General features: G+C 68.2%; 49 protein-coding genes and 3 tRNA genes. 26 read left to right on the forward strand and 26 right to left on the reverse strand.

Annotation, left to right across the window (positions count from 1 at the left end; all coding sequences use genetic code 11):
* Nucleotides 1-181: 181 nt before the first annotated feature.
* The 4 genes from fmdA to FNM00_RS15675 all read right to left on the reverse strand — a co-directional run bounded on the left by fmdA (nucleotide 182) and on the right by FNM00_RS15675 (nucleotide 3,589).
* Nucleotides 182-1,429, reverse strand: a complete 1,248-nt coding sequence (gene fmdA, locus FNM00_RS15660) for a formamidase (RefSeq protein WP_143914487.1) — start codon at nucleotides 1,427-1,429, stop codon at nucleotides 182-184.
* Nucleotides 1,430-1,500: 71 nt separating this feature from the next.
* Nucleotides 1,501-2,112, reverse strand: coding sequence for an AmiS/UreI family transporter (locus FNM00_RS15665; RefSeq protein WP_143914488.1), 612 nt, complete (start codon nucleotides 2,110-2,112; stop codon nucleotides 1,501-1,503).
* A gap of 3 nt (nucleotides 2,113-2,115) precedes the next feature.
* Nucleotides 2,116-2,400: an FmdB family zinc ribbon protein gene (locus FNM00_RS15670; protein WP_143914489.1), complete on the reverse strand. Its 285-nt coding sequence runs from the start codon at nucleotides 2,398-2,400 to the stop codon at nucleotides 2,116-2,118.
* A 97-nt stretch (nucleotides 2,401-2,497) separates the two neighbouring features.
* Nucleotides 2,498-3,589, reverse strand: coding sequence for a substrate-binding domain-containing protein (locus FNM00_RS15675; RefSeq protein ID WP_185973185.1), 1,092 nt, complete (start codon nucleotides 3,587-3,589; stop codon nucleotides 2,498-2,500).
* 91 nt (nucleotides 3,590-3,680) lie between these two features.
* On the opposite strand from FNM00_RS15675, the gene FNM00_RS15680 reads away from it, so the two are divergent.
* Nucleotides 3,681-4,139, forward strand: a complete 459-nt coding sequence (locus tag FNM00_RS15680; protein ID WP_143914490.1) for a MarR family winged helix-turn-helix transcriptional regulator — start codon at nucleotides 3,681-3,683, stop codon at nucleotides 4,137-4,139.
* Between the two features lie 109 nt (nucleotides 4,140-4,248).
* Here the strand turns inward: FNM00_RS15680 and FNM00_RS15685 are convergent, their stop codons facing one another.
* The 4 genes from FNM00_RS15685 to FNM00_RS15700 all read right to left on the reverse strand — a co-directional run bounded on the left by FNM00_RS15685 (nucleotide 4,249) and on the right by FNM00_RS15700 (nucleotide 7,104).
* Nucleotides 4,249-5,133 (reverse strand): MBL fold metallo-hydrolase, encoded by an 885-nt coding sequence (locus FNM00_RS15685; protein ID WP_185973186.1) that lies wholly within the window; start codon nucleotides 5,131-5,133, stop codon nucleotides 4,249-4,251.
* A gap of 288 nt (nucleotides 5,134-5,421) precedes the next feature.
* Nucleotides 5,422-6,057 carry a hypothetical protein gene (locus FNM00_RS15690; RefSeq protein WP_143914492.1) on the reverse strand — a complete coding sequence of 212 codons (636 nt, stop codon included), beginning with the start codon at nucleotides 6,055-6,057 and terminating at the stop codon, nucleotides 5,422-5,424.
* 285 nt (nucleotides 6,058-6,342) lie between these two features.
* A tRNA-Phe gene (locus FNM00_RS15695) sits at nucleotides 6,343-6,416 on the reverse strand.
* Between the two features lie 76 nt (nucleotides 6,417-6,492).
* The gene (locus tag FNM00_RS15700; RefSeq protein WP_143914493.1) at nucleotides 6,493-7,104 is read right to left on the reverse strand and encodes a malonic semialdehyde reductase; all 612 of its coding nucleotides are present in this window, start codon (nucleotides 7,102-7,104) and stop codon (nucleotides 6,493-6,495) included.
* Between the two features lie 79 nt (nucleotides 7,105-7,183).
* Between FNM00_RS15700 and FNM00_RS15705 the strand changes: the two genes are divergently transcribed.
* Nucleotides 7,184-7,534, forward strand: a complete 351-nt coding sequence (locus tag FNM00_RS15705) for a hypothetical protein (protein WP_143914494.1) — start codon at nucleotides 7,184-7,186, stop codon at nucleotides 7,532-7,534.
* 69 nt (nucleotides 7,535-7,603) lie between these two features.
* Here FNM00_RS15705 and FNM00_RS15710 read toward each other — a convergent pair.
* A tRNA-Asp gene (locus tag FNM00_RS15710) sits at nucleotides 7,604-7,677 on the reverse strand.
* A gap of 148 nt (nucleotides 7,678-7,825) precedes the next feature.
* Between FNM00_RS15710 and FNM00_RS15715 the strand changes: the two genes are divergently transcribed.
* From FNM00_RS15715 to FNM00_RS15730, 4 genes are read left to right on the forward strand one after another with little or no spacing between them, the layout of a single operon-like run.
* A complete protein-coding gene (locus FNM00_RS15715; RefSeq protein ID WP_143914495.1) occupies nucleotides 7,826-8,635 on the forward strand; it encodes an ABC transporter ATP-binding protein in 810 nt (269 codons plus the stop codon).
* Nucleotides 8,632-9,309: an ABC transporter permease gene (locus tag FNM00_RS15720; protein ID WP_143914496.1), complete on the forward strand. Its 678-nt coding sequence runs from the start codon at nucleotides 8,632-8,634 to the stop codon at nucleotides 9,307-9,309. The genes FNM00_RS15715 and FNM00_RS15720 overlap by 4 nt, the downstream gene beginning before the upstream one ends.
* Nucleotides 9,309-10,004: an ABC transporter permease gene (locus FNM00_RS15725; RefSeq protein WP_143914497.1), complete on the forward strand. Its 696-nt coding sequence runs from the start codon at nucleotides 9,309-9,311 to the stop codon at nucleotides 10,002-10,004. The genes FNM00_RS15720 and FNM00_RS15725 overlap by 1 nt, the downstream gene beginning before the upstream one ends.
* A complete protein-coding gene (locus FNM00_RS15730; RefSeq protein ID WP_143914498.1) occupies nucleotides 10,001-10,900 on the forward strand; it encodes an ABC transporter substrate-binding protein in 900 nt (299 codons plus the stop codon). Before FNM00_RS15725 ends, FNM00_RS15730 begins: the two co-directional genes overlap by 4 nt.
* Nucleotides 10,901-10,911: 11 nt before the next feature.
* Here FNM00_RS15730 and gluQRS read toward each other — a convergent pair whose 3' ends face one another.
* Entirely contained in the window at nucleotides 10,912-11,787 is an 876-nt protein-coding gene (gene gluQRS, locus FNM00_RS15735) for a tRNA glutamyl-Q(34) synthetase GluQRS (protein ID WP_143914499.1), read from the reverse strand.
* 86 nt (nucleotides 11,788-11,873) lie between these two features.
* Nucleotides 11,874-12,074, reverse strand: a complete 201-nt coding sequence (locus tag FNM00_RS15740; RefSeq protein ID WP_143914500.1) for a hypothetical protein — start codon at nucleotides 12,072-12,074, stop codon at nucleotides 11,874-11,876.
* Nucleotides 12,075-12,348: 274 nt separating this feature from the next.
* Here FNM00_RS15740 and FNM00_RS15745 point away from each other — a divergent pair, with 274 nt between their 5' ends.
* Nucleotides 12,349-12,570: a hypothetical protein gene (locus FNM00_RS15745; RefSeq protein ID WP_143914501.1), complete on the forward strand. Its 222-nt coding sequence runs from the start codon at nucleotides 12,349-12,351 to the stop codon at nucleotides 12,568-12,570.
* A gap of 260 nt (nucleotides 12,571-12,830) precedes the next feature.
* Here the strand turns inward: FNM00_RS15745 and FNM00_RS15750 are convergent.
* A tRNA-Glu gene (locus tag FNM00_RS15750) sits at nucleotides 12,831-12,906 on the reverse strand.
* A gap of 88 nt (nucleotides 12,907-12,994) precedes the next feature.
* Between FNM00_RS15750 and FNM00_RS15755 the strand changes: the two genes are divergently transcribed.
* From FNM00_RS15755 to FNM00_RS15775, 5 genes are all read left to right on the forward strand, one after another.
* Nucleotides 12,995-13,336 (forward strand): metallopeptidase family protein, encoded by a 342-nt coding sequence (locus FNM00_RS15755; RefSeq protein WP_342778545.1) that lies wholly within the window; start codon nucleotides 12,995-12,997, stop codon nucleotides 13,334-13,336.
* Nucleotides 13,329-13,982: a pirin family protein gene (locus FNM00_RS15760; RefSeq protein ID WP_143914503.1), complete on the forward strand. Its 654-nt coding sequence runs from the start codon at nucleotides 13,329-13,331 to the stop codon at nucleotides 13,980-13,982. The genes FNM00_RS15755 and FNM00_RS15760 overlap by 8 nt, the downstream gene beginning before the upstream one ends.
* A 98-nt stretch (nucleotides 13,983-14,080) precedes the next feature.
* The gene (locus FNM00_RS15765; protein WP_143914504.1) at nucleotides 14,081-15,439 is read left to right on the forward strand and encodes an FAD-binding oxidoreductase; all 1,359 of its coding nucleotides are present in this window, start codon (nucleotides 14,081-14,083) and stop codon (nucleotides 15,437-15,439) included.
* On the forward strand, nucleotides 15,436-16,722 hold the full coding sequence (locus FNM00_RS15770) for a class I SAM-dependent methyltransferase (RefSeq protein WP_143914505.1): 1,287 nt from the start codon (nucleotides 15,436-15,438) through the stop codon (nucleotides 16,720-16,722). Before FNM00_RS15765 ends, FNM00_RS15770 begins: the two co-directional genes overlap by 4 nt.
* Nucleotides 16,723-16,878: 156 nt before the next feature.
* Entirely contained in the window at nucleotides 16,879-17,667 is a 789-nt protein-coding gene (locus tag FNM00_RS15775; protein WP_143914506.1) for an exodeoxyribonuclease III, read from the forward strand.
* Between the two features lie 94 nt (nucleotides 17,668-17,761).
* On the opposite strand, the gene mnhG is transcribed toward FNM00_RS15775, so the two are convergent.
* From mnhG to FNM00_RS15805, 6 genes are read right to left on the reverse strand one after another with little or no spacing between them, the layout of a single operon-like run.
* Nucleotides 17,762-18,085, reverse strand: coding sequence for a monovalent cation/H(+) antiporter subunit G (gene mnhG, locus FNM00_RS15780; RefSeq protein WP_143914507.1), 324 nt, complete (start codon nucleotides 18,083-18,085; stop codon nucleotides 17,762-17,764).
* Complete coding sequence (locus FNM00_RS15785; protein WP_087624897.1) at nucleotides 18,082-18,402, reverse strand: MrpF/PhaF family protein; 321 nt, start codon at nucleotides 18,400-18,402, stop codon at nucleotides 18,082-18,084. The genes mnhG and FNM00_RS15785 overlap by 4 nt, the downstream gene beginning before the upstream one ends.
* Complete coding sequence (locus FNM00_RS15790; RefSeq protein ID WP_143914508.1) at nucleotides 18,399-18,941, reverse strand: Na+/H+ antiporter subunit E; 543 nt, start codon at nucleotides 18,939-18,941, stop codon at nucleotides 18,399-18,401. The genes FNM00_RS15785 and FNM00_RS15790 overlap by 4 nt, the downstream gene beginning before the upstream one ends.
* On the reverse strand, nucleotides 18,938-20,554 hold the full coding sequence (locus FNM00_RS15795; protein WP_143914509.1) for a Na+/H+ antiporter subunit D: 1,617 nt from the start codon (nucleotides 20,552-20,554) through the stop codon (nucleotides 18,938-18,940). Before FNM00_RS15795 ends, FNM00_RS15790 begins: the two co-directional genes overlap by 4 nt.
* Nucleotides 20,551-21,033, reverse strand: a complete 483-nt coding sequence (locus FNM00_RS15800) for a Na(+)/H(+) antiporter subunit C (protein WP_143914510.1) — start codon at nucleotides 21,031-21,033, stop codon at nucleotides 20,551-20,553. The genes FNM00_RS15795 and FNM00_RS15800 overlap by 4 nt, the downstream gene beginning before the upstream one ends.
* A gap of 37 nt (nucleotides 21,034-21,070) precedes the next feature.
* Nucleotides 21,071-23,929, reverse strand: a complete 2,859-nt coding sequence (locus FNM00_RS15805; RefSeq protein WP_143914511.1) for a Na+/H+ antiporter subunit A — start codon at nucleotides 23,927-23,929, stop codon at nucleotides 21,071-21,073.
* Between the two features lie 95 nt (nucleotides 23,930-24,024).
* On the opposite strand from FNM00_RS15805, the gene FNM00_RS15810 reads away from it, so the two are divergent.
* The 4 genes from FNM00_RS15810 (at nucleotide 24,025) to FNM00_RS15825 (ending at nucleotide 28,163) form a co-directional block, all read left to right on the forward strand.
* Nucleotides 24,025-24,672, forward strand: coding sequence for a hypothetical protein (locus tag FNM00_RS15810; RefSeq protein ID WP_143914512.1), 648 nt, complete (start codon nucleotides 24,025-24,027; stop codon nucleotides 24,670-24,672).
* A gap of 174 nt (nucleotides 24,673-24,846) precedes the next feature.
* Nucleotides 24,847-25,830 carry an ABC transporter ATP-binding protein gene (locus FNM00_RS15815; protein WP_143914513.1) on the forward strand — a complete coding sequence of 328 codons (984 nt, stop codon included), beginning with the start codon at nucleotides 24,847-24,849 and terminating at the stop codon, nucleotides 25,828-25,830.
* Nucleotides 25,831-25,851: 21 nt separating this feature from the next.
* Nucleotides 25,852-27,003, forward strand: coding sequence for an ABC transporter permease (locus FNM00_RS15820; protein ID WP_143914514.1), 1,152 nt, complete (start codon nucleotides 25,852-25,854; stop codon nucleotides 27,001-27,003).
* Entirely contained in the window at nucleotides 27,000-28,163 is a 1,164-nt protein-coding gene (locus FNM00_RS15825; protein WP_143914515.1) for an ABC transporter permease, read from the forward strand. Before FNM00_RS15820 ends, FNM00_RS15825 begins: the two co-directional genes overlap by 4 nt.
* Before the next feature lie 175 nt (nucleotides 28,164-28,338).
* Here FNM00_RS15825 and FNM00_RS15830 read toward each other — a convergent pair whose 3' ends face one another.
* From FNM00_RS15830 to FNM00_RS15845, 4 genes are all read right to left on the reverse strand, one after another.
* The gene (locus tag FNM00_RS15830; RefSeq protein ID WP_221933775.1) at nucleotides 28,339-30,414 is read right to left on the reverse strand and encodes an RNA degradosome polyphosphate kinase; all 2,076 of its coding nucleotides are present in this window, start codon (nucleotides 30,412-30,414) and stop codon (nucleotides 28,339-28,341) included.
* A 108-nt stretch (nucleotides 30,415-30,522) separates the two neighbouring features.
* On the reverse strand, nucleotides 30,523-31,320 hold the full coding sequence (gene mshD / locus FNM00_RS15835; RefSeq protein ID WP_143914517.1) for a mycothiol synthase: 798 nt from the start codon (nucleotides 31,318-31,320) through the stop codon (nucleotides 30,523-30,525).
* A 173-nt stretch (nucleotides 31,321-31,493) separates the two neighbouring features.
* The gene (locus FNM00_RS15840; protein ID WP_246065199.1) at nucleotides 31,494-32,912 is read right to left on the reverse strand and encodes an acetyl-CoA carboxylase carboxyltransferase subunit alpha/beta; all 1,419 of its coding nucleotides are present in this window, start codon (nucleotides 32,910-32,912) and stop codon (nucleotides 31,494-31,496) included.
* A gap of 45 nt (nucleotides 32,913-32,957) precedes the next feature.
* Complete coding sequence (locus FNM00_RS15845) at nucleotides 32,958-33,674, reverse strand: winged helix-turn-helix transcriptional regulator (RefSeq protein ID WP_143914518.1); 717 nt, start codon at nucleotides 33,672-33,674, stop codon at nucleotides 32,958-32,960.
* A gap of 157 nt (nucleotides 33,675-33,831) precedes the next feature.
* Between FNM00_RS15845 and FNM00_RS15850 the strand changes: the two genes are divergently transcribed.
* From FNM00_RS15850 to FNM00_RS15865, 4 genes are all read left to right on the forward strand, one after another.
* Nucleotides 33,832-34,269, forward strand: coding sequence for a thioredoxin family protein (locus FNM00_RS15850; protein WP_143914519.1), 438 nt, complete (start codon nucleotides 33,832-33,834; stop codon nucleotides 34,267-34,269).
* Nucleotides 34,270-34,495: 226 nt separating this feature from the next.
* Nucleotides 34,496-34,921, forward strand: a complete 426-nt coding sequence (locus tag FNM00_RS15855) for a DUF4395 domain-containing protein (protein WP_143914520.1) — start codon at nucleotides 34,496-34,498, stop codon at nucleotides 34,919-34,921.
* 22 nt (nucleotides 34,922-34,943) lie between these two features.
* Nucleotides 34,944-35,792 (forward strand): sulfurtransferase, encoded by an 849-nt coding sequence (locus FNM00_RS15860; protein WP_143914521.1) that lies wholly within the window; start codon nucleotides 34,944-34,946, stop codon nucleotides 35,790-35,792.
* Nucleotide 35,793: 1 nt separating this feature from the next.
* Nucleotides 35,794-36,090 carry a DUF1416 domain-containing protein gene (locus FNM00_RS15865; protein WP_143914522.1) on the forward strand — a complete coding sequence of 99 codons (297 nt, stop codon included), beginning with the start codon at nucleotides 35,794-35,796 and terminating at the stop codon, nucleotides 36,088-36,090.
* A gap of 91 nt (nucleotides 36,091-36,181) precedes the next feature.
* On the opposite strand, the gene dtd is transcribed toward FNM00_RS15865, so the two are convergent.
* The gene (gene dtd, locus FNM00_RS15870) at nucleotides 36,182-36,607 is read right to left on the reverse strand and encodes a D-aminoacyl-tRNA deacylase (protein WP_143914523.1); all 426 of its coding nucleotides are present in this window, start codon (nucleotides 36,605-36,607) and stop codon (nucleotides 36,182-36,184) included.
* 52 nt (nucleotides 36,608-36,659) lie between these two features.
* On the opposite strand from dtd, the gene FNM00_RS19280 reads away from it, so the two are divergent.
* The 4 genes from FNM00_RS19280 (at nucleotide 36,660) to manA (ending at nucleotide 41,239) form a co-directional block, all read left to right on the forward strand.
* A complete protein-coding gene (locus FNM00_RS19280; RefSeq protein WP_246065200.1) occupies nucleotides 36,660-37,154 on the forward strand; it encodes a nitrobindin family protein in 495 nt (164 codons plus the stop codon).
* The gene (gene ygfZ / locus FNM00_RS15880; protein ID WP_246065201.1) at nucleotides 37,147-38,088 is read left to right on the forward strand and encodes a CAF17-like 4Fe-4S cluster assembly/insertion protein YgfZ; all 942 of its coding nucleotides are present in this window, start codon (nucleotides 37,147-37,149) and stop codon (nucleotides 38,086-38,088) included. Before FNM00_RS19280 ends, ygfZ begins: the two co-directional genes overlap by 8 nt.
* A complete protein-coding gene (locus FNM00_RS15885; RefSeq protein ID WP_143914526.1) occupies nucleotides 38,088-39,809 on the forward strand; it encodes a DEAD/DEAH box helicase in 1,722 nt (573 codons plus the stop codon). Before ygfZ ends, FNM00_RS15885 begins: the two co-directional genes overlap by 1 nt.
* 245 nt (nucleotides 39,810-40,054) lie before the next feature.
* The gene (gene manA / locus FNM00_RS15890) at nucleotides 40,055-41,239 is read left to right on the forward strand and encodes a mannose-6-phosphate isomerase, class I (protein ID WP_143914527.1); all 1,185 of its coding nucleotides are present in this window, start codon (nucleotides 40,055-40,057) and stop codon (nucleotides 41,237-41,239) included.
* 145 nt (nucleotides 41,240-41,384) lie between these two features.
* Here the strand turns inward: manA and FNM00_RS15895 are convergent, their stop codons facing one another.
* On the reverse strand, nucleotides 41,385-42,428 hold the full coding sequence (locus FNM00_RS15895; RefSeq protein WP_143914528.1) for a mannose-1-phosphate guanylyltransferase: 1,044 nt from the start codon (nucleotides 42,426-42,428) through the stop codon (nucleotides 41,385-41,387).
* Nucleotides 42,429-42,485: 57 nt separating this feature from the next.
* On the opposite strand from FNM00_RS15895, the gene FNM00_RS15900 reads away from it, so the two are divergent.
* The gene (locus FNM00_RS15900) at nucleotides 42,486-43,415 is read left to right on the forward strand and encodes an asparaginase (RefSeq protein ID WP_143914529.1); all 930 of its coding nucleotides are present in this window, start codon (nucleotides 42,486-42,488) and stop codon (nucleotides 43,413-43,415) included.
* A gap of 4 nt (nucleotides 43,416-43,419) precedes the next feature.
* On the opposite strand, the gene FNM00_RS15905 is transcribed toward FNM00_RS15900, so the two are convergent.
* Nucleotides 43,420-44,349 carry an HAD family hydrolase gene (locus FNM00_RS15905; RefSeq protein ID WP_143914530.1) on the reverse strand — a complete coding sequence of 310 codons (930 nt, stop codon included), beginning with the start codon at nucleotides 44,347-44,349 and terminating at the stop codon, nucleotides 43,420-43,422.
* Nucleotides 44,346-45,581 carry a PucR-like N-terminal domain-containing protein gene (locus tag FNM00_RS15910; RefSeq protein ID WP_143914531.1) on the reverse strand — a complete coding sequence of 412 codons (1,236 nt, stop codon included), beginning with the start codon at nucleotides 45,579-45,581 and terminating at the stop codon, nucleotides 44,346-44,348. Before FNM00_RS15910 ends, FNM00_RS15905 begins: the two co-directional genes overlap by 4 nt.
* Nucleotides 45,582-45,994: 413 nt before the next feature.
* Here FNM00_RS15910 and FNM00_RS15915 point away from each other — a divergent pair, with 413 nt between their 5' ends.
* Nucleotides 45,995-46,525: a bifunctional adenosylcobinamide kinase/adenosylcobinamide-phosphate guanylyltransferase gene (locus FNM00_RS15915; protein ID WP_143914532.1), complete on the forward strand. Its 531-nt coding sequence runs from the start codon at nucleotides 45,995-45,997 to the stop codon at nucleotides 46,523-46,525.
* Nucleotides 46,526-46,710 lie beyond the last annotated feature (185 nt).

Raw genomic sequence — 46,710 nt, forward strand, 5'->3', positions numbered from 1 at the left:
CTCGAAGAAAGACATCATCCGCTGCCTCAAACGACTCATCGCCCGCGAGATCTACTACGTCCTCACCGCTGACCACGTCGAGCCCAGACGCCTCACCCTCGCCGCTTGACATCCATAGGAGCATCCCCCAACCCGTTGAGTGTGGGCGGTACCCCCACACTCAACGGGTTGGTGCGGAGGGTCAGGAGGCGACGGCGACCTGGCCGCGGTCCTGCTTCACCGGTCCCTTGCCGCCGGGACGGATGTCGAAGTCGAAGATCTCCGTTGGCAGGAACACGGTGCAGCAGGCGTTGGGGATGTCGACGACGCTGCTGAGCCGGCCCTGGATGGGCGAGGTCCCGAGGATCAGGTAGGCCTGTTCGCCGGTGTAGCCCCACTTCTCCAGATAGGAGATCGCGTTGAGGCAGGCATTGCGGTAGGCCTCGGTCGCGTCCATGTACAAATTCGTGTCATCGCGATGATCGACCGAGATGCCCGTGAAGGTCAGCCATTCGGAGTACACCGGCTCCACGCGGCTGGGCATGAAGATCGGGTTGTGCGTGACCCCGTAGGTCTCCATGCCGCCCTTGATGAGCTCGAAGTGCAGGTCGACGAAGCCGCCCATCTCGATGGCGCCGCAGAAGTTGATCTCGCCATCGCCCTGGCTGAAGTGCAGGTCGCCGATCGAGAACATCGCCCCGTCCACGTAGACCGGGTAGAACACCCGGCTTCCGCGGGTGAAGTTCATGATGTCCATATTGCCGCCGTGCTCACGCGGCGGCACCGTCCGGGCACCTTCCCGCGCGACCCGCTCCGCCAGCTCCTCGTCCGCGGTCCCCGCGAGGGTCCCGGGGATCGTCGGTGGGATGGCGAGCGGCGGGACCCGGTTCGGCTCGGTGTCGATGAGCGCCTGCTCGCGGCGGTTCCATTGGGCGAGCAGGTCCGGTGAGGGAGCGGTGCCGGCCAGGCCCGGGTGCTGGATGCCGGTGTAGCGCACCCCGGAGATGTGGCGTGAGGTGCACTCCTGGCCCCGGAAGTCCCAGATCGCCTTGTAGGCATCGGGGTAGTAGTCGGTGAGGAAGCCGCCACCGTTCGCCTTCGAGAAGATGCCGGAGTAGCCCCAGCCTTCACCGCAGTAGTCGCCCTGAGTCTGCGGGACCGGGCCGATGTCGACGATGTCGACGACGAGCAGGTCGCCGGGCTGGGCGCCCTCGATCGCGAACGGGCCCGAGAGCATGTGGTTGAAGTCGAGATTGACGTCGCGGACATCGTTGGCGGAGTCGTTGTTGCCGATCTGGCCGTTGGTCCATTCCTTGCATTCGACCCGGTAGGTCGCTCCCGGCTTGACCGATGCGGCCGCGGGGATGTCCGGGTGCCAGCGGTTGTGGCCCGGTACGGCTTGGTCCGTCATGGACTTGGACTGATCGACGCTGAAGATCACGTCAGGCATGGAGATCACCTATCTGTCGGAACTGAGGAGGGAACTGGGCGGGTGGGGTCGGGAGTGTTGGGCCGGGCTGGTCAGTCGACCACCTCCCGGTCCGGCGCGGTGAGGGTTCGCGCGGCCGGTGCCGCCACGGCGAGCGCGAGGATGCCGACGACGGCGATCACGCCGGCGACCATCCAGTCGCCGCTCCAGCTGTCGAGCAGCGTCATGAGGGCAGCCGTCGTGGTGATGACGCCCGTGACGATCGTGTAGACGCCAGTTGCCGGCCCGAGGGCTGCTCGATCGAGCCCGAGGACGAGGAAGAAGAGGAACCACAGGACGCCCCACAGCAGCCAGATGACGCCGAAGCCCGCGTCATCGGCCCGCACGAAGCTCTCGGTGGCGTAGACGACGGTGCACAGGGCCACGAGCAGGGCGAACCAGCCGAAGCCCCGGTTGCTGATGTCCTTGGCCGCGTTGATCCCCACCCACAGGTAGGTGAACCCGAACAGGTAGATGCCGGAGGCGGCGAAGATCGCATCCACGTCGTCGGCGGCGATGACGATCAGGTAAGTGGGCGTCAGCACCTGCAGCGCGCCGACGAACAGATTGAGCGGCGCCGCCTCACGAGGTGTGACCCAGTTGAGGAGCAGCAGGCCGTTGACGACGAGGACGATCCCCACATAGATGAGCCCGACGGAGGACATGGGTCACGGTCTCGGCAGTGAGGGGTGGCCGGGGCGGCGCGCGGGTGGGGGAGCACTGCGCAGCGCGGGCGGGATGTGGCGGGTGACGCCGGGGCTCTCGCTGCTGAGGCCGGCGCTGGTCACGGACCGGTCGAGGGAGGAGTCGAGTCGGCTCAGGTGGGGTGCGCTGATCACGCGCATGCTCTGTCGCTGGCAGGCCGGGCAGTTCGCCGGCTCGGCACGGCGGGAGATGGTGCGCACCAGGTCGAAGGATCCGCAGGTGCGGCAGGTGTAGGTGTAGGTCGGCACGAGATACCTCCAGTGATTTCAATCACAATATTTTCATATGGAAGTAATTGTCAAGGGAAGGTCGCTGTGCGACCGCCGTCGCGAACGAGCGCTGGAATCAGAGGGAGGCGACGACGTCGAAGTCCGTGACGTCGGCCTTGGCCAGGTAGATGGTCTGCTTGAGGTGCCCCGATCGCAGCTCCATCGCCCCGCGAGGACCGTCGTAGCCCATCCCTTCGGAGACGCGCAGAACGGCCTCGAGCGAGGTGTCCTGTGCGGCGGCGAAGAGGGAGGTCAGGAGGGTGATCCCCTCGTAGCAGGACTCGCCCTGGTTGTTCAGGGGCGGCGCCTCCGGGCCGAAGGCGGCGGCGTAGTCGCCGACGAAGTCGAGGGAGTGGCCGGTGGGCAGCGAGCGGAAGTAACCGGCCGCGACGTACAGGTCACGGATGGCATCCGGCCCGGAGGCGAGCAGCATGTTCTCCTCCATCAGCGGCGTCAGCCGGATCAGCGACTCGTCGAGGCCGCGTCTGGCGAACGCCCGGTTGAAGCGCACCGCGTCCTGGCCGACGAGGAACATCAGCACGCCGTCGGCGCGGGTTCCGTGCTCGATGGTGTCGAGGATCGTCCCGAAGTCCTGGGTGTCGAAGCGGGAGAAGCTCGTGCTCAGCACCCTGAGGCCGAGGGCCCTGGCATAGGCGGAGACGGCTCGCGCCGAGCGCACCGGCCAGACGTAGTTCGATCCGACGATGTGCCAGCGCCGCAGCCCCATCTCGTCGCGGAGCCACGCCAGGGCCGGTCCGATCTGATCGGCAGGGGTCTCGCCGGCGCAGAAGACGCCGGCGCGCGACTCGCCTCCTTCGTAGAGGGAGGTGTAGACGTACGGGATACGACCCTGGGTGATGGGGGCGACCGCCTCCCGGATCGAGGAGATGTGCCACCCGGTGAGGGCATCGATGCGGCCGGCGTCGATCAGGCTCCGCACATCCCGCGCGACCTCATCGGGTCGCCGGCCGGCGTCGATCACCTCGAACTCGATCGGCCGGCCGAGCACCCCGGACTGATTCGTCTGCCGGCGGCACAGTTCGGCTATGGCCTCGCAGGAGGGGCCGAAGATGCCACCCGGCCCTTGCAGCGGGATGGCGAGGCCGATCCGGATCGCGTCCGCGGTCCCCGCTCTCTCGCGTCCCCGGCTCGCCGATTGTCTGTTCATCGCAACCACCACGGGTGTCCCAGATGGTATTTTCATCTGAAAAGGATGCGACCAACGTAGGACATCGGTCGCCACTTGGGAAGGGGCGTCGATGGGCGGAACGGCGGCGGGACGACCCGCGCACGCAGGCGGCAGGCTGGATATCCGCCTGCTCACGCTGGTCGCCGGGCGCGTCAACCGCGATATCGGGACCGTGCTCGCCCCCGACGAACTGTCGGTCGATCAGTGGAGCGTCCTCGACTATCTGGAGGCGACCGGGCCGTGCACGATGACGGCCCTGGCGAACGCGACGGGGATCAGCGGCGCGACGTTGACGCGGATCGTCGATCGTCTCGTGAGCCGCGCCCTCGTCTATCGCAATGCCGATCGAGGAGACCGGCGGCGCGTGCACGTGCACCTGTCCGAACGGGGCCGCGAGACGACACAGGAGCTGCGACCCCGCATCCGCGCCGCGGAAGATCGCGCGACGGCTCAGCTCAGCGCGAAAGAGCGCGATGAGCTGTCCCGGTTGCTGCACCGGATCTCGACATCGAGCGACCCCGGGGCATAGCGAGCCACCGAACGAGATCGGTGAGACAGCGTCCGTTCCTCGCTTGAGGAGGTGGATGAGCGCCCATCGCCGTGGCGAGAACGGACGCTGCCTCACCGCCTGCCGCTGCCTATCCTCCTTCGTCGGCGATGGCCGGAGCGTTTGAGAGCTGTGCGTATCCATCCTCCAGAGCAGAACGCAGGAAGCTCTCCGGCCAGTACTCCTCAAGTGAGCGGCCCGGGCGCACGTCATCGAGTGATCGCCCCGCCTCGTACGCGTCGCCTATCCACTCCGCGACGGACCGCAGTCGCGATGCCTGGTGTTCCACGAATTCGCGGTCGACGGCCGACCCGTGCCCCGGCACCAGCACGTCCCCGGACTGGATCCGACCGAGCAGCACTTCCAGCGCATCGGGCCAGCCGAGCGGGTAGGAACCCGAGCCGAACATCGGCGGCCCCGACTCCTCGACGATATCCCCGAGGAACCAGGCTCTCGCGTCGGGGACGAGGACGGCGAGGTCGGTATCGGTGTGGCCGGCCGGCAGCGGTAGGAGCTCGATCGTGCGTCCGCCGGGCGTGAGGTGGAGCGGGGCCTCGACCGGGAGCGTGGGCGGCGTCAGCCTCACATCCGCCCAGTCCTTGTCCGGCTCTGACTCCGGCTGCTGCTGAACCCTGCGCAACCACGGTCCTTCGTGCCGGGCGAAGTGCCGGGGTATCAGCTGATGTCCGTAGATGGGGATGCCGCGTGCGGCGAAGACCTGATTCCCGAAGGTGTGATCGTAGTGCGCATGGGTGTTCACGACGGCCACGATCGGCAGCGCGAAGGCATCCGCCACATCGCGGATGATCTCCTCAGCCTCCGCAGGACTGTTGCGGGTGTCCACCACAGTGATCCCGGTACTGCCGACGATGGCCCCCACCGAGATGTCCACCGGCTCGTAGCGCCGCTGAAACACGCCGGGCGCGACCTCTGCCCATCCGTCGGCGACGGCATCGGGCGGGAACGATCCGGGCATGGACAGCACGGTACTGCCCCATGGCGATCTCCGCGGCGCCGTGTTCTCAAGGGAACGGGGCGATCCGCGTCGCGTCCTGAGCGCGCCCATCGCCGATGTTCGGGTCCGGTGGTGACGAAAGCATCGGTTCGTCACACTCGTTCGAAGGCTCAGAGTGGTGTTGAGTCGCACTCCACCGACGCCATTCCCTCACCTGAGTCCGGAAGCTCGTGTCCCCTGTCGCCAGCCCACCGCGAGATCAGCCGGAAAGCCGGTGATGACTGCGGCATGGACCGATGACAGAAGCGCTCATGCGTGTCTGTGGATCACGACCACCCGCCCCAATAGCGCTCGCATGGGGGCGCGCCGATGCCCCGATCGGTTTCCCGCCTGACACCATGCGAGCTGGGCATCCAGGGCGGCGATGGCCTGGTCCGGCTCTACCGGTCTGTCTCGCCAGGCCGGAATGCGCCCCTCATCGGGGACCAGCTCCGTGCCAACGTGCGATGCCGATCCCCGGCCCGCGACGAGGGCGATCATCTGCCGTAACGCGGCCCATTGCTCGACGGTCGCTGGCGCCATCAGCGTCTCGTCGATCGCCAGACGTGCGAGAGGGCGACGGCGATCCTCGCCGGCGAAGTCGACCCAGATGCCGGCCTTCTGCGGTCTGCGGAAGTGGATGGCCGAGACCGCCCTGTAGGGCACGACTCGGCGTCGCGTGTGGATCGACTGCTCGGCCGGAGAGATGGTGAGTCGCGGCAGAATGGCTCTGGTCAGCGTGAACAGGGCGGCAGCGCCCAGGCCGATGAGGGCCATCGTCCATGGCGGCTCACCAGAGCCGAGCATCGCGATGGCCGTCACCAGGGCGATGATCCCGATGCAGATCCAGAACCACCGCCCAACACCACGGTTACAGCGCACCATCGCGGGAAGCAGGGGAGGCATTCGGCACAGTATAAGGAAACCGGTGGCGTAGTTAGAGCCTGCCTGGGGCTGGATGCGCCGAGAGCGCCGGCCCCTTGCTTCGCTGCGGGACCGGCGCTCTCACCGTGGCCAGGGCCGGGTCCCCCACTGGCTTCGCCAGCGGGAGGTTCCCCCACCAAGCTCCCCCAAGCTCTCCGCTGCGCTCCGAGCAGGGGGGACCCCCAGGCGTCGCCGGTTCTCCCCGTGGGGCTGGATACGCCGAGAGCGCCGGCCCCTTGCTTCGCTGCGGGACCGGCGCTCTCACCGTGGCCAGGGCCGGGGTCGAACCGGCGACCTTCCGCTTTTCAGGCGGACGCTCGTACCAACTGAGCTACCTGGCCGATACTCATCGGCCGGAGCCGCGAGCGACGTTCACACTATCGCATCGCCTGGGCTCCGGCCGATTCGGGGTGCGGGTCAGAGCACCGTGACGGCGTCCTCGTAGTCCAGGCGCGGCAGGCGGTCGAACCAGGGGCTGTCGCCCGGCTTGCCGATGTTCATGACGACCACCGAGTGCAGGTTCGTGCCGGCGAAGAACTCGGCATCCACGGCATCATGATCGAAGCCGTTCATCGGGCCCGCGGCCAGGCCGACGGCCCGCACGGCCATGATCGTGTAACCCACCTGGAGGCCGGCGTTGAACTCTGCCACGCGACGACGCGACTCCAGATCGCCGAACCAGTGCTCGGACTCCGGAGCGTGGGGGAACACCTCGGGCATGCGACGGTTGAAGTCCGCATCCGCGGCGAGGATCGCGACGACCGGGGCGGACTCGGTCTTCGGCCGGTTGTTGTCGGCCATGAGCGGGAGCAGACGGCTCTTCGCCTCGTCATTGGTCAGGAAGACGATGCGCAGCGGCTGGCTGTTGGCGGCCGTGGGGCCGTACTTGGCGATCTCATAGATGTCGCGCAACGTCTCGGGGGAGACGGGCTCGTCGCTGAACGAGTTGCTCGTCCGGCCCTCGCGGAAGAGGGTGTCCAGGGCGCGCTCGTCCAGAGGGGTCAGATGATCCAAGGTCGCTGAAGTCATACGGGTTTCAACTAGATGGTCGGTCGCGGAATTCCTCATCGGGCTGTGGGATACGTCATGCGGTCCCTATCCTCAGGTCATGGGCATGATGATGATGGCGTTCCGTGCGCCCGATGACGTGGCCGATCCGTCGGCGTTCACCGAAGAGGCCGGACTGGAGGATTACCCGCCCCTCGGGGCGCCCGCCGACCTGGCCGAGCGGCTCAACGCCCGGCTGCGCGCTCTGGGCCTCGACTCCGGAGCTCTCGACGACACCTCGGGCGTGATCCTCCCCGATGGGGTCGGCAGCATCAGCTTCACCGTGGGGGAGGGACAGGTGCGCTTCATCCTGGTGAACGGCCCGACCGGCGAGGTGATCGACGTCTTCCGGGAGCTGCGCGCGCAGGACGGCTGGCACCTGCTCGATGCGGGCACCGGTGAACCGCTCTGATCGTGTGGCGGTCGCTCCGAAACGAGAAGAAGCCCGCACCTGACGGTACGGACTTCACTCGTTTCTACGCGACCCCGACGGGACTCGAACCCGCGACCTCCGCCGTGACAGGGCGGCGCGCTAACCAACTGCGCCACGGGGCCTTGTGCGTTGCGATCTCATCGATCGCGAACGCTACTCTACTGCACCCCACCCAACCGGCCAACATGGGGGTCGGGCTCTTCCGATTGCCGTTGTCAGTGGGCGTTGGAAGACTGTCTCGAAGTATCACTCCCTGTGGTCAGGAGACCCATGATCGAGTTCCGATCGGTCGGCAAGCAGTTCGACGACGGCACCCGCGCGGTGTCGGACTTCAACCTCGTCGTGCCCTCGCACGCCACCGTGGTGCTGGTGGGGTCATCGGGCAGCGGCAAGACGACGCTGCTGCGCAGCATCAATCGCATGGTCGAGCCCACCGAGGGCCAGATCCTCATCGACGATGTCGATGTCGCTACACAGAACCCGGTCGAGCTGCGACGCAGCATCGGCTATGTCATGCAGCACGCGGGGCTGCTCCCGCACCGCAAGGTGATCGATAACGTCGCCACCGTCCTGCGGCTGTGCGGGGTCCCCAAGAAGCAGGCCCTCGACCGATCCGCCGAGGTCCTCGGCACCGTCGGACTCGACTCCTCGCTCTACACCAAGTACCCGAGTCAGCTGTCCGGTGGCCAGCGCCAGCGCGTCGGCGTGGCCCGGGGGCTGGCCAACGACCCCAATATCCTGCTGATGGACGAGCCCTTCGGCGCCGTCGATCCGATCGTGCGTGCCGAACTGCAGACTGAGATGCTGCGCCTGCAGCGTGAACTCGAGAAGACCACCGTCTTCGTCACCCACGACATCGAGGAAGCCTTCGCGCTCGGCGACCAGGTCGTCATCTTGAAGCAGGGCGGCGAGGTCGCACAGATCGGCACACCGCAGGAGATCCTCGCGGATCCGGCGGACGACTTCGTGCGCAGCTTCGTCGGACTCGAACGCGGCCAGCGCGCTCTGCGCATCGAGGAGAAGGACGGGCAGCGCATCGTCGTCGACGAGTACGGCCGCCCGGCAGGGGTCCTTCAGTGAATTGGGCGTTCGCCAACCGGGATCTTCTCTTCGAGCTGACCTGGCAGCACGTGTGGGTCAGCGCCGTCTGCATCGTGCTGGGCTTCGCCCTGGCGCTCCCCGTCGGCTGGTTCGCCTATGCGGCGGGTGGCTCGCCTCGCCGCTCACTGCGTCAGCTGGGCGGAGGCGTCCTGAGCATCGGCAGCATCCTCTACACGATCCCGTCGCTGCCGCTGCTGGTGATCCTGCCGTCACTCCTCGGGCTGCCGTGGCTCAGCGTCCTCAGCATCGTCATCGCGTTGACGGTCTACGCCTTCGCGATCATGGTTCGCAGCGTGGCCGATGCGCTGCGGTCGGTGCCCCCGATGGTGCTCGACTCGGCGACCGCGTGCGGATACAGCCGCACGCAACGGGCGCTCACCGTCACCCTCCCGCTGGCCGGCCCCGTGATGCTCGCCTCGCTGCGAGTCGTCTCGGTCAGCACCGTCAGCCTGCTGAGCATCGGCGCGCTCACCGGGGTCCGCAACCTCGGGTCGTTGTTCACCAACGGCTACAACCGTGACTTCACGACGGAGATCGCCACGGGGATCGTGCTGACCGTGATCGTGGCCTTCGTCTTCGACGCGATCATCGTCGCCACCGGGCGGCTCCTCATGCCCTGGTCCCGGGTCGTGCGCGTGGGAGGCGGTGAGTGATGAGCCTCATCAACGACACGGTCGCTTGGCTGATCGATTCGGCACAGTGGAGCGGCGGCTCGGGCATCCCGTGGCGTATCGCCCAGCACCTGGGCTATACGGCCATCACCGTTCTCGCTGCCTCGGTCATCGCGGTTCCGCTCGGACTCTATGTCGGTCATACCGGTCGCTGGAAGAACACCGCGGTGCTGGCCACCGGCGCCCTGCGGGCTCTCCCGACGCTCGGACTGATCACCCTCATCGTGCTGCTGACCTCGGTGGGCCTGGCGCCGGCGATCATCGCCCTGGCGGTCCTGTGCATCCCGCCACTGCTGGCAGGCATCTACTCCGGGCTGGAGGCGGTAGACCCGGCTACGGTCGATGCCGCACGCGCCCAGGGCATGACCGAGACCCAGGTCATCACCCGTGTCGAGCTGCCGCTCGCGATGCCGCTCATCATCGGTGGCCTACGTTCCGCCGTGCTCCAGGTCATCGCCACGGCCACGGTCGCCGCGTTCATCGGCGTCGGTGGCCTCGGGCGGTACATCATCGACGGTCTCGCCGTTCGAGACACGCCCCGCGTCCTCGGTGGGGCCATCATCGTCGTGGTGCTGGCGCTGCTCATCGACGCGCTCTTCGCCCTCTGCCAGCGGCTCGCCTTCCGGCATGCCTCGCCGGCCGATTCTCACCCCCAGCTGAAGGAGAAGACAGCATGAGAACCACCCGCACCGTGATCGTCGCGGCAGCTGCCGCACTCGCCCTCACGGCCTGCAGCGATCCGAGCTCGTCCGGCGATGGAGGCGATGGCGACACCGTCCGCATCGGTTCGGCTGCCTTCCCCGAGAGCGAGATCATCGCCGAGGTCTACGCACAGGCGCTCGAAGCCGAGGACTTCTCGGTCGAGCGGCGTATGCAGATCGGTGCCCGCGAGGTCTACCTCCCGGCGCTCGAGAACGGCGAACTGGACGTGTTGCCGGAGTACACGGGCAATCTGCTCAGCTATGTCGACTCCGAGACCACCGCCACGTCCCCCGAGGACATCGAGGCCGAACTGCCCGATGCGCTCCCCGACGGCCTGGAGGTCCTCGACCCTGCGCCGGCGGAGAACAAGGACTCTCTCAACGTCACCCAGGAGTTCGCCAGCGAGAATGACCTCGAGTCGATCGCGGATCTCGCCGATATCGACGGCCTCAGCCTCGCGGCCAATCCCGAGTTCGCCGAGCGCTCGTACGGCATCCCGGGCATGGAGCGCGTCTACGGCATCACCGGGGTCGATTTCACGCCGATCAACGACGGTGGCGGACCTGCCACGCTGAGCGCCCTGCTCGACGGCACGGTCGACGTCGCCGACATCTACAGCACCACACCGTCGATCGTCGAGAACAACCTGGTGACGCTGGAGGACCCCGAGAACATGATCGCGGCGCAGAACGTGGTGCCGGTCATCAGCAGCGACACGGTCAGCGATGAGGCCATCGAGGTGCTCAACAAGGTCTCGGCCGAGTTGACCACCGAGGACCTGATCGAGATGAACACCCGCAACTCCGGCGACGAGAAGGCCGCCCCCGCCACGATTGCGAAGGACTGGCTCGAGGACAAGGGCCTCATCTGACCCGTCGTCCCTCAGGCGGGTGGCGCGAAGGTCCAGGGTGCGTGGGGGAGCGCTGCGGGATCGAAGGTGTCGAGCAGCTGTTCCGGTGTGGAGCCGGTGAGTCCGAGCGATCCGCTGATCGTGGCGAACACGTCGATGCCGCGTTCGGTGAGCTCACGATAGGTCACGGCCCCGTCGCGCTTCGCGAGCCGTTGGCCCTCGGTATTGAGGGCCAACGGCACGTGGGCGTACAGAGGTGTCTCGATCCCCAGCAGCTCGGCGAGGTAGGCCTGACGCGGCGCCGAGGTCAGCAGGTCGTCGCCGCGGACCACCTGGTCCACGCCCTGCTCGCCGTCGTCGACGACCACCGCGAGATTGTAGGCGGGTACGCCGTCGCCACGGCGCAGCACGAGATCGTCGACTCCCGCGGTCACCTCGCCATGCAGGAGATCACGCACGGTCCACGTCTCCACATCCGACCGAAGCCGGATCGCCGGATTCCGCTCGACGCGACGCGACTCACGTTCGGCCGGCGTCAGGTCGTGGCACGTGCCCGGATAGGCACCCGGCGGCCGATGCGGTGCGCTCGGCGCCTCGAGGATCTCCCGTCGGGTGCAGAAGCACTCGAAGGTCCGTCCCTGGGTCACGAGCCCGTCGATCGCAGCGTCGTAGAGGGCACGGCGATCCGTCTGCCGGGCGGGCTGGCCGTCCCAGTTCAGGCCGAGCTCGCGCAGGTCATCGAGCTGTCGTTCGGCGGCCCCCTCTTTCACACGATCGAGGTCCTCGATCCGCACGAGGAACCCACGGCCGCTGGAGCGCGCGAACAGCCAGGCCAGCAGCGCGGTCCGGAGGTTGCCGATGTGCAGGTCTCCGGAGGGGGAGGGCGCGAACCGGCCGGTGGCGGACATGGTCTCCAGTATGCGATGCCTGCCTCTGCGCTGGTGGGCACGGCGGCGATGGCGCGTGCCGCGAGCTCAACGACTGAGCGCGACCGTCAGTCGCCGTTGCTGGCGCGCCAGATCCGGTAGGCGATCGCGCCCGTGACGAGCCCGGCGAACACGCTGGCGGGCACCCAGACGAACCAAGGCCAGTCCGCCGCGAGGCCCAACGGAGCGCCGATCGCCAGCCAGGCAACGATGAAGGTGATGCAGGCCATCGTGACCACATAGGTGCGGTCCGGCGGTTGCGTGCTCATAGGAACCTCGGGCGGTGCGGAGCGCGGCGGCTCATGGTCCACAGTCCGCCATCCAGGCAGTCGAAGAAAGAGGCGTCGTCGCGCGGCGGCAGATCGCCGCGAGCCACGTGCGAGTCATCGAAGTGCAGGATGCCCCGGGCGCCGCACACGCACCGAGACGGCTCGCTCCAGGGACGCCGCGGCGCTGGTCCTGGACTCATGTCTCCAGTCTCACAGAGATGTCAACCGTCCTAGGCGGAATCGGTGTTCCCCGCGCGTCGCCTACGGTGGTGGCATGAGCGAACGGCCCACTACGCCGAGATCGTTTCTCATCGTGGCGCGCGTCTTCTCGATCGTTCTCTTCGCGTTCACGGCCATCCTGGTCGCCCGGCTGGTGGACGGTTCCGCCGACACCTTCGAGCTGATCCGAGCCGCAGTCTTCGTCGCGATGACTGCCTTCTGGCTTTGGTACGCCTGGTGGGGGCTCGCGCGCCATCGTTCCGGTCCGGGTGCGTAACGCGATCGAGGAGGTACCCGTGCGATACGGGCCATTGCATGGAGATCCTCGCCGCCGCAGCGCGCGGAACGCACGGAGAGCGTCGTCGAGTTTTCGGGAGGGGTGGCTCTCAACCAACCCGTTTGAGTGTCTCGAATCGAAATCCGTGTGGAGCTGAACAAGCCGGATGACGAGTTGAAGGAAGCAGCCGACTCCGGGACCATCTGAGTTGGCTCCGGTGGAGCCGCACTCAGGTCGTCAGCACTTTTGATAACGACATCTGGTACCCCCTACGGGATTCGAACCCGCGCTACCGCCTTGAAAGGGCGGCGTCCTAGGCCGCTAGACGAAGGGGGCCGGACCCGGCCAGCATAGTCGGTCGCCCCGCCGCCCGATGCACCTGCCCGGCTGGACCGGGTGCGGCAGACTGGGCCGCGTGATGGAGATGAGCGAAGAGCGATTCGAGCAGCTGTGCGTCGCCGCGCTCGAGCAGGTGCCCGAGGAACTGACGGCGCTGCTGGACAACGTCGTCATGTTCATCGAGGACGACGCTCCTCCCGAGGAGCCGCATCTGCTCGGTCTCTACCACGGCATCCCCCTCACCGAACGCGACTCGCACTACGGTGGCCACCTGCCCGACCGCATCACGATCTTCCGCAACCCGACCCTGGCGATCTGCGACAGCGAGGAGCAGGTCGTCGACGAGGTGCACATCACCGTCGTGCACGAGATCGCCCACTACTTCGGCCTCGACGACGACCGCCTCCACGAGCTCGGTTATGCGTGAGATCCGTCGCGCCGAAGAGCGCTTCCACACGACCGGCGAGGGCGTCGAGACCTTCCACTCCTTCTCCTACGGAGCCCACTACGATCCCGACAACATCGCCTTCGGCGCGATCATCGCGATCAACACCGAGCACCTCGCCCCTGGAGCCGGCTACGACGCCCATCGGCACAGCGATGTCGAGATCGTCACCTGGGTGCTCGACGGGCTCCTCGCCCACGAGGACTCCACCGGAGGGGGCGGCGAGATCCCACCCGGTCTCGCGCAACGGCTGAGTGCCGGATCGGGAGTCGAACACACCGAACGTAATGCCTCGACGGTCGAGGGCCTGACCTTCGTCCAGATGATGCTGCGCAGCGACAACGAGGGCGACCCGGAGTACGCGCAGGCCGAGGTGGCTACCGAGATCGCCGGACTGTACCGGGCGGTCGACGTCCATGCCCCGGCCGAGCTGCGGGTCGCGACCCTGGGCGAGGGCGATGTCATCGAGATGCCCACCGCGCCGCGCACGCTCATCCACGTCACGCGGGGCGCGTTGCTCGTCGACGGCGACCGCCTCACTCCCGGTGACGAGATCCGTACGGACGACCCCGTGGGCGAGCTGCGTGCCGACACCGCGACCGAGGCCCTCGTCTGGCTCCTGAGCTGACCGCCAGATCCCGTTGAGTGTGGGAGGCGCCCCACATTCAACGGGATCTCGAAGACCTCCTCCGGTGCGCTGACAGAGGGGAGGGATAGCCTGCAGGTATGCACGGATGGGATCAACATCGCCAGGCCGTCGACGCGTTACGAACCTCCTACCGGTCCATCGCGCCAGGCTCGCCCATACGACTCGCCAAACGCACCTCGAATCTCTTCCGTCCGCGGCAAGCGGCCACGGGACCGGGACTCGACGTGTCCGGTCTCGACGGTGTCATCGAGGTCGACCCGGTCGCCGGCACCGCGGACGTCCAGGGCATGTGCACCTACGAGGACCTCGTCGACGCCACCCTCCCGTACGGCTTCATCCCCACCGTGGTGCCGCAGCTGCGGACCATCACGCTCGGCGGGGCCGTGACCGGCCTGGGCATCGAGTCCACCTCGCTGCTCAACGGCCTACCGCACGAGGCCGTCCTCGAGATGGACCTCCTCACCGGCGCCGGCGATCTCGCGACCGCCACCCCGGACAACGAGCACGCTGATCTCTTCGCCGCCTTCCCCAACTCCTACGGCAGCCTCGGCTACGCGGTGCGCCTGAAGATCCGGCTCGAGAAGGTGCCCCCGTACGTACGTCTGCGCCATGTGCGCACCGACGGCTCGACCGAGGCCGCCAAGATCATCGAGGAGGTCGCCGACTCCGCCCAGTACGACGGCGACCGTGTCGACGCCATCGACGCAACGGCGTTCACCCCCGACGAGATCTACGTGACGCTCGCGACCTTCACCGACGATCCCGGCCCCGTCAGCGACTACTCCGGCCAGCAGATCTACTACCAGTCGATCCCGCAACGCCGCTACGACCGGCTCACGATGTACGACTACCTGTGGCGCTGGGACACCGACTGGTTCTGGTGCTCCCGCGCGTTCGGCGCCCAGAATCCCTACGTCCGACGGCTCTGGCCGCGCCGCTACCGCCGCAGCGACGTCTTCCACAAGCTCGTCGGCCTCGACACGAAGTACGGGCTGAGCAAGATCCTGGACCGCTTCAAGAAGGTGCCCGGGCGCGAGAAGGTCATCCAGGACATCGAGGTCCCCCTCGAGCGGATGGGCGACTTCCTCGAGTGGTTCGACGCCGAGGTGGGCATGCGGCCGGTGTGGATCTGCCCGCTGCGCACCTCCGGGGCCTGGCCCACCTACCCGCTCGAGCCAGGACGCATCTACGTCAACGCCGGCTTCTGGGGCACCGTCGTGGTCCCGGCCGACAGTCCGCCCGGAGCGGTCAACCGCCGCATCGAGACCGCCGTGCACGAGCTCGGCGGCCACAAGTCCCTGTATTCGGAGGCCTTCTACGACAGGCCGACTTTCGATTCGCTGTACGACACTGCCGGCCTCGATCGCTTGCGTGAGCGATACGACCCCGACGGCCGTCTCAGCACTCTGTATGACAAGGCAGTGAGGAATTCATGACGATCGACACCAATGCCAAGCTCTCCATCGCCGATGCGCTCGGACGCATCATGCGGGGCGGTCTGCCCTTCCGGTTCGAGGCGTACGACGGCAGTGTCGGCGGTCCCGAGGACTCGCCGATCACGCTACGGCTCGTGAACGAGCGCGGACTGTCCTATCTGATGACGGCGCCGGGCGATCTCGGCTTCGCCCGGGCCTATGTGTCGGGCGACCTCGAGGTCGACGGTGACCACCCCGGCAACCCTTACGCGGCGATGTCGCTCATCATGAGCCAGCTGCGGTTCAGGGTGCCGTCGGCGGGGGAGATGCTGCAGGTCCTGCGCAGCCTCGGGCTGGAGCACCTCCGTCCCCCGGCGCCGCCGGCTGAGGAGCATCTGCCGAAGTGGCGTCGCGCGCTGGAGGGCCTGCGGCACAACAAGACTCGCGACGCCGCCGCGATCCACCACCACTACGACGTCTCGAATCGTTTCTATGAGCTCGTGCTGGGCCCGTCGATGACGTACACGTGCGCGGTCTTCCCGCATGAGAACGCGACGCTCGAGGAGGCGCAGTTCGAGAAGTACGACCTGATCTGCCGCAAGCTCGACCTCAAGCCCGGCGACCGGCTCCTCGATCTCGGCTGCGGCTGGGGTGGCATGGTGCGGCACGCCGCGAAGCACTACGGTGCGAAGGTCCTCGGCGTGACCCTCTCGCGCGAGCAGGCCGAGTGGGGGCAGCAGAAGGTCATCGAGGAGGGACTCGGCGACCTGGCAGAGATCCGCTTCAGCGACTACCGCGACGTCCCCGAGACGGACTTCGACGCCGTCAGCTCGATCGGTCTGACCGAGCACATCGGCGTGCGCAACTACCCCGACTATTTCGCCTTCGCGCACTCCCGGCTCCGCGAGGGCGGGCGGATGCTGAACCACTGCATCACCCGCTCGGACAACACGTCCCGCGCCACGGCAGGGGCGTTCATCGACCGCTATGTCTTCCCCGATGGCGAGCTGACCGGGTCGGGCACGATCGTCTCGGCAATGCAGGATGCCGGTCTCGAGGTGCGTCACGAGGAGAACCTGCGCGAGCACTACGCGCTGACGCTGAAGGCGTGGTGCGAGAACCTCGAAGCGAACTGGGAGGAGGCCCTCGAGGAGGTCACCCTCGGCCGCGCGAAGGTCTGGGGCCTGTACATGGCGGGCTCGCGACTGGCCTTCGAGCGCGACGAGATCGAGTTGCACCATGTACTCGGCGTCAAGCCGGATGCCGAGGGCAACGCCCACTACCCACTCCGCCCCTCCTTCTGACCCACCTTCCTGGGCGGTGAGCTATCCCGTACCCGGTCCGTGGGCGGTGAGCTATCACGCACTATCGGCCTCGACGTGCGGGATAGCTCACCTCTCATGGGGGAGGACGTGCTGCCCCGGCCCCGGCCGTCTCACCCCGTTCGATAGGTTCGATGAGTGCGTATCGCGACCTGGAATGTGAACTCCATCCGTAGCCGGATCGACCGCGTGCTCGCCTTCCTGGAGCGTCACGATGTCGACGTCCTGGCGATCCAGGAGACGAAGTGCCGGGAGGACCAGTTCCCCGGCCTCGAGCTGCAGTCGATGGGGTACGAGTTCGCCCACTTCGGCGTCAACCAGTGGAACGGCGTCGCGCTGATCTCCCGCGTCGGGCTGACCGATGTGCAGCGTCAGTTCGCCGACGATCAGCCGCACTTCGGTGACATCCTCGAACCCCGCGCTATCGGGGCGACCACCGGATCCATCCGTATGTGGAGCCTCTATGTGCCCAATGGCCGCGAACTCGACCACGAGCACTATGCGTACAAGCTCGACTGGCTCAAGCGCCTCGAGGTCGCCGGTCGCGGCTGGCTCGAGGCCGACGAGCAGGCGCAGGTCGCGTTGACCGGGGACTGGAATATCGCCCCCGAGGACGACGATGTCTGGGATATCGCCGAGTTCGACGGCAAGACGCACGTGTCGGAGCCGGAGCGCGCGGCCTTCTCGTCCATCGTCGAGGCCGGTTTCAGCGATGTCGTCCGCCCGCACGCGCCCGGCCCGGGTGTCTACACCTACTGGGACTACCAGCAGCTGCGGTTTCCGAAGCGTCAGGGCATGAGGATCGACTTCGTCCTCGGCTCACCCGCGCTCTCCGCCCGCGTCACCGATGCCTTCATCGACCGTGAGGAGCGCAAGGGCAAGGGAGCCAGCGACCACGCGCCGGTCGTCGTCGATCTCGCCGACTGAGACACACCCTCGCTACGCCCGGCTTTTGCCGGGTTGTGGCCCCTGAACCGGTGGCTCGAGGGCCACAACCCGGCAAAAGTGGGACCTGGAGGGGTCAGGACTTGTCGGGGATCTCGATGGCGTTGAGACGGCTCTTGTCGACGAAGCCGGTACGGAAGGCTGCGCGACCGACCATGTGCGCCGACACCGGCGCGGTGAGCATCTGGAAGATCGCCACCACGACGATCACGGTGATGTCACCGAGATCCTGGGCGCGGAGGGCGAGGCCCGCCAGGATCAGCAAGAGCCCGAGGGTCTGCGGCTTGGTGGCCGCGTGCATCCGGGTCAACAGTTCGGGGAAGCGCAGGATGCCGATCCCCGCCACCAGCGCGAAGCCCGCTCCCAGGATCAGCAGCGTTCCGGCGATGTAGTCGATCATCGGATCTCATCCTCTCGCTGCGTCTGCTCAGGAGTGTCCGGGCGCTTGGCGGCGCTGCGATCGGAGTCCGGTGCCGCATAGCGGGCGATGCTCACCGAGCCGAGGAAGGCGACCAGCGCCAGCGCCACCAGGACCGGCAGGGTGTTGGTGTGGTTGTTGACGGCCGCCTCCACGCCGATCGCCCCGACGCACGCGGCGACGAAGACATCGGCGGCCACGGTGCGATCGAGCATCGTCGGACCCCGCACGATGCGGACCATGCACAGGACGCCGGTCAGGCCGAGAATGACGGCGCAGATGATGCCGACGGTGGTCATGCTGTCGCCTCCTCGGACCGCAACTGTTCGCGGCTGATCTCGTAGTCCTCCCGCGAGCCGAAGGCCGCCAGGACCCGATGCTCCTGGAGCCGTGCCTTGTGCCGCGCCGATTCGATCGCCTCGGGAGTTGAGCCGTCGAGCACGTGCAACCACATGCGCCCGGTATCGGCATCCAGCTCGATCAACAACGACCCCGGCACCAGCGAGACGAGCTCGCCGGTCATCACCTGCAGGAGATCGGACTTCCCGACCAGATGCACCTCGATCACCGCACTGCGCGGCGGGGCCATCGGGCGGATCGAGATCCAGGCGACCTGGAAGCTCGCCACCACCAGATCGAAGAGGAAGCGCGCGAGCAGAAACAGCGCCGACAGCGGCCGGAAACGCCCGTGCAGGTCGACCGATGGGAAGGGGAACACCACGATCACGAGCGTCGCGACGATGAGACCGCCGATGACGTTCAGGACCGTGATCTCGCCCCACAGCATCGACCAGACGATCGTGAGCCCGATGATGACGGGGATACGCAGCCGGTTCACTTGCTCAACACCGCCTCGATGTACGGGGTGCGTTCGAGCAGCTCGGTGGACGCGCGGTCGGCATAGCCCATGATCGGGCCGGCGAAGACCGTCAGCCCCACCGTGACGAGCGCGAGGGCCAAGGTCGGCATCGCCATCCGCGCCGGGAGCCGGGAGTCGTCCTGAAGCTCCTTCCAGCTGGTGGTGCGCTGCGTCGTGGTCGAGACGCTCTTGGCGCCGTGGAGGGAGCCGCCGGTGGGCGTCCAATCCATCGTCAACGACGCGGAGGGAAGCTCGTCTTCGTCCTTGGGCTGCCAGAAGGCCCGGTTCCAGATCTTGGCGATGGCGTAAAGAGTCAGCAGGCTGGTGGCGATCGCGGCCACGACGCCGGTGGCCGCCAGCCACTCATGGTCCTCGACACCGGCCTGGACCAGGGCGAGCTTGCCGAGGAAGCCGGAGAAGGGCGGGATCCCGGCGAGATTCATCGCGGGGATGAAGAACATGATCGACAGGATCGGGGCGAGGCGGGCGAGTCCGCCGAGGCGGTCCAGATTGGTGGTGCCCGCTCGATACTCCACCAGACCGGCCACCAGGAACAGGGTGGTCTGCACGGTGATGTGGTGAGCGATGTAGAAGACCGCGCCCTGCATGCCCAGCTGTGTGCCCAGGGCGATGCCGTAGAGCATGTAGCCGATGTGGCTGACCAGCGTGAAGGACAGGACACGTTTGATATCCGATTGCGCCACCGCGCCGAGGATGCCGATCACCATCGTCAGGATGGAGGCCCACAGCAGCAGGGTGCGCAGGGTGTCGGGGGTGAACAGCAGGGTCTGCGTGCGCAGGATCGCGTAGATACCGACCTTGGTCAGCAAGCCGGCGAACACCGCGGTCACCGGGGCCGGGGCGGTCGGATAGGAGTCCGGCAGCCAGGCGTAGAGCGGGAACACCGCCGCCTTCACCGCGAAGGTGAGCAGGAGCAGCAACTGGAGCAGCGTCGCGACACCCGTCGGCAGCTCGCCGAACCGAGTCGCGAGCTGCGCGAAGTTGACGGTTCCGGTCGCCGCGTAGACCGCGCCGATGGCGATGAGGAAGAGGACTGAGGAGATCAGACTGACGATGATGTAGATCGTGCCCGAGCGGACACGCGCATTGGTGCCGCCGAGGGTGATGAGCACATAGGACGATGCCAGCAGGATCTCGAAGCCGACGAAGAGGTTGAACAGATCGGCGGAGAGGAAGGCATTGGAGACGCCCGCGCTCAGCACCAGGAAGGTCGGATAGAAGACCGACAGCGGTGTCTCGCGCCCGTACTCGACGATGCCCTGGCCGATCGAGTACAGCAGGACCACCAGGGTCACGATCGTGGACACGATCAGCATCAGCGAGCTGAACCGGTCCGCGACCAGACTGATGCCGAGCTCGGCCGGCCAGCCCGCGACATTGAAGGTCTGAGGACCGAAGGCGTCGGCGCGGTAGAGCAGCGTCGCCGATGCGGCGACCACGAGCGCCAGGGTGACGATGCTGATGATGCGCTGGAGGAAGGCATAGCGCCCGAAGGCCAGGCAGAGCCCGGCACCGAGCAGCGGGATGATGACCGGCGCGAGGACCAGCTGTTCGAGGATGTGTTCGCTCATCGGGCGTCCTCCCCGCGAGGGCTGTCCGTGGAGACCCCGATGTCATCGGGCTCGTCGGCACCCTCCTCGTCGGGCAGCGACTCGTCAAGCTCGGTGTCCTCGAAGGTGGTGGAGGCTTCGTCACGTTCGGCGCGGCGGCGGATGAAGTCGTCCTCGAGGTCGTCTTGCACGTCGTCGGTGCCGGTCAGCTGGAACGCGCGATAGGCCAGGGCCAGGCCGAAGGCCGTGACGCCCATCGTGATGACGATGGCGGTGAGAGCCATCGCCTGAGGAAGCGGGTCGCTCATCGGCCCCTCGCCCTCGCCGATGAGCGGGGCGCGTCCGGCCGGTCCCGAGGCGATCAGCAGCAGGACGTTGAGGCCGTTGCCGATCAGCACGAAGCCCACCAGGATGCGGGTGAGACTGCGCTCGAGCATGAGCGTGACGCCGGTGCCGACCATCACGCCGGCCACGATGACGAGGATCAGGTTGGGACTCATGCCGTCACCTCCTGCGGGGAGGGATGCTCGCGCTCGTTCATGCGGGGGTCGCCTCCTCGTCGAGATCCTCGGCCTCTGCCTGCTGGTCGATGCCCGCTCCGAGGCTGCGCAGGACGTCGATCGCCAGGCCGACGACGACCAGATAGACGCCGATGTCGAAGAACACCGAAGTCACCAGATGCAGTTCGCCGAGCGGGCCGAGCGGGATGTCGAAGATCGCGCTCTGCAGCACTCCTCCGCCGAGCAGGGTCGGGATGATGCCTGAGAGGGCCGCGATCGCGAGCCCGGTGCCCAGGACGAGTCCGGCGTCCACCGGAGCCGCGTTGTCGAGCTCCTCGCGGCCTCCCGCGAGATAGCGGATCATCAGGGCCAGGCTCGCGATGAGTCCCCCGGCGAAACCGCCGCCGGGGGAGTTGTGGCCCGCGAGCATGAGGTAGATCGAGAACACGATCACCGTGTGGAAGATCAGGCGCGTCACGATCTCGAAGACGATCGAGCGACGGGCGTCGTGCAGGTTGGCGGCCAGCCACTGATTCGAGTCCGGCGTGACCACGCGGTGCGGGCGGCTCAGGTTGCGCGTGGAGCGATCGGTGATGAGGAAGATCAGGCTCGCGACGCCGGTGGCCGCGACCACCAGCACGCTCAGCTCGCCGAGCGTGTCCCAGGCGCGGATGTCCACGAGGGTGATGTTGACGATGTTCTTGCCGCCGCCGTATTCGTAGGCGGGGTCGGGCCAGCCGGCGGAGATGGGGTCGGCGATCCGGGCATTGGAGGAGATCAGCGCGACCCCGGCCACCAGGAGCCCGACACCGGTGCCGATCGCGATGCGCACCCAGCGCATCACGTTGAAGGGGCGGTCGGAGAAGAACGGGGGGAGGCGGCGCAGCACGAGCACGAAGGTGACGAGCAGGAAGGTCTCGACGAGCACCTGGGTGAGTGCGAGGTCCGGAGCGCCGTGGGCCACGAAGAGGATGGCGGTGCCGTAGCCGGTCAGCCCGAGCAGCAGCACGGCACGCAGCCGTCGTCGCGAGCGCACGGTGAGCACGGCCGCGATGATCATCAGGATGCCGGCGGCCATCTGCAGGTAGTTGTCCGCCAGGCGAATGTCGCTGACCTCGGGAGTCTCCCACGCCCGGATCAGCGCCCAGCCGGGCACGATGATGAGCGTGACGAGGATGACGCCGAGGTAGAAGGGCAGTGAACCGCGCTGCGTGCGGCCGGTCACCTCGACTGCCAGGCGATCCACTCCGCGCATGATCGCGTGATAGGAGCGGTCGGCATCGGGCATCGGCAGCCGGTCGACCACGGCGTGCTGGGCCACCGCGACCGGCCGACGGAAGTAGAACAGCGCGAGGCCCGCGACGATGCAGAGGGCCGAGAGCCCGAGCGCCGGGGTGAACCCGTGCCAGAGCACGAGGACGGGCTCGTGGGCCCCCTCCGGGAACGCCTCGGCGTAGGAGGCGACCCGCGGGGTGAGCCAGCCGCCGACGAATCCGCCCGCCACGGTGAAGATCGTGATGAAGACCGGAACGGCCTGGAAGCCCGGGGAGAAACGTCGTGGCGCGCAGAGCGGGACGTTCGGCTTGCTGCCGAACGCGCCCCAGACGAATCGCGCCGTGTAGGCCATCGTGAGGATCGACCCGGCGACGATGCCGGCGAGGGCGAGCCAACCGCCGAGGCCCCAGCTGAGATCGTGGCCGAGATCGACATAGGCGGTGAGGGCTGCCTCCTTGGCGGTGAAACCGAGCATCGGCGGGATGCCGGCCATCGAGCCCGCCGCGATGAGAGTCGTGACGAACAGCACCGGACGGGCTTGACGCAGGCCGTTGAGCTCACGCAGGTCGCGGGTGCCGACGGATCGGTCGATGATGCCGACGATGAGGAACAGCGCCGATTTGAACAGCGCGTGCGCGAACAGCAGGGACAGAGCGGCGAAGCCCGCGGCTCGGGTGCCGGTGCCGGCCATTGCGACCAGGAAGCCGAGCTGGCTGACCGTGCCGTAGGCGAGCAGCAGCTTGATGTCGTACTGCCGCAGTGCGCGGAGGCCGCCCACGATCATGGTGAGAATGCCCAGCGTGACCAGCAGGGGCCGCCAGCCCGGTGTATCGGCGTAGGCGGGGGCCATGAGTGCGACGAGGAACACACCGGCCTTGACCATGGCCGCGGCGTGGAGGTACGCGCTGACCGGGGTCGGTGCGGCCATGGCGCCGGGCAACCAGAAGTGGAACGGGACGAGCGCGGACTTCGAGAGCGCGCCGACCAGGACGGTCATGACACCGGCGGTCACCCAGGCGCTGGGCTCCGGCGGGGAGGCGATCATCTCGCTGAGCAGCGCCGTGCCGCTCTGCACGTAGAGGATCACCAGCCCGATCAGCATCGTCAGGCCGCCGAACGTAGTGACGATCAGGGCGCTCATGGCCGCGCGGCGGTTGGCGCGCCGATCCGGATTGTGACCGATGAGCAGGAAGGACAGGACGGTCGTGAGCTCCCAGAAGGTGTAGAGCACGAAGACGTTGTCCGAGAGCACCAGCCCGAGCATCGCGCCGGCGAAACCGGTGAGGACGCCGGCGAAGCGCCAGATCTCCGGGTCGCCAGGGCGGAAGTACCACGAGCAGTAGATGAGGACGAGTGCCCCGATGCCGGTCACCAGCAGGGCCAGGATCGCCGCGAAGGGACCCATGGCGAAGTCGAGGTCGAGTCCGATCGACTCGACCCAGGCGATCCGCTCGACGACTGCCTCGCCGGTGCGCGTGACCTCGAGGGTCTTCGGCAGCAACCAGGCGAAGGAGAGGGCGGGGGCCAGCGCCATGATCCAGAAGGCACGGCGGTCCAGCAGGCGAATGAGGGCAGGGGCGACCGCAGCGGCGAGGAAATGGAGCGCAATCAACCAGAGCATGGTTGACCACAGCGTAGCGGAACGATCCCAGCTGCGCCGATCTGAGTATTGTGCGCCGGGCGGCGAGAAACGTCCAGTGGTGTCACCATGAGGGCATGTCCGAAGAACGCCAGGAGGCCACGGAACCCCGCGGTGTCGAGCCGCCCCGGTGGGCGCGGCGGGCGGTCGTGATCGTGGTCGCCGTGCTGTTGGTTCTGGCCGCGTACGCTCTCGCGGCAGCCTTCTTTCCCCGCTGGTGGGGGGAGCGCATCGGCGCCTTGGTCGGCGGTTCGACGCCGACCGGGGTTCTCTGGGGGCTGTTGATCGGCGCCGTCTTCGCGGCTCTGCCGGTGTTCGTGCTGGCCTTCGTGCTGAGGCCGCGGTGGAAGGTCCGGGCTGCTCTGGTGCTGCTCGCGGTCCTGCTGGCGGTGCCCAATCTGCTGACGTTGTCGGTCGTGCTCGGTGGGAACGACGCCGCGAGTGACGGACGCGATATCTGGTCGCGCGAGGCGCCCGGCTTCGTGACCGGGACCTGGATCGGCGCGGCAGCGGGGGCGCTCGCCGCGGTCCTGTTGATTCTGGCCCGCTGGTCGGCCGTCCGGAGGAGGCGGCAGCTCGGTGTCCTGCGCCGCGACCTGGAGGTCAGCTCCGAGTCGGACCGGCTCCATCGCGAGGAGGCCGATCGGCTGCGGCGCACGGCAGAGGAGCGCGAGGAGGCCGAGCGCCGTCGAGACGAGCCGCCCGACCTCGCAGAGAACCGTTGACCGCGGTGTCGCTCGCTGCCACGGGCTGACACCCATGCCGTCCTCTTGCGTCGATCCCCGGCCGGGTTCACGGGGAAGACGGCGATTCTTCGGGACGGCTGGCGTTCGAGCATACGCATCACGGAGGTCTCGCTCATCTAGGATGATTCCAACCAGACCGAGTCGGGAGTGACGATGACGGTGCACGAGGACCAGACGGCGGACTCCGAAGGACCCGCTGCCGATGACGTGCTGGTCGTCGACGGTCTGTCGCGACGTTTCGGCGATCTGATGGCCGTGGACGAGGTGAGCTTCCGCATCGCTCCGGGTGAGACCTATGGTCTGCTGGGGCCCAACGGAGCCGGCAAGACCACCACGATCTCGATGGTCGCCGGACTGATCCGCGCGGACGCGGGCACGGTGCGAGTGGCCGGTCAGCCGATGTCCCCTTCGCACCCCCAGCCCAAGCGTCACATCGGTCTGGTGCCGCAGGACCTGGCGATCTATCCGGAGTTGTCCGCTCGGGAGAATCTCGTCTTCTTCGGCCGGCTGCAGGGGATGGGTGGCGCCGATCTCAAGGGCCGTGTCCAGGAGGTCCTGGACCTGATCGGCTTGGCCGACCGGGCGAAGGACAAGAGCAAGAACTTCTCCGGCGGCATGAAGCGGCGCTTGAACATCGGCATCGGGCTGCTGCACGAGCCGCATCTGCTGATCCTCGACGAGCCGACGGTGGGCGTCGACCCGCAGTCCCGCAATTCCATCCTGGAATCGGTGGAACGGTTGTCTACCGCTGGAATGGCCGTGCTGTACACCACCCACTACATGGAGGAGGCCGAGCGTCTCTGCGACCGGATCGGCATCATCGACACCGGCCGGATCCAGGCCGAGGGCACGCGTGACGAGCTCATCCGGCTCACCGGGGGTGTGGACCAGATCCGCTTGGCCGGCACCGGTGACCTCCCGCAGGCGATCGAGAGCCTCCGGCAGCTGTCCGCGGTCGAGCAGGTCGACCACGACGGTCTCGCGCTGCGGCTGACGGTCCACGATGCGCCCACCGCCGTCGCCGAGATCGTCACACGAGCCACCGGCGCCGGGATGTCACTGGCCGATGTGGAGATCACCCGACCGGATCTGGAATCGGTGTTCCTCCAGTTGACCGGCAAGGCCTTGAGGGACTGACCTATGGGCCGCATCTGGACGATGACCGCCGCAGACCTCAAACAGCGCATCCGCGACCGGTCGGTCATCATCTTCGCGATCGTCGTCCCGCTCGCGCTCATGGGGATCCTGAACCTGATCATCGGAGGGGCCGAGGAGGGCACCGAACTGGGCGACATGACGGTGGCCGCCTCGGTTCCCCAGGGCGATGCCTCCGCCGACGCCATCGTCAGCGCGCTCGAGGGTATCGACGGGCTGTCGATCACGGTGGACCAGGTCGACGAGGATCGGGCTCGCGCCGAGGCTCGCGACGGGACCGCCACCATCGGATTGCTGATACCCGAGGGCTTCGGCGAAGGCCTGAGCAGCGGAGACGGGCGCGATATCACCATCATCGAGGGTGACGGTGCCGGGCTGGAGGGTCAGGTCCTGACCTCGGTGCTCACCGGCATCGTCGACCGGTTCGGGGCCGCGACGGTCGCGACACAGGCGGCCGGCGCGCTCGGTGTGCCTCCGACGGATCTGGAGGCCATCGCGCAGGACGTGGCCACCGCCGAGCCGTCGATCTCCCTGGTCGACGGGCAGGCCTCCGACGAGCAGTTGAGCGATTCCGGGGCGCTGGTCGCCGGTCAGGCCGGGCTGTTCCTGCTCTTCACGGTCGGCTTCGGCGTGCTCTCCCTGAACGCCGAGCGGGACCAAGGAACCCTCCCGCGCCTGTTGTCGATGCCGATGCGCCCGAGCGCTGTGCTCATCTCGAAGGGGTTGGTCAGTTTCCTGCTCGGCATCGTGGCCACGACGATCCTGCTGGTGGTGGGCGGCCTCATGTTCGGTGTCGATTTCGGCTCGCTGCCGGCGGTGGGCCTGCTGGTCCTGTCGGTCGTGACAGCGGCGACCTCGTTGATGTTCGTCATCGCGCGCGTGGCCAAGACCGCCGAGCAGGCCAATATCGCGCAGTCGATCATCGCGGTGACCCTGGGCGTCGCGGGTGGGGCGTTCTTCCCGCTGGCCGCGTCGGGCCTGCTCGCCAGGCTCTTGGACCTGAATCCGATCGCCGCCTTCGTCCGTGGTCTGGGGATCACCTCCGGGGGCGGCGGTGTGTCCGACATCGTCGGACCGGTGCTCATCATGCTCGGCTTCGCCGTCGTGGTCGGTGCGATCTCTCGCCTGGTGCCCGACCGTGGGACGTCCCTGTGAGGGCAGTGGCAGCCGTCGCGTGGGCGGAGTTGCTGCGCTTCCTGCGCGACAAGTCGAATATCTTCTTCGTCTTCGTGTTCCCGATGCTGCTGGTGTTCGTGCTGGGCTCGACCTTCGGCGGCGGTGGCACCCAAGGCGGCGTGCAGGTCGTGGGCGAGAGCGGGGCGCTGCGCGATGCCGTGGTCGCTCAGCTGGAGTCACAGGATCTGTCCGTCCGTGTCGCGGATGAGGACGAGGCGCTCGAACAGGTGTCACGAGGCCGGGCCGCCGCCGGGCTGATCCTTCCCGATGGCGCGGAGGATGCCTACGCGCGTGGCGACCGCATCGAGTTGGAGGTCGTGCCCGCGGCGGGAGCGGCGGGGATGGCCATGCGACAACAGGTGGCCACGGCGGTCGAGACGCTCCAACTGGATCGCGCCGAGCTCGATGCGCTCACGCAGCGTGGCATCGAGGCACCCGCGGCGGAGTCAGCCCTCGATGCCGCGAAGGAGCGGGTGACGCCACCTGGGGTCACGGTCCGCGATGTCGACGACGTCGCACAGGCCTTCTCCGGCGTCGGCCAGTTCGAGGTGGGCGCCACCTCGCAGCTGCTGCTGTTCGTCTTCCTGACCTCGCTGGCAGGGTCGGCGACCCTGATCCAGGCCCGGCGAGAGGGGGTGATCGCCCGATCGCTCTCGGCGCCGGTGCGATCGGGGCAGGTGCTGATGGGCCAGTCGACCGGACGATTCGCCATCGCGATGTTCCAGGGCCTGTACATCATGGTCGCCACCGCGCTGATCTTCGATGTCGACTGGGGCGATCCGCTGCTGGCCGTCCTCATCCTGGCGTGTTTCGGTGCGGTGGCGGCGGGAGCGGCCATGCTGCTCGGCTCGCTCGTCGACAATGAGGCGGCCGCGAGCGGGATCGGCGTCGGGTTGGGCCTGGTGCTGGCCGGTCTCGGCGGCGGCATGGCCCCGTTGGAGATCTTCTCCGACACCCTCCGCAGGATCGCCCACATCACCCCGCATGCCTGGGCCTACGACGCCTTCGCCGATATCCAGCGTCATGACGGCGGGCTGATCGATATCCTGCCGCAGCTGGGTGTGCTCGTGGCAATGGCCGCGGTGGTCCTCGCCGCCGGCACCTGGAGCCTGCGCCGCAGCGTCGAACGCTCCCTCTGAGCACTCGCTGCCCGGTCCACCCCGCGACCCCTGTCGTTAGGCTTGCGGCAGAGTGTGGCCAACGGGGCGGTAAGGCGTACATCGGTTCCGCCCACGGGTGGGAAGAAGGCCGTGAAGTAGACCCGGAGTATGCGCCACCTCGCCCTCCTCCCGGCCGGTGCGCCGGGAGGCGTCCTCAGTCGCGGCGGGAACGGCGAGACCGGGCCTGGTCGATGAGGCTCGCCTGGATGTCCTGGTCGCCGTAGCGAGTCCACGCCCCCTCGGAGTCCAGATGCCAGGACATCGTCTCGGGGGAGGCCATCGTCGCGAGCAGCTCCGAGAGCTGGTCGACGTGCTGCTGCGAGGGCACCCGGACGAGCACCTCGACGCGGCGATCGAGGTTGCGGTGCATCAGATCGGCCGAGCCGATCCACACCTCCGGCTCGCCGCCGCCGGCGAACCAGAACACCCGGCTGTGCTCGAGGAACCGACCGAGCACGCTGTGCACTCGGATGTTCTCACTCAGTCCCGGAACTCCGGGGCGCAGGGCGCATATGCCGCGCACGATGAGATCGATGCGCACGCCGGCGCGCGATGCCTCGTACAGGGCGTCGATCATCTCCTCGTCGACGAGCGCGTTGACCTTGATCCGGATCGTCCCCTCGCGTCCGGCGCGCGCGTGGGCCGACTCGCGGCCGATGCGCCCGAGCAGACCGGCTCGGACATCGTGCGGGGCGACGAGCAGGGTGTCGTAGTCGGTGTTCTGGGCGAAGCCGGACAGGTTGTTGAACAGCTCGGTGAGGTCGTGGGTGACACCGGCATCCGAGGTCAGCAGTCCGAGGTCCTCGTACTGGCGAGCGGTCTTGGGGTTGTAGTTGCCGGTGCCGATGTGGGCGTAGCGACGCAACCCGTCGGGCTCGTCGCGGATGACCAGCGCCAGCTTGCAGTGGGTCTTCAGGCCAACGAGACCGTAGACGACGTGGCAGCCCGCGCGCTCGAGCTTGCGTGCCCAGCGGATATTGGCCTGCTCGTCGAAACGTGCCTTGATCTCCACCAGGACCAGCACCTGCTTGCCGGCGCGGGCGGCGTCGATGAGCGCGTCGATGATCGGGGAGTCTCCCGAGGTGCGGTAGAGGGTCTGCTTGATCGCCAGCACATCGGGGTCGGCGGCTGCCTGCTCGATGAAGCGCTGCACGCTCGTCGCGAAGGAGTCGTAGGGATGGTGGACGAGGACGTCGCGCTTGCGGAGTGCCCCGAACAGGTCGGCCGGACTGGCGGTCTCGACCTCGGCGAGATGCTGATGGGTGCCGGGGACGAAGGGCGGATACTGCAGCTCCGGTCGATCGAGGTCGGCGATCTGGTTGAGAGAGCGCAGGTCCAGCGGCCCGGGTAGTCGGAACACCTCCTCCTCGGTGATGCGCAGTTCCGTCACCAGCAGGGACAGGACGTCGTCGGTGATCGTGTCCTCGACCTCGAGCCGCACCGGCGGGCCGAAGCGCCGCCGCAGCAGCTCCTGTTCGAGTGCCTTGAGCAGATTCTCGGCGTCGTCCTCTTCGACCTCGAGGTCCTCATTGCGCGTCACACGGAACATGTGGTGCGCCACCGGCTCCATGCCCGGGAACAACATGTCGAGGTGGGCCGCGATGACCTCCTCGAGCGGCACATACCGGCCATCGGACGCGGGCACCCAGCGGTCGATGATCGGCGGCACCTTGACCCGGGCGAAGTGCTCCTTGCCGGTCGCCGGGTTGCGCATGAGCAGGGCGAGATTGAGCGACAGGCCGGAGATATAGGGGAACGGGTGCGCCGGGTCGACCGCGAGCGGGGTCAGGATCGGGAAGACACGCTCGCGGTAGAACTCGCCGAGCCGCTCGCGCTCGTCGGCATCGAGATCGGCCCAGGTGACGAGTCCGATGCCCTCGGCCGCGAGCGCGGGCACGAGCGAGGAGGTGAACAGCTCGGCCTGACGCACCATGAGGGCGTTGCTCTCGCGCAGGCTCTCGGTGAGGACGTGGCGTGGTTTGAGCCCGCTCGCCGAGGGCACGGCGACGCCGGCCGCGATGCGACGCTTGAGTCCGGCGACGCGGACCATGAAGAACTCGTCGAGGTTGCTGTTGAAGATCGCGGTGAAGCGCACTCGTTCGAGCAGTGGGAGGCTGGTGTCCTCCGCGAGCTCGAGGACCCGCGCGTTGAAGGCGATCCACGACAGCTCGCGATCGAGGAAGCGATCGTCGGGCAGGGTGCCCTCGTGCGGGTCATAGGGCGGATCCACGTCGAACTCGTCAGGCGACGTCGCGGCTTCGATCAGGTCCGAACTCTCCACGAGTTCACGATGACACGAAAACGTGAACGGTGCGTGAACACCTGTTCCGCGGGTGGCTCACGAGGTCCAGAGGACATCGCGCGCATGCTCGGCGAAACCGAGCCTGCGGTAGACGGCGAGGGCGGGTGCGTTGTCGCCCTCGACATAGAGGTCGACGGTCCGGAGGCCGGAGTCCCACAGGTGGCGCAGGCCGCGTGCGGTGAGAGCGGTGCCCAGGCCGCCGCCGTGCGCGTCGGGATCGACGCCGACGACGTAGACCTCGCCGACACCGCCCTCCACCTTCGTCCAGTGGAAGCCGACGACGTGGCTCTCCCGCTCGGCGACGAAGAGACCGGCCGGATCGAACCACGGCTGAGAGCGGCGCCGATCGAAGTCGGCGCGGTCCATCGCCCCCTGCTCCGGATGCGAGGCGAAGGCGCGCCCGTTGATCGCGACGATCGCATCGGCATCCGACTCGTCGAAGGAGCGCAGGGTGACGCCCTCGGGCTCGGGAACCTCGGGGGCTGTGGTCATCGACAGCCGTAGGACGAGCAGCGTGCGGGCCTCGCGCAAGCCGCTCGAGGCCGCCAGGGCGCGGGCTGCCGGCAGGTCGCCGTGGGACCAGAACGCCTCCTCGCCGCCGGCGAGCAAACGGTCGAGCAGGGCCCTGCCTCGACCCTGGCGGCGATGGTCGGGGTGCACGGCGAGCTCGACGGGAGCGTCGCCGCTGGCGAGCGCCGCGGCGTGGTCCTCTTCGTGGAACACCCGCCACGGACCTTCGTTCTCCACGGCGATGGTGGTGGCCTCGTTGAACGGCGCGACTCCGTCGGCCGCGCGCGCTGCCTCGGCGAGGTCGATGATGCTCTGAGCGCTCATATCGCGAGCCTACCGATCCGTGGGCGGTGAGTTGTCCCGCTCTCGCTCGCGTGGGCGGTGGGTTGCGCACGTCTCGAGGGGGTTGAGAGGTGCCTAACCCACCGCTCCTCGCGGCGGTGGGTCCTGCACCTTTCCTGCGTGGTGAGAGGTGCGTAACTCACCGCCTCGGGGCCTCAGGAAAGCTCGCGCAGCTGAGCCCCGACCTCGGCGGCGACGGCCCGGGCGAGGGACTCGGCATCGTCCTCATCGTCCTCGGGGATGATCCGGTGCACGGTGCCGGACTCGCGCAGGTCGAACGCGCCGATGCGCTGAGCGCGGGCAAGCTCCTCGGCATGATCGATATCGCCGTGCACGATCGCGCTGGCGCCCTCCGGGGGCAGGGGCGAGAGCCACGCGTTCTGTGTGGCGATGACGCGTGCGGCGGGGAGCAGTGCGAGTGCGCCTCCACCGCACCCCTGGCCGAGGAGCACCGAGACCGAGGGCACGCGGATGGTGGACAACTGGCTGATGCAGCGGGCGATCTCACCGGCGATCGCGCCCTCCTCCGCCTGCGGCGAGAGCTCGGCGCCGGGGGTGTCGATGAAGGACACGAGGGGCAGGCCGAGCTCATTGGCGAGACGGATTCCTCGACGGGCCTCGCGCAGCGCCGCGGGGCCCATGGGCTTGATGCGGCTCTGGGTGGTGCGGTCCTGGCCGACGACGACACACGGCACGCCGTCGAGCCTGGCGAGAGCGACGATCATCGCGGAGTCCCGTTCGCCCTTCTCGGTTCCCTGTAGACGCAGTGTCGCGTCGCTTCCGTAGCGGAGCACCTCGCGGACCCCCGCTCGTTGGGCGCGCCGTGTCAGCTGCACCGACTCCCAGGTGTCGTGTCGCGTGGTCGTCTGCTCGCTGCGGCGGTGGCGCCTCGACGGCTCGGCGGGGTCCACGAGCACCGACAGGGCGGTGTCGACCATCGAGGGCAGCTCCTCGGGGAAGACCACCGCGTCGATGATGCCGCGGTGGGCGAGGTTGTCGGAGGTCTGCACGCCCGGCGGGAACGGAGCTCCGTTCAACAGCTCGTAGACCTTGGGTCCGAGGAAGCCGACGAGGGCACCCGGCTCGGCGATCGTGATGTGTCCCAGCGACCCCCAGGAGGCGAAGACACCGCCGGTGGTGGGGTGGCGCAGGTACACCAGATAGGGGAGGCCCGCGGCCTTGTGGTCCATGAGCGCACGGGAGATGTCGACCATCGTCACGAAGGCCGGAGTGCCCTCCTGCATCCGGGTTCCGCCGGAGGCGGTCGTCGCGAGGACGGGGAGCCCTTCGGCGGTGGCCCGGCGCACGGCCGAGACGATGCGACGGGCGGAGGCCTGGCCGATGGAGCCGGCGAGGAAGCCGAATTCGTTGACGAGGACGGCCACCGACCGGCCCTTGACCGTCGCGCGGCCGGTGACGATCGACTCGTCGGTCCCGGCGCGTTCGGCTGCGGCACGCAGTTCGGTCCGGTACGGCTCGCGATGCCCGCTGATGTCGATCGGCTCGTCCCAGGACGTGTAGGAGCCCTCGTCGAGGACGAGATCGATCAGCTCGCGTGCATTCAGGCGTCCCACGCCCGCGACTCTAGTGCTTGTGCGCCGCGCGTGGGCGGCGATGCCCTAGGCCGAGGTGTCGGCGGTGTCGCGCGAGGCCTCGCGCTTGGCGGCCACGAAGCGGTACCCGACGTTGCGGACGGTGCCGATCAGGGTCTCGTGGTCGGCACCGAGCTTGGCGCGCAGCCGGCGGACATGAACGTCGACGGTGCGCGTGCCGCCGAAGTAGTCGTAGCCCCAGACCTCCTGCAACAGCTGCTGGCGGGTGAAGACCCGGCCGGGGTGCTGGGCCAGGAACTTGAGCAGCTCGAACTCCTTGAAGGTGAGGTCGAGGGAGCGGTTCTCCAGCTTGGCGGTGTAGGTGACATCGTCGACCACCAGTCCGCCCGAGGTGATGACGTGGGCATCGTCATCGCCGGTGGTCTTGGCCTGCTGCAGGCGACCGATGGCCAGCCGCAGCCGCGCCTCGAGCTCGGCGGGCCCCGCGGTGGTCAAGATGACATCGTCCATGCCCCAGTCGGCGGCGGCTACGGCGAGTCCGCCCTCGGTGAGGACGAGAAGGAGAGGGCAGTCGATGCCCGTGGTGCGAAGTACGCGGGTCAGGGAGCGGACCTGGGCGAGGTCGAGGCGGCCGTCGACGAGCACGGCATCGGCCTGCGGAGCGTCGATGAGGGCGCTCGCCTCAGCGGGCAGGATCTTCACGTGGTGCGGCAACAGAGCCAGCGCGGGCAGCACCTCCACCGATGACTGGGTGCTCCTGGTGAGCAGAATCAGGTGGGACATACGTGGAATCCTCCCGGTACACGTTGAGGCCATGGTGAATTCACCGTGGCCTCATTGCTGGGTCGACTCTACTTCATGATTCAGTGATGTTTCTAGGTGTGACAGGTGGAATGAGAACTGAATCACATCTGTTTCGGTCGCGTTCTACCCTGATGACATGACCGGTTGGTGGGTGCTCATGGCCGCTCTCATCGCGACCTTCCTGGTGGCCTTCGCGGCTCGCGCGGTCAACGGCCGGTTCCGTTCGACAGGGAGTGATGGCGTGCCTGCGATCGATGATGTCGCGGACCGATTCGATGTCGAGGTCCTCGGCCGGTCGCTCGGCGATCGGGCCACGCTGGTGCAGTTCTCGAGCGCCTTCTGTCAGCCCTGCCGGGCCACGCGGGCCGTGCTCGCTCAGGTGACGGAAATCGTGCCGGGCGTGGAGGTGGTCGAGGTCGATGCCGAGGCGCACCTGGAGCTGGTGCGGCAGTGGAATGTCCTGCGTACGCCGACCGTCTTCGTGCTGGACTCCTCCGGTCGGCTGGTACGGCGTGCCTCTGGTGCTCCCAGTCGCGATCAGGTGCTCGCCGCCGTGGCGGAAGCGGTCGACTGATCTCACAGTGTGGATAGTTGTCTTGTATTTCGAGACGCATAGTGAGGTAGCCCGATTTCGCCCCTAAGCTGATGGACATGTTCATCACGGCACTCCTCACGCGACGCCGGGCGGTCGACAACTGCCACGTGCGTTCCGCGCTGTGTCGTCTTCGCTGACTCCCCGCCACCACTGTCAGCCGGCCGCGCCCGCGGCCTTCCCCGGAGAGCATCCCTTGTCTCGACCTGTGCAGGTGGACCCACGTGGTCCCCGCGTCGCCGCTGCGCTCACCGCGGCCGTCCTCGCCGTCGCCCTCGTGGTGCCGGCGCCAGGACGCGAGATCGTGCTGGCGCTCCAGGGCATCGTGTTCGCTCTGGGAGCGCTCGTGGGAGTCGGCGCGACGCCCTATGCCCTGTTCTTCGCCCGTGTGGTGCGCCCGCGCCTCGCGGCCCCGACCGAGTGGGAGGACGCGCGCCCGCCGCAGTTCGCCCAGCTCGTCGGCCTCATCTTCGTCGCCATCGCCCTGGCTGGTTTCCTCACCGGCCTCACGGTGCTCGGCTTCGTCGCCACCGCTGCGGCCCTCGTCGCAGCACTGTTGAACGCCGCCACGGGCCTGTGCCTGGGCTGCGAGCTGTACCTGATCACCCGCCGACTGGCCACCTCCCTGGCCTGAGTCACCACCGAAAGGAATGAGTATGAGCCGCGAGAACGCGCTCGTCACGGCCGACTGGGTCGAGGAGCATCTCAACGATCAGAACGTCGTCCTCGTCGAGGTCGACGAGGACGCCGAGGCCTACGACAAGGGCCACATCCCCGGCGCCGTCAAGCTGGACTGGAAGAAGGATCTCCAGGACGGCGTGCGCCACGACTTCATCAGCAAGGACCGCCTCGAGAAGCTGCTCGGTGAGAAGGGCATCTCCGCTGACGACACCGTCGTCTTCTACGGCGGCAATAACAACTGGTTCGCGGCCTACGCGTACTGGTACCTCGCGTACTACGGCCACGAGAACCTGCGCCTGCTCGACGGCGGCCGCAAGAAGTGGGAGCTCGACTCGCGCGAGCTGACCACCGACGTGCCCAGCCGTGAGGCCACCACCTACACGGCCAAGGACCCCAACGAGGACATCCGCGCCTACCGCGACGAGGTCGTCGAGGCCATCGGCACCAAGAACCTCATCGACGTCCGCAGCCCCGACGAGTTCGCCGGACGCCTGCTGGCCCCCGCGCACCTGCCGCAGGAGGCCGCGCAGATCGCCGGTCACATCCCGACCGCCGGCAACGTCCCGTGGAGCAAGGCCGCCAACGAGGACGGCACCTTCAAGAGCGATGACGAGCTCAAGGCGCTCTACAGCGACGCCGGCCTCGACGAAGGCAAGGACACCATCGCCTACTGCCGCATCGGCGAGCGCAGCTCGCACACGTGGTTCGTGCTGCGGGAGATCCTCGGCTACCCGAATGTCAAGAACTACGACGGCTCGTGGAGCGAGTACGGCTCGCTGCGCGGCGTGCCGGTCGCCCTCGGCGATGAGCCCGGGGAGGCCTGACATGTGCGGAGCGATCAAGGGCGGACCGAGCCTCGACGGCGTCGACGTCGCCAACCAGGCCGTGATCCAGGGCATCGTCACCCGCGGTGACGAGCCGGTCGGCAACGCGTACGTGCGGCTGCTGGACGCGGGCGGCGAGTTCACCGCCGAGGTCCCGACCTCGGCCACCGGACAGTTCCGGTTCTTCGCCGCTCCCGGCTCGTGGACGCTGCGCACCCTCGCGCCGCGTGCCGATGTCGTGGAGCGTCAGGTCGTCGCCCAGAAGGGCTCGGTCGCCGAGGTGGCCGTCACCGTCTGACCCGACGACGCATCGAACGAAGGGGACCCGCCGATCCGGTGGGTCCCCTTCGTCGTCACTCCCGCTGGTGAGCGAGCGGATGGTGGACGACTCAGGCCTCGAGGATCAGCGTGACGGGTCCGTCGTTGACGAGCTCCACGGCCATGTCCGCCCCGAACACACCGCGTCCGACGGTCGCGCCGAGTGCCTCGAGGGCCGCGCAGAACTTCTCGTACACGGGCTCGGCCACCGGTCCCGGCGCTGCCGCGCCCCAGGACGGACGACGCCCCTTCCGGGTGTCCGCGTAGAGGGTGAACTGGCTGACCACCAGCATCGGCGCGTCGATATCCGAGGCCGACTTCTCCTCGGCCAGGATTCGCAGCTTCCAGAGCTTCGCGGCGAGCGTTTCGGCGCGCTCGGGAGTGTCGTCGTGGGTGACCCCGAGCAACACCATCAGCCCCGGTCCATCGATGCGTGAGATCACCTCGCCGTCGACGGTGACCGATGCTCGTGTGACCCGCTGCACGACTGCCCGCATGCGCGCCAGCGTACGTGTCGGGCCTCAGGCGATCAGCGATAGGATGGCCCTTATGGCCTTCGAGATTCCGCCCGACCTCCACCAGGACGTCATGCCGCTCGCCTGGCTCCTCGGGCACTGGCACGGCAACGGCCGCGGGGACTACCCCACCATCGAGGAGTTCGGCTTCGAGCAGGACATCGCGTTCACCCACGACACCCGCCCTTTCCTGCACTACTTCAGTCAGACCTGGATCACCGACGAGGACGGCGATCGCGTGCGGCCCGGCGCCCTCGAGACCGGATTCATCCGGGCCGCCGGCGAGGGCAAGGTCGAGATGGTCCTCGCGCATCCCACCGGTTACGCCGAGATCTGGTACGGCGAGATCGACGGCCCTCGTCTCACGCTCAGCACCGATGTCATCGCCCGCACCGAGACCGCCAAGGAGTACACCGCCGGCCAGCGGATGTACGGCCTCGTCGAGGGGAACCTCATGTACGCCTACGACATGGCCGCCGAGGGCCAGCCGCTCCAGTCCCACCTATGGGGGAAGCTCGCCCGTGTCTGAACACCGCAGCCCCCTGCTCGACCTTCCCGGGGCGGTGGAGGCCGACGCGCCCGATGCGGGCGTCGCCGCGCACTACGGATCGATCGTCCCCGAGCAGCGGCGCTTGATCGCCGGCGAGGGCTTCGTCGACCTGTCGAACCGCGAGGTCTTCACCGTGAGCGGACCCGACCGGCTGACCTGGCTGCATTCGCTCACCACCCAGCATCTGGAGTCGCTCCCCGCCGACACCTGGACAGATGTCCTCCTGCTCACCCCGCAGGGACGCATCGAGTTCGCCTTCACGGGCTTCGACGACGGCAACGATGTCTTCCGCGCCTTCACCGAACCGGGTGCCGCCGACGACCTGATCGCCTTCCTCGATCGCATGCGCTTCATGTCGCGCGTCGAGGTGGCGCGCGACCCTGAGCACGTCCTCATCGCGACGGGGGCCGAGCTGATGCCACGCATCATCGCCCGCGATGAGCTGGCTGATCTCCCCGCCGAACTCGGTCGGCCGGCAGGCACCTGGGCCTACGAGGCCCTTCGGATCGAGCAGGGACTGCCGCGGCTCGGCCTGGACACCGATGACCGCAGCATCCCCAACGAGGTGGGTCTGCTCGGCCGCGCCGTCCACTTGGACAAGGGCTGCTACCGCGGACAGGAGACGGTGGCCCGCGTCTACAACCTCGGACGTCCGCCGCGCCGCCTCGTCCGGCTGCTGCTCGACGGCTCGGTCGACCACCTTCCCGCGCACGGCACCGACATCCTCGACGGCGACAAGATCGTCGGGCAGGTCGGTTCGAGCGCACGCCATCACGAGCTGGGGCCCATCGCCCTGGCCGTCGTCAAACGCAATGTCGACCCCGCCGCCACACTCGTGGCCGACGGTGTCGCCGCATCACAGGAGATCATCGTGGACCCCGACGCAGGACTACACGTGCGAGCGGCCCGGTAATGGCCGATTTCGCCGAACTCGGCTTGGGCGACGCGATCGTCGACGTCGTCACGGGACTGGGCTATGAGACGCCCACCCCCATTCAAGAGAAGGCCATCCCGGCCCTGCTGACCGGCCGGGATGTCGTCGGCCTCGCGCAGACCGGCACCGGCAAGACCGCGGCCTTCGCCCTGCCGATCCTGCAGCGCCTCGATCCCTCGGCGAAGCAGACGCAGGCGCTGGTGCTCGCGCCCACCCGTGAGCTCGCCCTGCAGGTCTGCGAGGCCTTCGCCACCTATGCCGCCGCCACCCCGGGCCTCCAGGTGCTGCCGGTGTACGGCGGGCAGAGCTATCAGTTCCAGATCTCCGGGCTCAAGCGTGGAGCACATGTCGTGGTCGGCACACCGGGCCGCGTCATCGATCACCTGGAACGCGGCACCCTCGATCTCTCGCACCTGGACGTCCTGGTGCTCGACGAAGCCGACGAGATGCTCAACATGGGCTTCGCCGAGGATGTCGAACGGATCCTCGCAGACACCCCGGAGTACAAGCAGGTCGCCCTGTTCTCGGCGACGATGCCGACGGCGATCCGCCGGCTGGCCAAGCAGTATCTGCACGACCCGATGGACATCGCCACTCCCCAGGCGCGTCAGTCGACCAGTTCGGTGCGTCAGCGCTGGATCGCGACCTCGCATCACCACAAGCTCGATGTGCTGACTCGTCTCCTCGAGGTCGAATCGGGCGATGCGATGATCATCTTCGTCCGCACCAAACAGGCCACTGAGGAGCTGGCCGAGAAGCTGCGCAGCCGCGGCTATCAGGCGGCCGCCCTCAACGGCGATCTCGCTCAGGCTCAGCGCGAGCGCACGGTCGGGGCGCTCAAGTCCGGTGTCCTCGACATCGTGGTGGCCACGGATGTCGCGGCTCGCGGACTGGACGTCGAACGCATCAGCCATGTCGTCAACTACGACATCCCGCACGACACCGAGGCCTATGTCCACCGCATCGGCCGCACGGGCCGTGCGGGCCGTACCGGTGACGCGATCGTGTTCGTGACCCCTCGCGAGCGGCGGATGCTCGGCGCGATCGAGAAGGTCTCGGGGCAGCCGGTCGTCGAGATGTCGATCCCGACGGCCGACGAGGTCAACGCGCGCCGGGTGGACAAGTTCGCCAAGGAGATCACCTCCAGCATGGGCTCGCCGCAGTTCCATGCCTTCCGTGGGCTCGTCGAGCAGTACGCGCAGGAGAACGGCGTGGAGATGATCGACATCGCCGCCGCGCTCGCGGTGATGGGACACGATGGCGACGAGTTCTTCGTCTCCGGCGAGGTGCCCGGCCCCCACAAGCGAGGGCCACGTGACCAGCGCGAGCCGCGCGAGCCACGGGAGCGCCGTGCTCCGAAGGACGGCCGATCGATCTACCGGATCGCCGTGGGCAAACGGCACAAGGTCACCCCGGCGATGGTGGTCGGTGCGATGGCGAACGAGGGCGGGCTTCGGCGTTCGGACTTCGGCAAGATCACCATCGGCATGGACCACACCCTCGTGGAGCTGCCGCCGGATCTGCCCGGCGAGGTATTCGATGCGCTCAGCGATACCCGGATCTCCGGGCGGCGTATCGAGCTGCGCCGTGACGAGGGCCGTCCCGGCGGTGACCAGTACGGGCCCCGCAAGGGCGGACCGTACAAGGGAGGCAAGGGCCGAGGCGGCAAGCCTCCGCACCGCAAGGGTCCGCGCGCCTAGCGGTGAGTTATCCCGCACTTTCGGCGCTCTGGCGCGTGATAGCTCACCGCCCGCGTTAACCGGGCCAGCCGGCGACGCAGGATGTGCTTTCGTGGTCGCTACAGCAACCGCAGATGCACATCTTTCGTCGCGTCGTGCCTCGTGAGCGACGAGAAGGCGGCCGCAGGACACGAGGCGGGCCAGGCGGCGGGTTAGGGCATTGGAGTTACGCCGCCCCGCCGCGCGGTCCGACCTAGACTGGACAGGTGTTCGTCCTTGACAACGCCGTACGGCATTACGACTGGGGTACCTTCGACGAGATCCCGCGGTTCGTGGGTGCCGGACGCCCCGATGAGCCGGTCGCCGAGGTCTGGATGGGCACCCACCCGATGGACCCGTCGTCCGTCACGCTGTCCGATGGGTCCAAGCGGCGTCTCGACGAGGTCGCAGGGGAGCTGCCCTTCCTCCTCAAGCTCCTCTCGGCACGTCGGCCCCTGTCCTTGCAGGTTCATCCGGACCGCGAACGGGCGCGGCAGGGGTTCGAGCGGGAGAACGCGCTCGGTATCGCCCTCGATGCTCCCGAGCGCACCTACAAGGACCCGAACCACAAGCCGGAGATGATCTACGCGCTGTCGACCTTCGACACGGTGGTGGGATTCCGGCCCACCGCGGAGATCCTGCGGGTGCTCGCCCCGATCGAGGCTCCCCTCGCGCAGCGGATGCACGATGAGCTGCGCGCGAACCCCGGGTTCGCCGGCATCGTGCGTCTCGTAGAGTCCCTGCTCTCTGAACCGATCGATCACCTGCAGATCGAGCAGGTCGTGCAGTGCTGCCGCGACCTGCTCGACCAGGGCCTCGACATCAAACGGGCCTATGCGACCGCCCTGCTGATCCGTCAGGACTTCCCGAATGACGCCGGGGTCGTGATCTCCTTGCTGCTGAACCGGCTCACGCTGCAGCCCGGTGAGGCCGCCTTCCTCGACACCGGCGTGGTGCACGCCCACCTGCGCGGACTGTGCCTGGAGGTCATGGCGACCTCGGACAATGTCCTGCGAGCGGGTCTCACGAGCAAGCATCTGGACACCCAGGGGCTGGTGGACTGTCTCGATGCCGGCATGTCACGTCTGGCGCGGGTCACGCCGGATGCCCTCGGATTCACGACGGAGGTCTACGATCCCGGCGTCGGCGACTTCGCCCTCGCGGTGACCCAGTGCTCCCGCGGCGAGCCGGACGGTGTGCGACTTCTCGACGCACCTCAGCGCATCGTGGTGTGCACCGGCGGTGAGGTCGAGCTGGTGAACGTCTCCGATGAGCGGCTCAAGCTCACCCGCGGCGACGCCGTGTACGCCGGATTCGAGGATGGTGAGCTCACCGTCTACGGCACCGGGGAGATCGCCGAGGCCTACGCCCCTCAGGATCGCGTGGCCAGTCGGCTCGTCGACCTCGTCTGACCGGGGCGGTGACCTACGCACCTCTCATCTCGGTGGGCGGTGGGTCACGCACCTCTCAACATCCTCGAGAGGTGCGTAGGTCACCGCCCCGGAGACGAGAGGTGCCTCACCCACCGCCCAGGGGAGTGAGGTGGCCGGGGTGGGGTCAGAGCAGGTCGACGCGACCGCGGTCGCGCCACTGACCCGGCGCTACCTTGACGCGCTGCGCCGCGGCTCGCGTGGTGACGAGGATCGCGTCGCCGGTGACGACCACCACCACATCGTCGAGCCCGACCACCGACACGGTCTGCTCGGTCGTGTTCGCGACGAAGCCCTCGGCGTCCACCCACACGGCCTCCGCCGAAGACGTCCGGTCGGCGAGTGCCGCGAAGTCTCCGAGATCGGTCCAGTCGAACGACCCCGGCACGACGGCCACGCCGCCGTCCAGGGAGACGGGCTCGGCGATGGCGTGGTCGATCGCGATCGAGGTCAGCCGCGGCCAGTGCTCCTCGAGCGCGGTCTCCCGCTCGGGAGTGTCCCACACCTCGGCGATCGCGAGCAGGCCGGCGTGCATCGCGGGCTGCAAGCGGGCCAGGTGGTCTAGCAGCACCGATGCCCGGACGACGAACATGCCGGCGTTCCAGGCATAGGTGCCGGCCGCAAGGTATTCGCGCGCGGTCTCGAGGTCGGGTTTCTCCACGAACCGGCGGACGCTTCTCGCCGTCGCGAACCCGTCGAGCCGGGCGCCACCGTCGATATAGCCGAAGGCGGTAGACGGGGAGACCGGGGTCAACCCGATGGTCACGACCCGTCCGGTCTCGGCGACCTCTACCGCCTCGCGCACGGCGGCGGTGAATCCGGCGGTGTCGTCGATGACGTGGTCGGCCGCGAACGAGCCGACGATCGCCTCGGGGTCGCGCCGCGCGATGACCGCAGCGGCCAGGCCGATCGCGGGCATCGAGTCACGGGGACTCGGCTCGGCGAGCACCTCGGCATCGGGGAGCTGCTCCGTGACCGCGGCATCGTGTGCTCGCCCGGTCACGACGTGCACACCCGCGGCGAGCCCGCTCAGCCGATCCGATGTCTGTTGCAGCAGCGAACGACCCGTGCCGGTGAGATCCAGCAGGAACTTCGGGTGACCGGCACGCGACAGCGGCCAGAGCCGAGTGCCCGCGCCACCGGCGGGGATGATCGCGTGCAACCGGCTCATGTCGGGAGACTACCGGTGGCAGGACGGCGTTGGCGGCGCTGGTCGTAGGGTGTCGGTATGGACGTCATCGCCGAGGTCGAACGGTCCGGATTGGTGGAGAGTCGGCATCGCGGGGTGGCCGTTCGGGTCGACACGGACGGCGCTGTCATCTGGGCGCTCGGCGAGCCCGACACGATCACCTATCCGCGGTCGACCAACAAGCCCTTCCAGGCGGTCGCGATGCTGCGGGCCGGGCTGCCGCTGCGCGGCGAGCAGCTCGCGATCGCCACCGCGAGCCATTCCGCTGAACCCTTCCACCTCCAGACGGTGCGCGCCATGCTGACCGACGCGGGACTGACGGAGGAAGCGCTGCAGACGCCTCCGTCCTATCCCGCCGACCCGAAGGAGCATGCCGCGGTCCTGCGTGCGGGTGAGGGTCGGCTCCCCATCCGGCATGACTGCTCAGGCAAGCACGCGGCCATGCTGCGCACCTGTGTCGAACGTGGCTGGGATCCGGGGACCTATCTCGACCCGGAGCATCCGCTGCAGCTCGCGATCACCGAGACTTTCACCGAGCTCACCGGAGCGAGGCCGGCCAGGATCGGCATCGACGGCTGCGGCGCTCCGCAGCACGCCACCAGCATGCGGCATCTCGCGATGGGCATCGCCCGGATCGCCGCCGCGTCCGAGGACTCGGAGGAGGGACGGCTGCGGCAGGCGATGCTCGACCATCCGACCTTCGTGAGCGGCACGCGCCGCCCGGAATTGCGTTTCATGACCGAGCTGCCCGGGGTCATCGCCAAGTCCGGTGCCGAGGCGTTGCTCGTGGTGGGCCTCCCGGACGCGACGGCGATCGCGGTCAAGATCGAGGATGGTGCCGACCGGCCGCTGTACGTCGTGGCCGGGCGAGCGGTGCAGCTGGCCGGTTGGGAGGCGGAGGTGCTCACGGAGCGTCCGCGGGTGCTGGGCGGCGGCGAGACGGTGGGGGCCGTGCACGTCACCTTCTGACCGGTCAGCCGCCCCGGATGACCGCGAGTGAGGGCGCGGTCGCCACGACGAGCCCGGCGGTGATGCTGCCGACCAGAGCGAGTCTCCTGCTGCGTCGGATGCGCACCGGCAGGTCGCGGGCGAGGGCGTAGGCCTCGGCGACGAGCCGCAAGTCAGCGGGGCCGTCGGGGAGCGGGAGGACGGCCGCGTGGACTCCCGCGGCATTGAGCTCGGCCGAGACCTCCTCCGGCGAGCCGGGTGCCCGGACATCGTCGATGCCGACCTGGGCCGCGACATGCTCGGCCTTCTCGCGTGTGGTGCGGGTGGCGAGGGTGCAGCCGATCCCGATCTCACGGAGCCGTTGCACCCCGGGGGCCGCGGAGTCGGCGATCTCATCGACGAGCCGGATCACTCCGAGCGGACGGTCGTCGACCTCGACGGCCACGGTGGTCGAGATGGGGTCGGTCGCGGTGTCGATGCCGATCCAGCGGGGCGCGCCGACGCGTACTGGATGCTTGTCCACGATGCCGCTGATGCCCACAGTGGAGTCCTCGAGGACATCGGTCACCCGTCCGCGGGTCGAGAGCCGCGCGATGGCCCGGCCGACTCGATGGGTCGCGTGGTGCTCCAGCGCACCGGCGAACCACCGTAGATCCCGTTCATGTCCGGCGCGCAGCGACTCCACCTCGCTGACCCGCATGCCGGTCACGAGGTAGCCGTCGCGATCCAGCACCAGCCTCTCGACCGAGGGGTCGGGCGGAAGGTCCAGCCCTCGCTTGGCCGCAGCACGGCGCAGCGACCGGCGAGCACCCCGTGCCCCGAGGTCGAAGGCGGCCGGAGCCGTGACGGCGAGGGTGCCGATCGCGGCGATCAGGGCCCACAGCGGCCCATCGCGGACCCACCAGGTAGCGAGAACGACGGCGCTCACCCCCACCCAGAGCACACGTCCGATCACGGGGCCTCCTCGGCGTGGAACCGCTCGAAGTCGCGTTGATCGCCGGCCTTCCAGAGTGGGACGCTCGCCTTCAGCAGCATGGTGATCTGCACGATGAACTCCGGCTCGTGGAGGTCGTCGCCGAAGATCTCGTTGATGCGCTTCCAGCGGTAGCGGATGGTCTGCGGATGCACGCCCAGCCGTGCCGCGATCGCCGGGGCGCTATCGCGGGTCTCGAGCCACGCGAGCAGCGTCTCGGAGAGGATCTCGCGAGAGTTCGGCGTCTCAGCGAGGAGCGGGCGCAGCAGCTCCTGGACCATGCCGCGCCGGAGCGCGGGCTCGGCGCCCAGCCAGAGCTGGGTGCGGTGCTGGGCGCAGTCGATCACGGGCTGGTCCGCGATGACCCCGGCCGTGTGGAGCTCGATCGCCCGGGCGGTCCACCGGTGGGCGTCCGGGACGTCGTGGCGTTCCACCGGCCAGCTGAAGGCGATGACGATCCCCGGTACCGCGATCTCGTCGAGTCGTCGGCGAAGCTCGTCGGCATCGTGCTCGGCGCAGACCAGGTCCACGGCGCGTGCGCTGGAACGCTGCAGCACATCCCCGTGCAGTTCGGGGAGGGTGAGGGGCTCCTCGAGGGAGGTCGCCCGGATCGCCCAGACGATGAATCTCTCGGGCACCGGCCAACGGGCCTGGGCGGCGAGCCCGCCGATATCGGGAAGGCCGGGGTCGATCAGCGTCTCGAGGAGGCGGACGCGGTTGCGGTCCTGGTCGCGTTCGAGGACGTCGTGAGCTGCCTGCCAGCCGATCACCGCCTGCTCGGAGAGGTGGTCGATGTAGGCGAGCAGGGCATCGCCGAGGACTCCGAGAGCCTCAGCGCTCAGCCGGTTCTCGACGGCGAAGCTGCGCAGATAGTCCCAGGCTCGTTCGCGGGCGATGCGGTGCGATGCGCGCATCGCGGTGAGGTCGTGCCCGTCGAGGGCCTCGCCGTAGCCCATCTTGCGGAAGAGGTCGTCGACGCGGTCACCGGCACCCCCGTTGCCCTCCACCAGGTCGAGGAAGTGGCTGACCGCCCCGTTGACCGCCAGCATGATCAGCCGGTGGCGACGTCCCTGGGACGGGCCCGCGAAGGCCGGCACGTCCGCCTGGATCTCGCTGGTGATCCGGGCGACGAGCTCAGGTATTCGAGGCCGGAAGAGGGGCACGAAGCTGCGAGCGAGTCCGCGGAGGTTGCCGTCCTCGCGGAGTGCTGTCATGAGGGCTCGCCATCGGCTCGACGACGTGGTGCGGCGCTCATGATCTCCCTTGCTCAACGTGCCGGGCCTCACATTCTCGCCGGACGACCAGCCGACGCGCAAGCAGCTGCTGAAAGATCGCGGAGTGGCCAGTAGGGAGTGGGAGGGAGTAACTGGCCACTCCGCGATTCACGGGGCCGAGTCAGGAGGGAGGAGTGACCCGGCATCTTCAAGTGGAGCACGCGTCGCCGTTTTGAGCCACCACCCTGGACGAAAAAGTGGAAAACTCGGATGATCATCCGAAAATTCGTCCTTCCGAGCGCGATCTTTGTACGAGAGTGAGCGTTCAGGACCGCTCGGACCGCGGGTACTCGCTGTCCGTGATGTACTGCTGATGGCGCTCGTGCGCGCTGCGCGGGCCGGAGGAGGTCGCCGTGAAGTCGCTGGTCACCGGGGGCGTGCGCTCGGGCAAGTCCTTCTATGCCGAGTCGCTCGTCGTGGCAGAGCCCCATGTCACCTATATCGCGCCGGGGCGCGAGGCCGATCCGGATGCCGACCCGTCCCATGCGGCCCGGGTGGCGGAGCATCAGGCGCGTCGCCCGGCGAGCTGGGTGACCGTGGAGTCCCATGACCTCGCCGATGCCCTGGCTTCCGCGGAGGGTGCGGTCGTGGTCGACTGCATCGGTGACTGGGTGCAGTGGCTCATCGGTGAGCTCGATGGCTGGGACGAGACCCGCGAGGAGTGGGAGCCGCGTTTCGTCCGGCAGGTCGAGGAAGCGGCGGAGGCGGTCGCGGCCCGTCGCGACATCGTGGTGCTGGTGACCCAGGAGGCCGGCATGGGCGTCGAGACCGACGACTGGAGGGCGCGGCTGTTCCGCGATCTGCTCGGCTATGCCAATCAGCGGCTGGCGCTGGAGTGTGATGACGTCCTCCTCATCGTGGCCGGCCGCGTGCTGACGCTGTGAGGAGCGGCGGCTCAGCCATGCCCTAGCTGTGATGTCCAGGGACGTTGTTTCTCTGGATGGGCGTGATGCAGCCGTAGGTGACAACTGACTTCTGGTGCGCAGCATCAGAGGAGAGGATGTCGCTATGCCTGCTCCCTATCCGCAAGAGTTCCGCGATGACGTGGTCGCGGTCGCTCGTGGGCGAG

The sequence above is a fragment of the Aeromicrobium piscarium genome (genome assembly GCF_007421815.1).
GTDB classification, from domain to species: domain Bacteria; phylum Actinomycetota; class Actinomycetes; order Propionibacteriales; family Nocardioidaceae; genus Aeromicrobium; species Aeromicrobium piscarium.

What these genes read in the sequence shown, in the direction of transcription:
- fmdA (WP_143914487.1), bottom strand. Translation starts at nt 1,429, where the DNA reads ATGCCTGACGTGATCTTCAGCGTCGATCAGTCCAAGTCCATGACGGAC.
- FNM00_RS15665 (WP_143914488.1), bottom strand. Translation starts at nt 2,112, where the DNA reads ATGTCCTCCGTCGGGCTCATCTATGTGGGGATCGTCCTCGTCGTCAAC.
- FNM00_RS15675 (WP_185973185.1), bottom strand. Translation starts at nt 3,589, where the DNA reads ATGAACAGACAATCGGCGAGCCGGGGACGCGAGAGAGCGGGGACCGCG.
- FNM00_RS15680 (WP_143914490.1), top strand. Translation starts at nt 3,681, where the DNA reads ATGGGCGGAACGGCGGCGGGACGACCCGCGCACGCAGGCGGCAGGCTG.
- FNM00_RS15685 (WP_185973186.1), bottom strand. Translation starts at nt 5,133, where the DNA reads ATGCCCGGATCGTTCCCGCCCGATGCCGTCGCCGACGGATGGGCAGAG.
- FNM00_RS15690 (WP_143914492.1), bottom strand. Translation starts at nt 6,057, where the DNA reads ATGCCTCCCCTGCTTCCCGCGATGGTGCGCTGTAACCGTGGTGTTGGG.
- FNM00_RS15700 (WP_143914493.1), bottom strand. Translation starts at nt 7,104, where the DNA reads ATGACTTCAGCGACCTTGGATCATCTGACCCCTCTGGACGAGCGCGCC.
- FNM00_RS15705 (WP_143914494.1), top strand. Translation starts at nt 7,184, where the DNA reads ATGGGCATGATGATGATGGCGTTCCGTGCGCCCGATGACGTGGCCGAT.
- FNM00_RS15715 (WP_143914495.1), top strand. Translation starts at nt 7,826, where the DNA reads ATGATCGAGTTCCGATCGGTCGGCAAGCAGTTCGACGACGGCACCCGC.
- FNM00_RS15725 (WP_143914497.1), top strand. Translation starts at nt 9,309, where the DNA reads ATGAGCCTCATCAACGACACGGTCGCTTGGCTGATCGATTCGGCACAG.
- FNM00_RS15730 (WP_143914498.1), top strand. Translation starts at nt 10,001, where the DNA reads ATGAGAACCACCCGCACCGTGATCGTCGCGGCAGCTGCCGCACTCGCC.
- gluQRS (WP_143914499.1), bottom strand. Translation starts at nt 11,787, where the DNA reads ATGTCCGCCACCGGCCGGTTCGCGCCCTCCCCCTCCGGAGACCTGCAC.
- FNM00_RS15740 (WP_143914500.1), bottom strand. Translation starts at nt 12,074, where the DNA reads ATGAGCACGCAACCGCCGGACCGCACCTATGTGGTCACGATGGCCTGC.
- FNM00_RS15745 (WP_143914501.1), top strand. Translation starts at nt 12,349, where the DNA reads ATGAGCGAACGGCCCACTACGCCGAGATCGTTTCTCATCGTGGCGCGC.
- FNM00_RS15755 (WP_342778545.1), top strand. Translation starts at nt 12,995, where the DNA reads ATGAGCGAAGAGCGATTCGAGCAGCTGTGCGTCGCCGCGCTCGAGCAG.
- FNM00_RS15760 (WP_143914503.1), top strand. Translation starts at nt 13,329, where the DNA reads ATGCGTGAGATCCGTCGCGCCGAAGAGCGCTTCCACACGACCGGCGAG.
- FNM00_RS15765 (WP_143914504.1), top strand. Translation starts at nt 14,081, where the DNA reads ATGCACGGATGGGATCAACATCGCCAGGCCGTCGACGCGTTACGAACC.
- FNM00_RS15770 (WP_143914505.1), top strand. Translation starts at nt 15,436, where the DNA reads ATGACGATCGACACCAATGCCAAGCTCTCCATCGCCGATGCGCTCGGA.
- mnhG (WP_143914507.1), bottom strand. Translation starts at nt 18,085, where the DNA reads ATGATCGACTACATCGCCGGAACGCTGCTGATCCTGGGAGCGGGCTTC.
- FNM00_RS15785 (WP_087624897.1), bottom strand. Translation starts at nt 18,402, where the DNA reads ATGACCACCGTCGGCATCATCTGCGCCGTCATTCTCGGCCTGACCGGC.
- FNM00_RS15795 (WP_143914509.1), bottom strand. Translation starts at nt 20,554, where the DNA reads ATGAGCGAACACATCCTCGAACAGCTGGTCCTCGCGCCGGTCATCATC.
- FNM00_RS15800 (WP_143914510.1), bottom strand. Translation starts at nt 21,033, where the DNA reads ATGAGTCCCAACCTGATCCTCGTCATCGTGGCCGGCGTGATGGTCGGC.
- FNM00_RS15805 (WP_143914511.1), bottom strand. Translation starts at nt 23,929, where the DNA reads ATGCTCTGGTTGATTGCGCTCCATTTCCTCGCCGCTGCGGTCGCCCCT.
- FNM00_RS15810 (WP_143914512.1), top strand. Translation starts at nt 24,025, where the DNA reads ATGTCCGAAGAACGCCAGGAGGCCACGGAACCCCGCGGTGTCGAGCCG.
- FNM00_RS15815 (WP_143914513.1), top strand. Translation starts at nt 24,847, where the DNA reads ATGACGGTGCACGAGGACCAGACGGCGGACTCCGAAGGACCCGCTGCC.
- FNM00_RS15820 (WP_143914514.1), top strand. Translation starts at nt 25,852, where the DNA reads ATGACCGCCGCAGACCTCAAACAGCGCATCCGCGACCGGTCGGTCATC.
- mshD (WP_143914517.1), bottom strand. Translation starts at nt 31,320, where the DNA reads ATGAGCGCTCAGAGCATCATCGACCTCGCCGAGGCAGCGCGCGCGGCC.
- FNM00_RS15845 (WP_143914518.1), bottom strand. Translation starts at nt 33,674, where the DNA reads ATGTCCCACCTGATTCTGCTCACCAGGAGCACCCAGTCATCGGTGGAG.
- FNM00_RS15850 (WP_143914519.1), top strand. Translation starts at nt 33,832, where the DNA reads ATGACCGGTTGGTGGGTGCTCATGGCCGCTCTCATCGCGACCTTCCTG.
- FNM00_RS15860 (WP_143914521.1), top strand. Translation starts at nt 34,944, where the DNA reads ATGAGCCGCGAGAACGCGCTCGTCACGGCCGACTGGGTCGAGGAGCAT.
- FNM00_RS15865 (WP_143914522.1), top strand. Translation starts at nt 35,794, where the DNA reads ATGTGCGGAGCGATCAAGGGCGGACCGAGCCTCGACGGCGTCGACGTC.
- dtd (WP_143914523.1), bottom strand. Translation starts at nt 36,607, where the DNA reads ATGCGGGCAGTCGTGCAGCGGGTCACACGAGCATCGGTCACCGTCGAC.
- FNM00_RS19280 (WP_246065200.1), top strand. Translation starts at nt 36,660, where the DNA reads ATGGCCTTCGAGATTCCGCCCGACCTCCACCAGGACGTCATGCCGCTC.
- FNM00_RS15885 (WP_143914526.1), top strand. Translation starts at nt 38,088, where the DNA reads ATGGCCGATTTCGCCGAACTCGGCTTGGGCGACGCGATCGTCGACGTC.
- FNM00_RS15895 (WP_143914528.1), bottom strand. Translation starts at nt 42,428, where the DNA reads ATGAGCCGGTTGCACGCGATCATCCCCGCCGGTGGCGCGGGCACTCGG.
- FNM00_RS15900 (WP_143914529.1), top strand. Translation starts at nt 42,486, where the DNA reads ATGGACGTCATCGCCGAGGTCGAACGGTCCGGATTGGTGGAGAGTCGG.
- FNM00_RS15910 (WP_143914531.1), bottom strand. Translation starts at nt 45,581, where the DNA reads ATGACAGCACTCCGCGAGGACGGCAACCTCCGCGGACTCGCTCGCAGC.